We start from the raw sequence: 54,882 nt of genomic DNA on the forward strand, positions 1-54,882 counted from the left end.
TCGCTTTTGCCATCCCCACCCCCTTGCCGCTATGATGCGCGCGGCTTGGATTCTGGGGGGAATGGCATGTCGGAAATCGCCGCGGGTACGACCTCGTTGCTCAGGGCATCGCTCAGCCGCACCGGCAAATGGGCGGCGAGCTTCGCCTTTGTCAGCGGCGCGGTCGGCGACGTGCTCAATCCGCTCGGACCCTTTGCCGCCTACATTGCGCTGGTCGCGGCCGTGGCGGCCATCATCATTGCCATCGCCATGGTGCTGCGCCTGGTGCTGGCGGCAAAAGCCATGCCGGCGCTGATCTTCGCCACCAGTGCGGCGGCCATCGCCGGCGGCGTCTACGGCATCCAGCAGGAAACCAGCTCGCAGAACGGCGTCATCGCCAACCTCGTGCCCGCGGTCGCCCAGTTGCAGCAATCGCTGGGCATCGTCTCGGAAAAGGTGGCGAAGATCGAAAAGACGGTCACCGAGACGCAGAAGACCGTCGAAGAGGTCAAGAAGTCGACCGACACGGTTGCCAAGACGGCGCAGGACATCGCTTCCGCGCAGCAACAACAGGCGGCGCAGGGCGCCGAGACGCAAAAGACCGTGGAAGCGGTGAAGCAGACCACCGATACGGTGGCGCAGAAGACCGAGCAGATCGCCTCCGCCCAGCAGCAGCAGGCGGCCCAGGGCGCCGAGACGCAGAAGACCGTCGAGGCGGTCAAGCAGACCACCGACACCTTGGCCGCCGGCCAGCAACAGCAGCAGGCGCAGGCTGAAAAGCTGCAGGCGACCACCGAGCAGATCGCTGCTTCGATCGACACCATCGCCAAGGGCTTCGCGCAGCTCTCCGCGCAGGGCGGCGCGATCGCCGATCCCAAGCGGCCGGACGAGTTCTACCACAATGCCCGCGTCTACGAGCTTGCCGGCGACATGCTCAACGCCCGCCGCTCCTATCTCGCCTTTGCCGGCTTCGATGTCGACGCCATCGATCCCTATACGCGCTTTGCCACGCTGCTCCGGGTCCAGGACGGCAAGGCCGGCGCCCGCGAAGTGTTTGGACAGCTTGCCGAAAAGGCCAAGGCGCCGTCGATCAAGCTCGTTCACCTCTTGCAGTTCGACGATGCCCAGCGCCTCGACAAGCTCAACGCTTTCCTGGCGGCCAATCCGGATTACGCGCCGGCTTACTTCCTCCTGGCGCAGGAATTTTCCGAGGACCGCCTCGGCAGCCAGACACTCGCCGACAAGCGCAGCGAGGCGCAGGCGCTGACCAAGTTCGTCTCCTATGAGAAGGATGGCGGCCTGCTCAAATATTTCGTCGACCAGACGCAACTGGCCGACTGGCTGGATCGCAGCCGCAGCCGGCTGACGGCACTTGGCGACGTGCTCGACCCGTCGCGCTTCGTGCCGACGCTGACGCCGATGCGATCCAACGCCGGCTGGTCGATGACGATCTCGCTGCCCGAGCCGGCGACGGCGATTTCCTGGCGTCTCGGCGATTCCGGTCCGTTCACCGACACCGGGGTGATGGCGATGAACGACCAGCGCACCGGCAAGCCGATGCCCAATCCGAGCTTCGAGCTGCCGGACAGCACCGCGGCCACCACCATCGCCATCAAATATCTCGACATCAGGGGCCGCGAGACCGGCCCGTTCGACATCCGCTTCGATCCGAATGGCGCGCTGCAGCAGGAGAACAAGCAGATTCTCGACCAGTTCTGGACCTCGTGGATCGCTTTCGATTCCGGCGGCAATCACGGCCTAGTCTACTTCACCCAGATGCTGTCCTACCGCTGCGCCATCAAGGCGGTGCATTACAGCCTGAACGGCACCGCGCTCGACAAGGAGATCAAGATGCCGCCCTGCGACACCAAGGACCCGTATGCCGTTCCGTCCGACTACCAGCCCTATTTCAAGGTGAAGGACGACGTGAGGTCGATGGCGGTGCAGGTGACCTACACGGACGGCACCAAGTCGCCGGTGCGGGAGTATAAAAGGCAGTAGCGGCCCACCCCCTTGTGGGGAGGGTCGATCCGCATCGCGGATCGGGGTGGGGGTCGAAAGGACTCTTTTTGTCAGACCCCCTCCCGTCGACCGGTCTCCGCTTCGCTCCGACCGCTCGCCGAACCTCCCCACAAGGGGGACGGTGAGGAACTGATGCAAAATGCCGACCGCACCGCTTGCACGGAAGGCACCCGACAGGCTTCTCTGTCGCGCTAAAAGATTCGCGGGATAGCACAATGGACACCGTCACCATCAACGCAAAGGGCATCTCGGTTTCGCTCGATCTTGCCGTCGGGCATATCGCCGCCATGCAGGTCGAAATCGACGGCCATATCCTGAAGCCGCTGCATCGCGCACCCTGGGTCGGCGCGCCGCGCGGGACATTGCCCGCCAACCTCCCCGAAGGCACCGTCCGCCTCTCCGGCGATTTCCTCTGCGCACCCTTCTCCACCAGCGATGTCGAGCCCGCGCCCCTGCATGGCTGGCCGGCCAACAGCGAATGGGACGTCGTCGAGAACGGCGCCATTGCCGGCGGATGGCGGGCCGTCTTCCGGCTGCGCCGCAAGGTGATGGGCGCGACCGTCGACAAGGTTTTTACCCTGCGTGACGGCCACCCCTTCCTCTACCAGGAGCACATCTTTTCCGGCGGCTCCGGCGCCATCTCCGTCGCCCATCATCCGATGACGGCGATGCAGGACGGCGGCCGGCTCGCCTTTTCGCCGAAACGCGTGGCGGTCACGCCCGCCACGCCGCTGGAGCCCGATCCGGCGCGCGGCCGCTTCATGCTGGCCTATCCGGCGCGCGCCACCGATCTCGCCCATTTTCCGCTTGCGGCCGGTGGCACCACGGATCTCACTGACTATCGTGCGGAGGACAAACGCGAGGATTTCATCACGCTGGTCGAGGCCGATCACGGCGGCCCGGGCTGGACGGCGATTGCGCGGCGTGCCGAACAGGATCTGGTGCTGGTGCTGAAGAACCCGGCCGAACTGCCGGTCACCATGCTGTGGTTCTCCAATGGCGGCCGCGATTACGCGCCGTGGAGCAGCCGCCATCTCGGCGTGCTCGGCATCGAGGATGGCCGCGCCGCAGTCGGCCACGCCGCGTCGCTCGGCGACAACTGGCTGAAGCATGAAGGCGTGGCGACGGCTTTCGCGCTGGCCGAAGGCCACTCGGTCTCGTTCCGCCATGTCATCGGCGCGGTTCCGTTCGCCGAGACCGAGGCGCTGGGCGACATCGAAGCCACGCCTGATCGCTTGCGCATCCGTGCTGTTGATAGTTCGCAAAAACACGTCCCGTATGATGCCGAGTTCCTGCGCATCGGGCGCTCGGTGCCGGCCTGAGCGCTCGCGGCCATTCCCGGTTTGAAATTTCCACTCGCACCCGCCAAGATACGGGCCGCAACCTTACCGGGGGAGAGGCGCCGATGTCCAAGATCGCCCATATCACAGCCGCCATCTTCAAGCGCGCCGGCAAGGCCAAGCGCTTTGTTGTCGCTATCGCCGGTCCGCCCGGCTCCGGCAAGTCGACCCTGTCCGCTGCGCTGCATGAGCTTTTGCCCGAGGGCAGTTCCGAGGTCGTGCCGATGGACGGCTTCCATTATGACGACATCATCCTCAACCGCCGCGGCTTGCGCCCTCGCAAGGGCGCGCCGGAAACCTTCGATTTCGCCGGCTTCGAGACGCTGTTGAAGCGCATCCGCTCCGGCGAGCCGGACATCGCCATCCCGGTCTTCGATCGCACCATAGAATTGTCGCGCGCGGCGGCTGAAATCGTTTCCGCCGACACCAAGTTCATTTTGGTCGAGGGCAATTATCTGCTCCTCGATGAGGAGCCGTGGTCACGGCTGGCGCCGTTGTTCGATTTCACCATTTTCGTCGACGTCCCGCGCAATGAGCTCGAGCGCCGGCTGATGGAGCGCTGGCGAGAGCATGGCAAGTCCGATGAGGACGCCCGCGCCTGGATCGCCTCCAACGACATGCCCAACATCGAACGGGTGCTGGCGCGGCGCCGGCCGGCCGATCTGGTCATTGGTCAATGACCATGGTCATTAGTTAATGACCCGGGTGATTGGTTAACCTGCTCAATTTTCAATATTTTCCGGCGGGAACTTTAAGGTTTTCACGCCGTTATGACTCTATCCCGAATTGTCCGGCGACGGAGCAATTCCAAGAGGGGGCGCAACGCTTTCCGTCCGGAATTGCGAAAGAAAACAAGCAGGAGCCGTCAGATGGCAACCAACAGCAGAAAACCCGTGGCCAAGAAAACCAGGGCCACCCAATCCAGAGCGACGCAGGCCAAGGCCGGAGCCGGCCCAGCGACCGCCGAGCGGTCGAAAGACGCCAAGCCGGCCTTTGGCAAGGCGGCGCCGAAGAAAGTGACGCCTGGCGCGGCTCACAAGGCAGCGGTCCACAAGGTCGCGGCCAAGAGCGCGAAGCATCCGAAGCCCGCGGCCAAGACGTCTGGTCCGATCCGCGCCGTGGCCAGCGTCGCGACAGGGGCGGTCGTCGCTACTGCGCGGCTTGCGGCCTCCGTGTTCAACCGTGGTGGCGCCAAGGCCAAGGCGAAATAGGCCCTTAAGGTTTACGCGATGCCGCACGGCAGGCTGCGGCGAAGTCGCTGCGCCCGACCATTACGCCTTTCCTGAAATAGCTTTTAGCCCCTTGCCGGAATGGTGAGGCCGCGCTTCACCGCCGGCCGTTCCAGGCCACGCTCCAGCCATGCGGCGACGGTCGGGAAATCATCGAAGCCGACCAGTTCGCGCGCCTCGTAGAAGCCGATCAAATTGCGCACCCACCCCACCATCGACACGTCGGCGATGGTGTAGTCGTCGTCCATGATCCACTTGCGGCCCTTCAGCCGCGTTTCCAGCACGCCGATCAGCCGCCGCGACTCGTCGCGATAGCGCTCCAGCGGACGCTTGTCGGCGATTTCGCGTCCGGCGAATTTGTGGAAGAAGCCGACCTGTCCGAAGATCGGGCCGATCGCCGCCATCTGGAAGAACACCCACTGGATCGTCTCGTAGCGCCGTGCCGGATCGGCGGGGATGAGTTTGCCGGTCTTGTCGGCCAGATAGAGCAGGATGGCGCCCGATTCGAACAGGCCGATCGGCTTGCCGCCAGGACCGTCCGGGTCGATGATCGCCGGTATCTTGCCGTTCGGGTTGAGCGACAGGAATTCCGGCGTCCAGCTCTCATTTTTGCCGATATCGACATAGTGCGGCTCGTAAGCCAGGCCGATTTCCTCCAGCGCGATCGAAACCTTCACGCCATTGGGCGTCGTGGCGGAGTAAAGCTGCAGGCGCTCGGGGTGCTTGGCCGGCCAGCGCTTGGCGATCGGAAAGGCGGACAGGTCGGTCATCGGAAACTCCGGACAGGGATCGGCGCCGGCGGCGCTGATGGCGGGTGAGGAAGAATTAGGTCCGTGGCCGGTTGGGATCAATACAGCAGCCACAGGCGGCCGATGCACAAACAGTCAACCGGGGCTGTGATCAGACCGCCTTGAAGGCCAGCACCGCATTGGTGCCGCCGAAGGCAAAGCTGTTGCTGAGCGCCGCGCGCACCTTGCGCTCGCGCGCCGTGTTCGGCGTCACGTCAAGATCGCATTCCGGATCCGGCTCGCGATAATTGGCGGTTGGCGGCACAATGCCGTCGCGGATCGCCATCACGCAGGCGACCATTTCCAGCCCGCCGGAAGCGCCGAGGCAATGCGCATGCATCGACTTGGTCGAGGACACCGAAAGCGAACGGGCATGCTCGCCGAAGACGCGCTTGATCGCCGCGGTCTCGATCTGGTCGTTGGCCTTGGTGCCGGTGCCGTGCGCGTTGAGGTAGTCGACATCTTCCGGATTGAGCCCGGCATCGGCCAGGCAGAAGCGCATCGCCGCTTCCGGCCCTTCGACAGTCGGCGCGACGATGTCGGAGGCATCGGCCGAGAGCCCGACGCCGGCGATCTCGGCCAGGATGGTGGCGCCGCGCGCCACGGCGTGATCATAGCTTTCCAGCACCGCCATGCCGGCGCCTTCGCCGAGCGAAAGGCCCTGGCGGTCGGCCGAGAAGGGCCGGCAGGTATCGGGCGAAAGCACCCTGAGCGCTTCCCAGCCCTTGAGCACGCCCCACACCAGCGGCGCCTCGGTGCCGCCCGCGACCATCACGTCGGCCCGGCCGAGCCGGATCTGGTCGACCGCCGAGGAAATCGCGTGGTTGGCCGACGAGCAGGCCGAGGTGACGCCGAAGACCGGTCCGCGCAGGCCGAGATTCATGCTCACCTGGCCGGCTGCCGCGCCCGGCATCACCTTCGGTACGGTGAAGATGGCGGCGCGGTTGCGCCCTTCGACCAGGATTGCGCGATAATTTTCCTCGATGGTCTCGAAACCGGCGACGCCGACGCCGACGATCGCGCCCATCCGGTAGGTGTTGTCGGCATGAGCCGTCAATCCGGACTGCCGCATGGCTTCGCGGGCCGCGATCACCGCCAGCAGGCTGAAGCGGTCCATCGACACCAGCTGCTTGCGGTCGATGCCGTGGTCCGGCCATGCCTTGACCTCTGAGCCGACCTTGACCTTCAGATCATGCAGCGACGAATTTTCCATCGTGCCGATGGCCGAGCGGCCGGCGCGCATGGAGTCCCACATCGCCGGCACATCGTTGCCGAGCCCGCAAATTCCGCCAATGCCGGTGATGACGACGCGTTTTTGCATGCAGTCAGGCTTTTTTCGCGATCAGTTCGCGAACCGCCTCGACCATGTCGCCGACGTTCTTGAGATTGCTCCAGGCGTCGACCGTGTTCATCTCGATCTCGATGCCGTATTTTTCCTCGAGATCGAAGATGATCTCCGTCAACTCCAGCGAATGGATGCCAAGCGTGCCGAGATCGGTGCTGGTGGTGATCTCCTCGCCGCCTGTATCGGCATGCGCTTTGATCTTTTCGATGATCTCGGTCGTCAGCTGGTCAGCCATTCGGTTTCTTCCCTGTCGTTTCCCGACGCCAACTGATCAGCGCCCCTTTTTTGATCCCCGGGTCCAACAAACGCCGTGCCCTTACCTCGCCAGACACCGCGCGACCGCTCCAGGGTGGCTTCCCTCTATAGAAACCGAAACGATGTCAAGCAACAAGCGATATATCGACAAAGCCGCTGGAGTGCTTAACCTGGGCTCGTGGACATGATCGAGAACACCTTGACACCGCAATCTGCCTCTCTCCTGGCAGACGCGCCCTTGCCTGCCGCGCAACGTGTTGCCGGTCTGGGGAGGCTTTTCTGCGGCAAAAGCGGCGGCCGCACGCGTTTGCGGCGGCTTTATCAGGACGGATCGGCCAAAATCCGCCTGCCGGCGGTGCAAGGCGATCCGCTTGAGGCGGTGCTGATTAACACGGCGGGTGGGCTGACCGGCGGCGACCGTCTCGGCTGGACGATCGAGGTTGACGCCGACGCCTCTGCCTCCATCACCACCCAGGCCTGCGAGAAGGTCTATCGCGCCGCCGCCGACAGGGCCGAGACGAGCGTTGGCCTGAGGGTCGGTTCGGGCGGCCGTATCGCCTGGCTGCCGCAGGAAACCATCGTTTTCGACAATGCCGCCTTCGCCCGCACGCTGGATGTCGAGCTCGCCGAGGATGCCGAGGCATTGGTGCTGGAAGCGACGCTGTTCGGCCGGCTTGCCATGGGCGAGCGCACGGTCAACGGCAATTTCCATGACCGCTGGCGGATCCGCCAGGGCGGCGCGCTGGTCCATACGGAGGATTTCCGGGTCGGCCCGGACATCGCGGCAACGCTTCAGCGGCCGGCGGCGACCGGCGGTGGGCTTGCCGTCGCCACGCTGCTGCTCGTTTCGCCACAGGCGGAAAGCATGCTGGAGCAGGCACGCGCCATCATCGGTGACCCCACCACCGATGGCTCGGGCGGCGCCAGCTTCTGGCGCGTCGGCCGATCTGGCAAGCTTCTTGCGAGGCTTTGCGCCGGCGACGGCTACCAGCTGCGCAAACGGCTGGTTCCGCTCGTCGAACTGCTCAATGGGCAGGCGGGCCTGCCCAAATTGTGGTCACTCTGATCTTGAACACCGGGACTTTGCATGAACCTGACGCCGCGTGAAAAAGACAAGCTGCTCATCGCCATGGCGGCGATGGTGGCGCGCAAGCGGCTGGAGCGTGGCGTCAAGCTCAACCATCCGGAAGCCATCGCCCTGATCACCGACTTCGTCGTCGAAGGTGCCCGCGACGGCCGCCCGGTCGCCGAGCTGATGGAAGCCGGCGCCCATGTCATCACCCGCGCCCAGGTCATGGACGGCATCGCCGAGATGATCCACGACGTCCAGGTCGAGGCGACGTTTCCCGACGGCACCAAATTGGTGACCGTGCATGAACCGATCCGCTGAGGACGGACCGATGCTGGCATTGCGACCCAATTGCGAGTGCTGCGACAAGGATCTGCCGCCGGATGCGGTCGATGCGCTGATCTGCACCTTCGAATGCACCTTCTGCGCCGACTGCGTCGAAACTGTGCTAGCCGGCGTCTGCCCCAATTGCGGTGGCAATTTCGCGCCGCGGCCGATCCGGCCGGCGGCCAAGCTCTCGAAATATCCGCCATCGACCAAACGCGTGCTCAAGGCCGAAGGCTGCGGCCCGCGCAAGGCCGCCTGATCAAGTTAATTGGGAAGGGTAGAAAAATGATCTCCGCTTCGACGAAACGCAGCACGCTGGCGGCCATTCTGTTGCTTGCCGCCGCGATGCCCGCCTACGCTCATGTCGGCGTCGGCACGACCTCTTCCTTCGCCGCGGGTTTCGCGCATCCGCTGTCCGGCCTCGACCATATGGCGGTCATGCTCGCCGTCGGCTTGTGGGCCGCGATGAAGGGCGGCAGGGCGGTCTGGGCCTGGCCGCTCGCCTTCCTCGGCGTGATGCTGGTCGGTGGTGGGCTCGGCATGCTGCATATGCCCCTGCCTTTCGTCGAGCCGGGCATCCTTGCTTCGGTCGTGGCGCTCGGCCTGCTGGTGGCGCTGGCCATCGACCTGCCGGTCTCGGCCGGCGTCGCCATCATCGGCCTGCTCGCGCTGTTTCATGGTCATGCCCATGGCACCGAAGTGCCGGAAAACGCCGGCGGCCTCGACTATATGGCCGGCTTTGCCGCCGCCACGGTGCTGCTCCATGCCATCGGCATTGCTGCCGGTCTCGGGCTAGGCCTGCGCTACCGCAGCCTGGCGCGTGCCGCCGGCGCCGCCTGCGCGGCGGTCGGCATCGGCCTTGCTTTCGGCGTGCTGTGAGCGACGCGATGATCCCGGGTGAAATTATCGCCGCCAAAGGCGACATGGAACTCAACAAGGGTCGGCCGACCGTCACGCTCAAGGTCGCCAACAGCGGCGACCGTCCGGTCCAGGTCGGCAGCCACTATCACTTCTTCGAGACCAATGAGGGCCTGAAATTCGACCGCGAACGGGCGCGCGGCATGCGCCTCGACATCGCAGCCGGCACCGCCATGCGCTTCGAGCCGGGGCAGGAGCGCGACGTCACGCTGGTGCCGCTGGGCGGCAAGCGCGAGGTCTACGGCTTTCAGCAGAAGGTGATGGGCAAGCTGTGACGTCAGCCGCCGCGCTCAAATCACTTCGGCGGCTTGGCGGCGGCGTAGATGACGATCTTGCCGGGACCGTCGAACTCCACCGCCAGCACGTCCTCGGCCAGCACGCGCCGCGAATCGATCGCGTTGAAAAGGAGCGCGTTCGCCTCGATCTCCTGGCGCAGTTCGGCGACATCGTCCTTATGCTGCTTCACCTTGTTCTCGATGGCCGGCGGCGGCCCGCCTTCGCTGCGCGCCGCGTCGGTCAGGAACACGATATCGACCGTGTCGAGCTTGGTGGTCTTGCGCACCGTGCCGATATTTTCGCGGGTGCGGTCGATCGCCGTGATGACCTTTCCGGCCTCGGCTTGCGAGGAGGTCTCTTCCTGCCGGATTGTCGAACCGACAATGACCGATACGGGCTTGTCATTGGTCAGGGGCTGGGCAGGGAAGGCAGACTGGGGCGTGGCCAGAACAAGCCCGGCGACAACGACCGCCGGGATGTATCTTCCAAGGCGAGGGGCATTCGCCATCGCTCGCTCCTGATTGAACTCGTGACGGGTCGAAAGAAGCGAAACGATCCTGCCTGGCCTGAGGTTCCCTTCAAAAGGTGGTCGGCGGACCGCAGGGCGGCCCGCCAGGGCAGGCAATCAGCTTGCCTTCTTGGTGATCAGCGTCAGCGCGCCATTGGGCTGCATGCTGGCGGCGATCACCTGCGCCGAGCTGACGCCCTTGGCTTCGAGCGCGGATTTCACCTTCGGCGTCGCGTCGATCGACTTGCGCAAGGTCTGCAGGCCGGCATCGCCGCGCTGCGCCACGATCTGGTTGACCTGCGCCTGCGTGTCCTTGGGCAGCTCGGTGATGTCGACGATGTTGACGCTCTGGATCGCGGGCACTCCGGGCTGGGTTTTTGGCGTGGCCTGTGCGGGTGCGGGCGCCGCCGGGCTGGGCTGTGGCGTCGGCTGCTGCTGGGCGCCGGCAGTGCCCGCCATCATCATCAGGGTGGCGGCCGCGGCGAAGAAAATCGTTTTGCGCATGGATGTTCCTTCCATTGGTTTGCAAACGGTCGTTTTGGGCTGACTCGCGCACCTCAACCGCCAAATGGGAGCGCAAGGTGTCGCCGAACGGGTCATTGCGTGACCATTGGATGGCGACAATGTGCAGCCCGCGCTCAAACAACCGTATTTTTGGCAACCTGAATTTCGGGAGCAATCGCTGATGGCCAAGATAACCCGCGCCGCCTATGCGCAGATGTATGGACCGACGGTCGGCGACAAGGTGCGCCTCGCCGACACCGAGCTGTTCGTCGAGGTCGAGAAGGACCTCACCGTTTACGGCGAGGAAGTGAAATTCGGTGGCGGCAAAGTCATCCGCGACGGCATGGGCCAGAGCCAGGTCACGAGGGCTGGCGGCGCCGTCGACACCGTCATCACCAATGCGCTGGTCGTCGATGCGCTGGCCGGCATCGTCAAGGCCGATATCGGCCTGAAGGACGGCCGCATCGCCGCGATCGGCAAGGCCGGCAATCCCGACACGCAGGACGGCGTCACCATCATCATCGGTCCGGGCACCGAGATCATCGCCGGCGAGGGCAAGATCCTGACAGCCGGCGGCTTCGACGCCCATATCCACTTCATCTGCCCGCAGCAGATCGAGGAAGCGCTGATGAGCGGCATTACCACGATGCTGGGCGGCGGCACCGGTCCGGCGCATGGAACTTTAGCCACCACCTGTACGCCGGGCCCTTGGCATATGGCGCGTATGATCCAGTCCTTCGACGCCTTCCCGATGAATATCGGCCTGTCCGGCAAGGGCAATGCCTCGCGACCGGCAGCGCTTGAGGAGATGGTGCTGGCCGGCGCCTGCTCGCTGAAGCTGCATGAGGATTGGGGCACGACCCCGGCGGCGATCGATTGCTGCCTGTCGGTCGCCGACGATTACGACGTGCAGGTGATGATCCACACCGACACGCTGAACGAATCGGGCTTCGTCGAGAACACCGTGGCGGCTATTCAAGGCCGCACCATCCATGCCTTCCACACCGAGGGCGCGGGCGGCGGCCATGCACCTGATATCATCAAGGTATGCGGCCTGCCCAACGTCATCCCGTCCTCGACCAATCCGACAAGGCCTTACACCGTCAACACGCTGGCCGAGCATCTCGACATGCTGATGGTGTGCCATCATCTGTCGCCGTCGATCCCGGAAGACATCGCCTTCGCCGAAAGCCGCATCCGCAAGGAAACGATCGCGGCCGAAGACATCCTGCACGATATCGGCGCCTTCTCGATCATCTCCTCCGACAGCCAGGCCATGGGCCGTGTCGGCGAGGTGGCCATCCGCTGCTGGCAGACCGCCGACAAGATGAAGCGCCAGCGCGGGTCGCTGCCGCAGGAGACCGGCGACAACGACAATTTCCGCGTCCGCCGCTACATCGCCAAATACACCATCAATCCGGCCATCGCGCACGGCCTGTCGAAAGAGATCGGCTCGATCACCGTCGGCAAGCGCGCCGATCTTGTGCTGTGGAATCCGGCCTTCTTCGGCGTGAAACCCGAAATGGTGCTGGTCGGCGGCTCGATTGCGGCGGCGCCCATGGGCGACCCGAACGCCTCGATCCCGACGCCGCAGCCGATGCATTACCGGCCGATGTTCGGCGCCTATGGCAAGGCGCTGACCAACTCCTCGGTGACCTTCGTCTCCAAGGCCGCCTTCGATGCCGGCTTGCAGGACAGGCTGGGTGTCGACAAGGCGATGGTCGCGGTCGAGAACACGCGCGGCGGCATAGGCAAGCATTCCATGGTGCTCAACGACGCCACGCCGCATGTCGAGGTGGATCCGGAGACCTATGAAGTGCGCGCCGACGGCGAGCTGTTGACCTGCGAACCGGCAACCGTGCTGCCAATGGCGCAACGGTATTTTCTGTTTTGATGCCGAAAGGCGGGGTTGGCATACCCGCGATTGGCTTGAGACCGAAAACAGCGCATGATGTGATCATGAACAAGATCCAGATACAGCGCCGGCATAAGTCTACACCCTACGAGACCGACTATGCTCAGTGGTGCGCCGAGCAGGGCGCACTATTGCGCGAAGGGCGTCTCGCCGACCTCGATCGCGAGAATCTTGCCGAGGAGATCGAGAGCTTCGGGCGGAGCGACAAAAGGGAAATTGCGAGCAGGCTTGGTACTTTGGTCCTTCACTTGCTGAAATGGGAGTTTCAGCCTGAGCAGCGCAAAACGGGTTGGTTGCTGACAATTCGGGAGCAACGGCTTCGGATTGAGGGCCTGCTTGATGAAAGTCCGAGCCTCAGAAAATATCCTGCGCAGGTGCTCGATCGAGAGTTCAAGATATCACGATTAAAGGCATTGGACGAAACAGGCCTGAGGGATCGGGATTCCCGCATATCCGCATCGTCATGGGCGTGGTGATCGGCCTCGGCGTCACGCGTCTGTTGTCAGGAACCGCCCGTATCGTCCAGCACCCCGGCCAATACCGGCTCTACGCGGTGCATCTCGCCTGGGTCGCCTCGGTGCTGTTGATGCTGGCGCATTTCTGGTGGTGGGAGTTCGGACTCTACGCCATCGAGAACTGGACCTTCGGCAAATATCTTTTCATCATCTTCTACGCCATCACGCTGTTCCTGCTCTGCGCGCTGCTGTTCCCGGATTCGATGCTCGATTACACCAGCTACGAGGACTATTTTTACTCGCGCCGCGCCTGGTTTTTCGGGCTGCTTGGCGCGACCTATCTGCTCGACGTCATCGACACGCTGCTGAAAGGCCCGGAGCATTTCGCCCGCTTCGGCAACGAATATCTGGTCCGCACGCCGGTCTTCGTGGCGCTCTGCTTGGTGGCAATCCTAGTGCGCGACAAACGTTTCCACACCGCCTTCGTCGCGGCCGCGCTGATCTATCAGATGTCCTTTATCCTGCGGCTCTTCGACACCATCGTCTGAGTGCCGTTGGGTTGGTGCGCGAGATGGTCTAGGGTCCCCGAAATGCAGGTCTCAACCATCTACAAGGCCGTCGGATCGCGCGGCTCCCGTGTCAGCCGGGTGCTCTGGATGCTGGAGGAGCTCGGGCAGCCCTACGAGTTCGTCGAGGTCAAGTTGCGCTCGCCGGAAGCCTATGCGCTGAACCCGTCCGGCAAGGTGCCGATCCTGATCGACGGCGACCTCGAGATCACGGATTCGGCGGCGATCTGCGTCTATCTGGCTGACAAGCACGCCGACAAAGGCATGGGCGCCAATCCCGGCCTTGCCGGCCGCGCCGAGATGGATTCCTGGATGCATTTCGCCCAGAGCGAACTGGAAGCGCCGCTGTGGAACAAGCTGCGCCACCGCTTTCTGCTGCCCAAAGACGTCCGCGTCGATGTCGGTCCGGCCGCCGTCTATGATTTCGCCTCGGAGGTGAAATCGCTGGATCGCCGGCTTGGCGACAAGTCCTATGCGCTTGGCGACCGCTTCTCCGCCGTTGACGTCTTGCTCGGCGACATGGGCGGCTGGGCGCGGGCCGGCCGTTTCCCAATCGAATCCGACCGGATAAATGCCTATTTCGACCGCGTGCTGTCGCGACCTGCTCGCGCCCGCGCTCAAGCCAATGGCGGAGCCATGAAATGAAGCTGAACATCAATACCGATTTCACCAAATTTCCCCGTGCCGTTTCAGTGGTGCCAGCGGGCGAAGCTGGCTCGGCTGCGCCCTATGACAAGGCCGTGCTGCCGCATGACGAGCGGCATCTGCGCCGCCGCGCCATCGAGACGGCAGCCGGTGACAAGGTGCTGGTCGACCTGCCGGAGCCGATGGCTTTGGCCAATGGCGACCGGCTGGTACTTGAAGACGGCCGCCAGCTCGAGATCGTCGCGGCGCCGGAGGAGGTCTACGATATCCGCGCCCGTAACGCCGTTCACCTCGCCGAGCTTGCCTGGCACATCGGCAATCGTCACCTCGCGGCGGCGATCGAGGCCGACCGCATCCTCATCCTGCGCGACCATGTCATCAAGGCGATGCTTGAAGGCCTCGGCGCCACGGTGAACGAGGTTTCGCAACCGTTCAGTCCTGTGCGCGGCGCCTATTCCGGGCACAATCACGGCCATTCGCATGATCATCACGGTCATGACCACGATCATGATGATCACGATCATGACCATCACCACCACGAACATGGTCACCACCATCATCATGACTGAGCAGTCTTCCGGCGTCGCGCTTTTGCGGCTGATGGCCTGGCTGTCGCCGGCCTTTCCGGTCGGCGGATTTTCCTACAGCCACGGCCTGGAACGCGCCGTCCAAGACGGACTGATCGCCGATCGCGAAGATCTTGCCGCTTGGCTGGAGACGCTGGTCGGTATGGGCTCGGGTTGGAACGACGCCGTGCTCTTCGCCGAAAGCTGGCGTCGCGCGCGCGGCGGCAGCGATCTCGCGGAAGTCGCCGTGCTGGCCGAGGCGCTCGCCGGCTCGCAGGAACGTCATATCGAGACAATGCTCCAAGGCGCGGCCTTTCTCAAAGCGGCTTCCGCCTGGCCGTCCCCTGTGCTGCAGCGTTTGCCGGCCGATTGCCCCTATTGCGTTGCGATCGGCGCCGTTGCCGGCAGCGGCGGCATCGACCTTTCGCAGGCTCTGTCCGCCTTTCTGCAGGCCTTCTTCTCCAACCTGGTGCAGGCGGCGATCAGGCTCGGCGTCGTTGGCCAAACCGACGCGGTCGCATTGTTAGCCGGCTTTGAGTCCTTGGCCATCGCCACGGCTGCCCGAGCTGCCACCTCCAGCCTCGACGATCTCGGCGGCGCGGCCTTCATGTCCGACATAGCGGCGATGCGGCACGAAACCCAATATTCGCGGCTGTTTCGCTCATGATCGTGCTTGCCTTCATTCTCTCCTTTGTCCTGCTCGTGATCACCACGCTGCATGTCTATTGGGGCATAGGCGGCATCTGGCCGGGCACGGACCAGGCGTCCTGCGCCCGCGCCGTCGTCGGCTTCCGCGGCATCGATGAGATGCCATCGTCATTTGCGAGTTTTGCTGTCGCCGCTTGCCTTGCGCTCGCGACGCTCTGGCCGCTGGCGCTGGCTGGCGTCTTTGCGACGCCCTTTCCACGGGAAGGTCTTGCCGCAACGGCGCTGATGATCGCCCTCGTCTTTCTCGGCCGCGGCATCGCCGGCTTCACGCCCTGGTGGCGCCGGATCGCGTCCGAACAACCTTTCGCGCGGCTCGACCAGCGCCTCTATTCGCCGCTCTGCCTGCTGATCGGGCTGGGCTTCGCAATCCTTGCCATCACGGAGTTTCCGGCATGACGTCCAAAAACGGTCCTCTTCGCATCGGCATCGGCGGCCCCGTCGGCTCCGGCAAGACGACGCTCACCGAAAAGCTTTGCAAGGCGCTGCGCGACGATTTTTCCATCGCCGTCGTCACCAACGACATCTACACCAAGGAGGATGCGATGATGCTCGCGCGGCTACAGGCATTGCCCGAAGAGCGCATCGTCGGCGTCGAGACCGGCGGCTGCCCGCACACCGCCATTCGCGAGGACGCTTCGATCAACCTGCGGGCGATCGCCGATTTGAACAAAAAGTTCCCCGACCTCGACATCATCTTCATCGAGTCGGGCGGCGACAATCTCGCCGCCACCTTTTCCCCCGACCTTGCCGATCTGACGCTTTATGTCATCTCGGTCTGCCAGGGCGAGGAGATCCCGCGCAAGGGCGGGCCGGCAATCACCCGCTCCGATTTCCTCATCATCAACAAGATCGACCTGGCGCCCTATGTGAACGTCAACCTCGATGTGATGGAGAGCGATGCCGGCCGCATGCGCGGCAAGCGGCCCTTCGGCTTCACCGACCTCTCGCGCGGCAAGGGCCTCAAGGAGGTGATCGACTTCATCGTCGAGCAGGGTGGGCTGCAGTCGGCGCGTCCGGCGGCCTGAGTCGCTGACCTACCAGTTTGCGGTTGCTGGTCGGGGCTGGGTTCGGCATTCTCTGGAGCAATTCCAGGAAAAGTGCGTAGCGGTTTTCCGTCCGGAATTGCGCAAAACAAGACCAAACCGGAGGATTTTCGATGAGCCTTGCCCGCCTGCACAAGGAACCGCTGAGCAACCTGCCCTATTATGAGGAACGGGTCGATCTCGCTGCCGCCTTCCGCTGGACCGCGCGGCTCAACATGCATGAGGCGGTGGCCAACCATTTCTCGCTGTCGGTCAACGAGGACGGCACCAAGTTCCTGATGAACCCGAACCAGGTGCATTTCTCTCGCATCAAGGCGAGCGACCTGCTTCTGATCGACGCCAACGATCCCGAAACGCTGTCCGGCCCCAACGCGCCCGATCCGACCGCCTGGGGCCTGCATGGCGCCATCCATCGCAACGTCCCGCATGCGCGCTGCGCCATGCATGTCCATTCGATCCATGCCACCGTGCTCGCCTCGCTGGCCGACTCGACGCTGCCGCCGGTCGACCAGAACTCCGCCATGTTCTTCAATCGCCACGTCGTCGACGCCAATTATGGCGGGCTGGCCTTCGAGGAGGAGGGCGAGCGCTGCTCGCAGCTTCTCACCGACCCCAAGGTCAAGGTGATGGTCATGGGCAATCACGGCGTCATGGTCATCGGCGACTCCGTCGCCGACACCTTCAACCGCATGTTCTATTTCGAACGCGCTGCCGAGACCTACATCAAGGCGCTGTGGACCGGCCGTCCATTGCGCACGCTCTCCGACGAGATCGCCGAAAAGACCGCGCGCGAAATGGACGATTACCCCGGCCAGGCCGAGCGCCATCTGGCCGAGCTGAAGGCGATCCTCGACGAGGAAGAGCCGGTCTATCGGAACTGATCTTCCTTCTCCGTTCATGGGGAGAAGGTGCCAGTAGGTGGATGAGGGCGGCGCCGACGCTCGCTGATTAGAGCCCCAACTGCGCCCGCAATTCCTCAGCGCTGTTGATCACAATCGCGCCCGGCGGTCCCGCCATCGGCGCTTCCGGCCAGAAGATCGTCCTCATGCCCGCCGCCAGCCCCGCCATCGCGCCGGTCACGCTGTCGTCGACCGCGAACGCCTCCGCCGGATCGACGCCGGCCAGATAGGCGGCGCGCAGGAACGGCTCGGGAAGCGGCTTGCCGTCGATCACGTCGTTGCGGCTCACCGTGCGCATGCCCGGATAGATAAGGCCGACGGCGGTGAGATTGGCATCGACGATCAGCCGGTCGGAGTTGGACACCACCGCCTGCTCGACGCCCAGCGCGCGCAATTCGTTGAACACTTCGATCGCGCCGGGGCGCGGCTTCAGCGTTTCGGCCAGCGGCAGGTAGTGATCGTATTTGCGCACGATCCACTCGTCGAAAGGCAGGTCGAGTCCGAACTCGTCGCGCAGCATCTCGTAGACCGGCCATGCGGCGACGCCCAGCACGCGCTCATGCAGGTCGACCGGCGGCGCAACCCCGACGCTGCGCAGCGCCGCCACAAGCGCTGCCTCATGCAGCGGCTCGCTGTCGACCAGCGTTCCGTCCATATCCCAGAAAACGGCTTTCGGCGTCATGCGAGGCTCCCTTCGCCGATCCCCTTAATCGGTTTCCCGGTCGAGATAAACCGTTCTGCCGGCAAATGGCTGCCAGCGCGACGAATTGGTCCTTCGCAGATTGGGGACACTTCCAAGCAATTGCCCTTTCGATAGACAATTGCGCGTTGGCATAATCGCTGTAAGCTATGGCGCCCGTTTCAACGTTGCGCGGGCTGGGAGGCAGGACGTGAATTCGCGGCAGGAAACCGGCAATACCAGGTTGGACGACGCCGCGCGCGCCGGCTGGCTCTATTATGTTGCCGGCAACACGCAGGACCAGATCGCCGCCAAGCTTGGCATTTCCAGGCAGACGGCGCAGCGGCTGGTGTCGCTTGCGATGTCGGAGGGCCTGATCAAGGTGCGGGTCGATCATCCGATCGCCAATTGCCTCGACCTCGCCGCCAGGCTGCGCTCGCGTTTCGCGCTCGACCTTGTCGAAGTGGTGCCGAGCGATCCGACATCGAGTTCGACGACGATCGGCATCGCCGAGGCCGCGGCCGCCGAGATCGAACGCCGGCTGCGTTCGGAAGCCCCCATCGTCATGGCGATCGGCACCGGGCGCACGCTGAAGGCGGCGATCGAGCAGCTGCCGCCGATGGACTGCCCGCAGCATAAGGTCGTGTCCTTGACCGGCAACATCTCGCCCGACGGCTCGGCCGCCTTCTACAACGTCATCTTCACCATGGCCGATCGCGTCAAGGCGCGGTCCTTCCCGATGCCGCTGCCGGTTATCGCCTCCTCGCCGCAAGAGCGCGAGATGCTGCTCAAGCAGCCGATGATCCAGCCGACCCTGGCATTGGCGGCCGAGGCTGACGTCACCTTTGTCGGTATCGGCGATCTCGGCCCGAAGGCGCCGCTCTATGAGGACGGCTTCATCTCGGAAGCCGAGTTGAAGGCGCTGCAGAAGGCCGGCGGCATTGCCGAGATCGTCGGCTGGGTGTTCGATCGCGAAGGCCGCATGATCGAAGGCATCACCAACGACCGCGTCTCATCCGCCGCCCTGCCGTCACGCGAGAAGTCGCTGGTCATCGCCTTGGCCATGGGCGAACGCAAGCTGCCGGGCATACTGGCCGCCGTCAACCGCCGCCTGGTCAATGGCCTCATCACCGATGAACGCACGGCGGCGGCGCTGCTCGCCGGCTGACTGCCGATAAAAATGGAGCCGCCTATTGCGACGGCCCGCGCGGATCGTTGCCGTCAAGGAATCCCATGTCGCGCTGCAGATGCGGCGACAGCTCCCGGATATCGACATAGCCACGCCGCTGGCGAGCAAGCCGCGAAAATTCGCGAATAAGCAGGGAAAACCAGCCTTGCGCCCGAGTGGAAACGAGTTTTTCTTGAGCCGTAACCATGATCGTCAGCCTCGCAATGCTTGAACTGGATTGATCGTCGACCCCAAATATCGGGCTGGCGGCCTGCCGCTTCCAATTAAACCTCGATCATGACCCATAAGGAGGTTTTATGCCCGATCTGAGCTCCGCGCAGCTTGCGCCGCTGCCGCCGCTGCAGGCGATCCGGGTGTTCGAGGCGGTGGCAAGACACCTGTCCTTCACCAAGGCGGCGCAAGAACTGGGCATGACCCAGGCGGCGGCGAGCTACCAGATCAAGGTGCTCGAGGAGCGCATCGGCGCACCGCTGTTCCTGCGCAGGCCGAAGCAGATCGAGTTGACCGAGCCCGGCCAGCGCCTGGCGCCCGCCGTCAGCGAGGCCTTCGCCATCCTGGGCCAGGCCTATGCCGCGGCGCGCGGCGGCGCCGACGGCCTGCTCTGCGTCACCACCGTGCTGACCTTCGCCTCGAACTGGCTGGCGCAGCATCTGGGCTCGTTCCAGCTTGCGCATCCCGCACTTGCCGTGCGGCTCGACACGTCGGCCCGCCTGACCGATTTCGCACGCGAGGATGTCGATCTCGCCATCCGCTCCGGCGGCGGCAAATGGCCGGGCCTGGAAGCCCACAAACTGCTCGATGCCGATTTCACGCCGATGCTGAGCCCGAAGCTCGCGGCGAGCATCGGCGGCGTCAAGGAACCGGCGGACCTGTTGCGCCTGCCGATCCTCGATCCCGGCGATATCTGGTGGACGCAATGGTTCGAGGCCGCCGGCGTCACCGGACACGACCTTGCCAAGCGGCCCGGCTCCAGCATGGGCGCGCAGGCCTATGAGGCGAACGCGGCAATGGCCGGCCATGGCGTGGCGATCCTAACCAGGGCCCTGTTCAAGAACGAGATCGCCGACGGCCGTCTGGTCCAGCCTTTCGATCTCGTGGGTGATGACGGCCATGCCTATTGGCTGGTCTATCCGACGGCGCGCCGCAACGTGCCGAAGATCCGCGCTTTCCGCGACTGGATCCTGGCCGAGATCGCTTGCCCGTAGGCTAATCGCCTCTAGCTACCTTCTTCGAAGATACCGATCGGCGTCGCCGGACCGGGTCACGTAGCGTCATTTCTGCTGCGCTGCAGCATCGATTCCGCCTTGACATAAATCACACTAGGTGAGTAATTGCTCAGAGCCAAGGCAAATGCTCAACTTGGTTTATGGGAGGAATTTGATGAAACTTCGCACGCTCACCCTGGGCCTGTTGTCGGCCAGCGCTCTTGCTTTCGCCGCGCATGCCGAATCCATCACCATCGCCACCGTCAACAATGGCGATATGGTCCGCATGCAGAAGCTGACGGACGACTTCACCAAGGCTAACCCCGACATCCAGCTCAACTGGGTCACGCTTGAAGAGAACGTGCTGCGCGAGCGCGTGACCACCGACATCGCCACCAAAGGCGGTCAGTACGACGTCATGACCATCGGCACCTACGAGGTTCCGATCTGGGCCAAGCAGAGCTGGCTCCTGCCGCTCGACAAGCTCGGCGACGATTACGACGTCAAGGACATCATCCCGGCCATCGCCGGCGGTCTTTCCGTCGACGGCAAGCTCTATGCCGCGCCCTTCTACGGCGAAAGCTCCTTCGTCATGTACCGCAAGGACCTGATGGAGAAGGCCGGCCTGAAGATGCCCGATGCGCCGACCTGGGACTTCATCAAGCAGGCCGCCGACAAGATGACCGACCGCGCCAACGGCGTGAACGGCGTCTGCCTGCGCGGCAAGGCCGGCTGGGGCGAGAACATGGCCTTCCTCACCGCCATGTCGAACTCCTTCGGCGCCCGCTGGTTCGACGAGAACTGGAAGCCGCAGTTCGACCAGCCCGAGTGGAAGAAGACGCTGCAGTTCTACGTCGACCTGATGAAGGCCGACGGTCCGGAAGGCGCCTCGTCCAACGGCTTCAATGAAAACCTGGCGCTCTTCCAGCAGGGCAAGTGCGGCATGTGGATCGACGCCACCGTCGCGGCTTCCTTCGTCTCGGACCCGAAGGCTTCCAAGGTCGCCGACAAGGTCGGCTATGCGCTGGCGCCCGACAACGGTCTCGGCAAGCGCGGCAACTGGCTATGGGCATGGTCGCTGGCGGTCCCCGCCGGCACCAAGAAGGCCGATGCCGCCGAGAAGTTCGTCTCCTGGGCAACCAGCAAGCACTATGCCGAGCTGGTCGCCTCGAAGGAAGGTTGGGCCAACGTTCCTCCGGGCACGCGCTCCTCGCTCTATGCCAATGCGGAGTACCAGAAGGCGGCGCCTTTCGCGAAAATGACGCTGGACTCCATCAATGCCGCCGATCCGACGCATCCGACCGTCAAGCCGGTGCCTTATGTCGGCGTGCAGTTCGTCGCCATTCCTGAATTCCAGGGCCTTGGCACCACCGTCGGCCAGCTCTTCTCGGCGGCCCTTGCCGGCCAGTCGAGCGTCGACGATGCGCTGAAGCAGGCCCAGGACGCAGCCACTGCGGCGATGACCGAGGGCGGCTACATCAAGTAAGGCTCCTCCCGGTGCCGAATGCCGGTCGCGCATCATGACCGGCAGGTGGCCGCCCGAAACCCAGTTCGGGCGGCCACTTTTCAAAACCGGGAAAATACTGGCTCAACTTTGAAAATCCGGCTGACCTTGGGAGGGTGACCGTCATGGCTACTCAGCAAACCCGTTCGCTTGCCCGTTTCATGATGGCGCCATCGGTGGTCCTGCTGTTTATCTGGATGATTGTGCCGCTGGCTGTCACGCTGTGGTTCTCGTTCCAGCAGTATAATCCGCTGAATCCGATGCGCGACGGCTTCGTCGGCTTCTCCAACTACGCGCTGTTCTATTCAAACCCGGCCTTCCTCTATTCGATCCTCAACACGCTTACCATCGTCGTCAGCGTGCTGATCATCACGGTGATCGGCGGCATCCTTTTGGCCATGCTGCTCGATCAGCCGATCTGGGGCCAGGGGATCGTGCGCATCCTGGTCATCTCGCCCTTCTTCGTCATGCCGCCGGTGGCGGCGCTGGTCTGGAAGAACATGATCATGCACCCGCAATACGGCGTCTTCGCCGATATTGCCCGCTTCTTCGGGGCCGAGCCGATAGACTGGTTCGGCCAGCACCCGCTGACCGCGATCATCCTCATCGTCGCCTGGCAATGGTTGCCCTTCGCGACGCTGATCCTGCTCACCTCGCTGCAGTCGCTCGACGGCGAGCAGAAAGAGGCGGCCGAGATGGACGGCGCAGGCTTCCTCAGTCGCTTCTGGTATCTGACGCTGCCGCATATGTCGCGCGCCATCACCGTCGTCATCCTGATCCAGACGATTTTCCTGCTCTCGGTCTATGCCGAGATCCTGGTCACCACCAATGGCGGCCCGGGCTACGCCTCCACCAACCTGCCCTTCCTCGTCTACCAGAAGGCGTTGCTGGAATTCAAAATCGGCCAGGCGTCAGCCGGCGGTGTGATCGCCGTCATTCTCGCCAACATCGTTGCCTTCTTCGCCATGCGCGCGGTCGGCAAGAACCTCGACAAATAGGGAGGACAAGATGGCCCGCGCAGTCACCACCCAGCACAAGACCATCGCCACGGCCGCGGCCTGGATCGTCGCCCTGCTGATCTTCTTTCCGATCCTTTACACGATCATCACCTCGTTCAAGTCGGAGCAGGAGGCGATCCAGGGCTTCGCCTTGATCCCGTCCGGCACCACGGAAAGCTATGCCGAGGTGCAGGCGCAGAGCGGTTACTTCAAGTTCTTCCTGAATTCGGTGATCCTGTCGGTCGGCTCGACGCTGCTCGCCATCCTCATCGCGGTCCCGGCGGCATGGTCGATGGCCTTCTCGCCGACCAAGCGGACCAAGGACATCCTGATGTGGATGCTCTCCACCAAGATGATGCCGGCCGTCGCGGTGCTGTTCCCGATCTACCTGATCTTCCGCGACACCGGCCTGCTCGACAGCCGCATCGGCCTCACCGTCATGCTGATGCTGATCAACCTGCCGATCGTGGTCTGGATGCTCTACACCTACTTCCGCGAGATCCCGGGCGAGATCCTCGAAGCGGCGCGCATGGACGGCGCCTCGCTGTGGAACGAGATCATCTACGTGCTGACGCCGATGGCCGTTCCTGGCATCGCCTCGACCATGCTGTTGAACATCATCCTGGCCTGGAACGAGGCGTTCTGGACCATCCGGCTCACCACGACCGACGCGGCACCGCTCACCGCCTTCATCAGCTCCTTCTCCAGCCCGCAAGGCTTGTTCTGGGCCAAGCTTTCGGCCGCCTCGACGCTGGCGATCGCGCCGATCCTGATCATGGGCTGGTTCAGCCAGAAGCAGCTCGTGCGCGGCCTGACATTTGGTGCCGTGAAGTAAGAACGCCCAAGCGGCGGACGACGAAGACTATCCCCGGGAGGAAACCATGGGAAACATCACGCTCAAGAACGTCTCCAAGTCCTTCGGGTCGACGACGATCATTCCGAACATCGACCTCAACATCGAGGATGGCGAGTTCGTGGTGTTCGTCGGCCCGTCGGGTTGCGGCAAGTCCACGCTGCTCAGGCTGATCGCGGGGCTTGAGGACACCAGCGGCGGCACCATCAGCATCGATGGCCGCGACGTCACCCGCGAGGCGCCGGCCAAGCGTAAGCTCGCCATGGTGTTCCAGTCCTACGCGCTCTATCCGCATATGACGGTCGCCAAGAACATCGCCTTTCCGCTGAAGATGGCCGGTGAGGACCAGGCGACCATCGACAAGAAGGTGAAGGACGCCGCGCGCGTGCTCAACCTCACCAACTATCTCGAGCGCCGCCCGGGCCAACTCTCGGGCGGCCAGCGCCAGCGCGTCGCCATCGGCCGCGCCATCGTGCGCCAGCCTTCGGCCTTCCTGTTCGACGAGCCGCTGTCCAATCTCGACGCGGCACTTCGCGGCACGATGCGCCTTGAGATCAGCGAACTGCACCATCAGCTGAAGACGACGATGATCTACGTCACCCACGACCAGGTCGAAGCCATGACCATGGCCGACAAGATCGTCGTGCTTAACGCCGGCAACATCGAGCAGGTCGGCTCGCCGATGGAGCTTTACAAAACGCCGAAGAACCTCTTCGTCGCCGGCTTCATCGGCTCGCCCAAGATGAACATGATCGAAGGCGCGCCGGCTGAGAAATACGGCGCCAAGACCATTGGCATCCGCCCCGAGCATCTCAACATCTCGACCTCGGCCGGCGACTGGAAGGCGACGGTCGGCGTTGCTGAGCATCTCGGCTCCGACACCTTCCTGCACGTCCAGGCGGACGGCATAGGCACCGTCAATGTCCGCGCCGACGGCGAGGTCGCGGTCAAGCACGGCGACACCGTCTACCTGACCCCGGACAGGACCAAGCTGCATCGCTTCGGCGCCGACGGCAGGGCATTGGCGCAGTGAGGTTGAAAGGCAAATCGGCGCTGATCACCGGGTCGGCGCGCGGCATCGGCAAGGCCTTCGCCGAAGCCTATGCGCGCGAAGGTGCGACGGTGGCGATTGCCGACATCGACCTGGCAGCGGCGGAAGCGACGGCGCAAGCCATCGGCTCCGCCGCTTACGCGGTCCGGCTCGACGTCACCGACCAGTCCTCCATCGAGGCGGCGGTCAAGGCCGTCGAGGAGAAGACTGGCGGTCTAGACGTGCTGATCAACAATGCCGCGATCTTCGACCTGGCGCCGATCGTCGAGATAACCAGGGCGAGCTACGAAAAGCTGCTCGCGGTCAATGTCGCTGGCACGCTGTTCACGCTGCAGGCGGCCGCCCGCTCGATGATCGCGCGTGGCCAGGGCGGCAGGATCATCAATATGGCGAGCCAGGCCGGCCGCCGCGGCGAGCCGCTGGTCGCGGTCTATTGCGCCACCAAGGCTGCCGTCATCTCGCTCACCCAGTCGGCCGGGCTCGATCTGATCAAGCATCGCATCAACGTCAACGGCATCGCGCCGGGCGTCGTCGACAGCGACATGTGGGACCAGGTCGACGCGCTGTTCGCCAAATACGAGAACCGACCGAAAGGCGAGAAGAAGCGCCTGGTCGGCGAGGGCGTTCCCTATGGCCGCATGGGCAAGCCGGAGGACCTCGCCGGCATGGCCGTTTTCCTCGCCAGCGACGAGGCCGAATACATTGTCGCCCAGACCTATAACGTCGATGGCGGGCAATGGATGAGTTGAACGGTTGAGGGGGAAGGCGCTTCTCTCTTTCCTCCGGAGAAGACGCCACGGGGCAGGTGAGGGGCAGCGGACTGGAACACCAGGCGCCGCCCCTCACCCTCGCTCCCCAGGAGGCGGAACAGTCGGGGCTGCGGATCGGCCAAAGGGTAAAATGAGATGACCGTGAAACTCTCTTCCTCCAACCTAGCCAAGCTGCCGGCCAAGGTCGCCGGTCCGAAATACGACCGCTCGGCGCTCAAGGCGGGCATTGTCCATTTCGGCGTCGGCAACTTCCACCGCTCGCACCAGGCCGTCTATCTCGACGATCTGTTCGGCACCGGCGAGGGGCATGACTGGGCGCTGATCGGCGCCGGCGTGTTCGAGGGCGAGAAGATCGGCCGCTCCAAGCTGCAGGAACAGGACTGGCTGACCACCGTTGTCGAGCAGGACCGGGGTCACATGAGCGCCCGGGTCACCGGCGCCATGATCGATTTCCTGACGCCTGGCGATGCCGCCGCGGTGATCGATCAACTGGCCGATCCGGCGATCAAGATCGTGTCGCTGACCATCACCGAAGGCGGCTATTTCATCGACCCGGCCTCCGGCAAGTTCAATCCGGCCCATCCCGACATCGTTGCCGATGCGCAGCCGGGTGCCGTGCCGAAGACCGTTTTCGGCATCATCCTGGCCGGCCTGCTGCGCCGGCGCGCTGACGGGATCGTGCCCTTCACCGTCATGTCCTGCGACAACATCCCCCACAACGGCCACGTCACCTCCGACGGCGTCATAGGCCTCGCCCGGCTGATCGACGAGGACCTGGCAAAATGGTTGGAGGACAAGGTCGCCTTCCCGAATGGCATGGTCGACCGCATCACGCCGGCCACCACCGACCGCGAGCGCAAGATCCTCGCCGAGGATTTCGGTCTGGAGGATAACTGGCCGGTATTCTGCGAGCCGTTCAAGCAATGGGTGCTGGAGGATCACTTCACCGACGGCCGCCCGGCGCTGGAAAAGGTCGGCGTGCAGTTCGTCAAGGACGTCTCGCCCTACGAGCTGATGAAGATCCGTATCCTCAACGGTGGCCACGCAACAATAGCCTATCCGGCCGGGCTGATGGACATCCATTTCGTCCATGAAGGCATGCAGGAGCCGCTGGTGCGCGCCTTCCTGTCGAAGCTCGAGCATGACGAGATCATCCCGACCGTACCGCCGGTGCCCAACACCGATCTGGAGGACTATTACCAGCTGATCGAGCGCCGTTTTTCCAATCCGAAGATCGGCGACACCATCCGCCGGCTATGCCTCGACGGCTCCAACCGCCAGCCGAAATTCATCATTCCGACGATCGCCGACCGGCTGAAGGCGGGCAAGGGCGTCGCCGGCCTCGCGCTGGAATCGGCCTTGTGGTGCCGCTATTGCTTCGGCACCACCGACAGCGGCGCCGTCATCGAGCCGAACGATCCGAACTGGGACCGCATGCAGGCCACCGCGAAAGCGGCGAAAGGCGATCCGAGGGCCTGGCTGGCGATGGAGGACATCTATGGCGATGTCGGCCGCTCGTCCGCCTTCGCCGAAGCCTTCGCCCACGCCTTGAAGGTCCTGTGGGCGAACGGCGCGCGTGAAACTTTGACGCGCTATCTCGCCGGCAAGCTCTGACGCCCACTGGAAGCAGATCGCGATGCGGCCGGAACTGGTCATCTTCGACTGTGACGGCGTGCTGGTCGACAGCGAGGCTCTTTCGGTCTCGGCGCTCCTCGGCATGATCGAGCTCGCCGGCGGCACGGTGAGCGAGGACGCCGCCTACGAGCATTTCCTGGGCAAGAGCATGAAAAGCGTGCGCGAGATCCTCGGCCGCGACTTTGGCCTGGAGATCAGCGACCAGCATCTGACCGCCATGCGCGTCGACCTGATGCGCAAATTCCGCGAGGAACTGAAGCCGATCCCGGGCGTCAGGGACGTGCTGCCGAAGCTCGGCTTGCCATGTTGTGTCGCCTCGTCCGGCACGCTGGAGCGCATCCGCTACGCGCTTGACGTCACCGGTCTGCTGCCCCTGCTGGAGCCGCATCTCTTCAGCGCCACCATGGTCAAGCGCGGCAAGCCGGAGCCCGACCTTTTCCTGCATGCCGCAGCCTCGATGCGCGCGCATCCGCGCCGCTGCCTGGTCGTTGAGGACAGCCCCGCCGGCGTCGTCGCGGCGCGCTCCGCCGGCATGCGCGTCCTTGCTTTCACCGGCGGCTCGCATGCCTCCAGTCCCGCCCTCAAGGCGCGGCTTGCGTCGACGGAACCGGACTTTATATTCGCTGACATGCTGCAATTGCCCGATCTGATTGCAGGCCTGGGAGCGAGAGAAAAAGCATCTTGACGAAGAATTTCGTTTGCGCGGTCGATGTTGGCACCGGGAGCGCTCGCGCGGGCATTCTCGACGCACGCGGCAACCTGCTCGGCCGGGCCGATCATCCGATCGCCATGCACCAGCCCAAGCCCGATCATGCGGAGCATGATTCGGAAGACATCTGGTCGGCGGTGTGCAAGTCCGTGCGCGCCGCCCTCGAGAAATCCGGGGTCGCCGGTGGCGATGTCGCCGGCATCTCTTTCGACGCGACCTGTTCGCTCGTGGCGCGCGACAGGCCAGGCGGCCAGATCAGCGTCTCGGTCACCGGCGAGAAGCGCTGGGACACAGTTGTCTGGCTCGATCACCGCGCCATCGCCGAGGCCGATGAATGCACGGCAAGCGGCCATGCCGTGCTCGACTATATCGGCGGCGTGATGTCGCCGGAGATGGCGACGCCGAAGCTGATGTGGCTGAAGCGTCATCTGACGAACACATGGAATGAAGCCGGCTATCTGTTCGACCTCGCCGATTTCCTGACCTGGAAGGCGTCAGGCTCGCTCGCCCGCTCGCAATGCACGCTGACGGCGAAATGGACTTACCTCGCCCATGAGGAAAAAGGCTGGCGGCGCGACTTCTTCCAGCTTGTCGGGCTCGATGATCTGTTCGAGCACGGCAATCTGCCGGAAAAGGCCAGCCCCGTCGGCACCGATATCGGCCCGCTGACCGCCGCGGCCGCCGCCGAACTCGGCTTGACCGAAAAATGCCGGGTTGGCGCCGGCGTCATCGACGCCTATGCCGGCGCGCTCGGCGTGTTGGGCGGCTTTGCCGGTGACGAGAAAGGCATCAGCCGGCACCTGGCGCTGATTGCCGGCACATCGTCCTGCGTCATGGCGATGTCACCCGACCCGCAGCCCTTTGCCGGCGTCTGGGGTCCCTATTTCGGGGCGGCCTTGCCGAGGCTGTGGCTGTCGGAAGGCGGCCAGTCGGCCACCGGCGCGCTGCTCGACCATATCATCCGCTGGCATGGCGCCGGCGGCGAGCCGGACGCGGCCATGCACATGAAGATCGCCCGGCGCGTCGCCGAGCTGCGCGCCGAGGACGGCGAAGCGCTGGCGGCAAGGCTGCATGTGCTGCCCGATTTCCACGGCAACCGTTCGCCGCTCGCCGATCCGCACGCGGTCGGCGTCATCAGCGGCCTGACGCTCGATTCCTCCTTCGACAGCCTGTGCAAGCTCTACTGGCGCACCGCCGTCGGCATCGCGCTCGGCGTGCGCCATGTGCTCGAAGCGCTGAACGAGAACGGTTATCTGATCGACACGCTGCATGTCACCGGCGGCCACACCAAGAACCCGCTGTTGATGGAGCTCTATGCCGACGCTACCGGCTGCACCGTGGTCGAACCGCTGGCCGACGAGGCGGTGCTGCTCGGCACCGGCATGGTGGCGGCGACGGCCGCCGGGCTCTATCCCGATCTCAACGCAGCCTGCGTTGCCATGCAGCAGGGCGGCAGGACGCGCGCGCCCAACAAGGAAGCCGGCGCCCGCTTCGACCGCGACTACCGCATCTTCCTCGAAATGCACCGCCAGCGGCAGATACTCGACGCGATCAGCTGATCTACTGCTTTCGCAGCGACTTGCCGGTCTCCGCGTCGAACAGATGGATGCTCTCTTCCTCGAAGCTGTAGCGTACCGGCGCCCTCTGTTCCGGGCATTCGCGGGCCGGCACCAGCGCGCTGACCTCCTTGCCGCCGGAGCCGAACGTCACCAGCGCGTCATTGCCATGGAACTCGATGAGGTCGGCGGTGCCCTGCAGGATATTGCCTGCGCTTCCGTTTGCCGTCTTGAGATCCGGAGGCCGGATGCCGAGCACCACGCGATCGCCATGGTTGAGATGGAAGCCGCTGCCTTCCAGCGATAGCACCGTTCCGGCGCCGGTCAGCGTCCAGCCATCGCCCTTCCGCGCCACTGTGGCCTCGATGAAATTCATGTTCGGCGTGCCGATGAAGCCGGCTACGAACTGGTTGCCGGGGCGCCGATAGATCTCCGCCGGCGACCCGACCTGCTCGATCACGCCGTCCTTCAGCAGCACGATGCGGTCGGCCAGCGTCATCGCTTCCAACTGGTCGTGCGTGACATAGACGGTGGTGGTCTTCAGCGACTGGTGCAGCCGGGCGATCTCGACCCGCATATGGTTGCGCAGCTTGGCGTCGAGATTGGAGAGCGGCTCGTCGAACAGGAACACCTTCGGCGTCTTGATCATGGCGCGCGCGATCGCCACGCGCTGCTGCTGACCGCCGGAAAGCTCGGTCGGCTTGCGGCCGAGATAGGGCTCCAGCCCAAGCGTCCTGGAGACAGCCTCGACCCGCTTCTTGATCTCGGCCGCCGGCACCTTCTGACGCTTCAGTCCGAAGGCGATGTTGTCGAAGATCGTCATATGCGGATAGAGCGCATAATTCTGGAACACCATGGCGATGCCGCGATCGCCTGGCTCGAGATCGTTGACCACCTTGCCGCCGATCGACACCTCGCCGCCGCTGATGTCCTCCAGGCCGGCCAGCATTCTGAGCAGCGTGGACTTGCCGCAGCCGGACGGGCCGAGGAACACGACGAATTCATGCTCCTCGATCGCCAAGTTGAGATCGCGGATGACGCTCGTGGCGCCGTAGGCCTTGTCGACATGGGAGCAAACGATGGCGGACATGCCTTATCCCTTCTCGCCGGTCAGCAGGATCTGCAGCTTGACGTCCTGCGGCCTGGCTTGCGCCGCGCGCTCGAACGCCTTGATGCTCTCGGAGAAATCATAGGTGCCAGTGATCAGCGGCTTGAGGTCGACCTTGCCGGAGGCGATGAGCTGCAAAGCGCGGTCGAAGATGTTGGCGTAGCGGAACACGGTCTCGATACGCACTTCCTTGGAGATCGCCGCCGGCACATTGAGCTCGACCGTTTCCACTGGCAGGCCAACCAGCACCACGGCGCCGCCCGGTCGCACAATGTCGAACAGGTTGGCGAAGGCCTTGGGGCTGCCGCTCGCCTCGAACACGATGTCGGCGCCCCAATTGTCCGTCGCGGCCGCAACGGCGTCGACCAGCGGCTGTTCGCCGATATTGACCGGCACGATGCCCGGATACTGGCCGGCGATCTCAAGCTTAGGCGCTGAAAAGTCTGAAATGAGCACCTTGGAGCAGCCGCCGGCCAGCGCCGCCAGCGCGATCATGATGCCGATCGGGCCGCAGCCGACGACCACGGCGACATCGCCCGGTACGATCCTGGCGCGCGCCGCCGCCTGCATGCCGATGGCGAAGGGCTCCACCATCGCGCCCTCGGCGAAGGAGACGTTGTCCGGCAGCTTGTAGGTGAAAGCAGCGGGGTGAACGGCGTAAGGCGCCAGCACTCCATGCACCGGCGGCGTGGCCCAGAAGCGGACATCCGGATCGACATTGTAGATGCCGAGCTTCGTCGCGCGCGACGCAAGGTTCGGCACGCCCGGCTCCATGCAAACGCGGTCGCCGACCTTCAGGCTGGTGACATTGGCGCCGACCTCGACGATCGTTCCCGAGGCCTCATGGCCGAGCACCATGGGCTGGCGCACGATGTAGCTGCCGATAGAGCCATGCGTGTAATAATGCACGTCGCTGCCGCAGACGCCGACCGTGTGGATGGCGATCCTGACGTCATCCGGTCCGACGTCTTGCGGCAACGCGATCTCGCGCAGCGACAGTTCGCCTTTTTTCTCAAGCACCAGTGCTCGCATCGGGTAAGCCTCACTTCAACTTTTCTTTTGCCGGAAAACGGAATTCAGGAAGCTGCTCAAAACGCCGAGGAACAGCAGCGGCGGCAGCGACAGGAGCACGACCGAGGCGTTGAGGATGCCCCAAGGCACGTTCATGCCTTGCTGCGAGAGTTCGGACGCGACGATCGGCAGCGTCTTGGCGTTGGAGCTCGACAGCATCAGCGCGATCAGGAACTCGTTCCAGACCAGCACGAAGCTGAAGGCGATGGCGCCGATCAGCGAGCGCGCCGCGACCGGAAGCGCGATCCGCCAGAACACCGAATAGGCCCCGTAGCCATCGACGAAGGCCGCCTCCTCGATCTCCTTCGGCACGCCCTGGAAAGCCGGGATCGCAAGCCACATGATCACCGAGTTGGTAAGCAGCGAGTATGTGACGATGAGTGCGGGCAGCGTGTCGTAGAGTCCGACCTGCAGCCAGATCACCATCAGCGGGATGGCCACCGCCACCGGCGGCAGGAAGCGCAGCGAAAGCACAAAGAACTGGATGTCGCCGGCAAAGCGGTTGGGATAGCGCGCCACCGCATAGGCCGCCGGCAGGCCGAGCACGATGCCGATCAGCACCGCCGAGCCGCAGGCGACGACCGAGTTGTAGAGGCCGGTCAGCACGCTGTCGCGGCCGAGGATATAGCTGATGTTGGCGAGTGTCGGCGTGAAGACCACCTTCGGCACGCGCGTGATGATGTCGACATTGTTCTTGAGCGCGTTGAGCGTCGTCCACACCAGCGGGAAAACGGCGAGGAACCCGGCCAGCGCCAGGAGGGCCTTGGCGATCAGGCGGCCCGGTCTCAATCGATATGGCTTCATGCCTGCACCCGCTTCCACAGCATGGTGAAGGTGATGACGGTCGCGATCATCATCAGAACCGCCATGGCAGAGGCGTAGGAGACCTTGCCGGACTCGATGAAGCCTTGCGAGAAGGCGTACATGTCGAGCGTCTCGGTCGCCACGCCCGGCCCGCCGCGCGTCATCACATAGATCAGGTCGAAGGAGCGCAGCGACTCGATCATTTTGACGAACATCAGGCTGATCAGCGGCGCCTTCAGCATCGGCAAGGTGACATAGGCATGGATCTGCCAGCGCTTGGCGTGGTCGAGCCTGGCCGCCTCGATCGGCTGCGGCGGCAAGGTTTCCAGCAGCTTCAGCACGATGACGGCGAAGAACAGCCCCCATTGCCAGACATCGACCGAAGCGACGGCGAAGAGCGCGGTGCCGGCCTTGGACAGCGGATCGAAGATCAGCCCGCCGGTGACCAGGCGGTAGGGATAGGTGGCGATGCCGTAGAGCGGGTGATAGGCGAACTTCCAGACGAAGGCGGCCGAAACGCGCGGCAAAAGCACCGGGATGATGAACAAGAGGCAGTAGAAATTGCGCAGGCGCGAGCCGGAGACCTCGAACATCAGCACGCCGAGTCCGATCGCCACTGCCATGGTCGCGACGACGGTGACGATCTCCCACTTTACCGAGACCCAGACCGCGTTGAGGAAGCGGCGATCGGCAAAAAGGTCGGCGAAGTTCGAGAGCCAGACCCAGGAATAGCCGGGCGCACTCAGCTCGCGGTTCTGCAGCGCGATCACGATGGCGTAGAGCGTCGGCACCATCGACAGCACCAGAAGGATGGCGAGCGTCGGCACAAGAAAAGTGACGGGCAGGGAAGAGCGGCGGCGCATCGGCCTGTCCTTGATTGTTTTGGCTTCCGGGCATGAAACCCGCGGCGCCGGTCCCGGCATTCCTTCGAATGCGGTGAACCGCGCGCCGCGGGCGGGAGGATTACTTCTTCTTCGCCAGCTCGTTGGCATAGGCCTCGAGCTCGCTGAGGCCGCCCTTGATGTCGGTGCGCGTGCCGGTGACCAACTCCTCCAGGATGATGCCCCAGCGGTCGCCGAGATCGGGCCAGCGTGGATCCTGCCAGAAGTTCACCGCCGTCACCTTGCCGGTGTCGGCCAGCGCCTTGCCGAGATCGGCGCCGTAGATGTCGGCGAATTCCTTGCTGGAGAGGATGCTCGTGCGGTTCAGCTCGCCGAACTGGTGGGCGTCGAGCCGGCGCTTCTCGTTTTCTTTGGACGTCGCCCAGGCAATGAACAGGCCGGCGCATTTCTTTGCCGCGTCATCCGCATTGGCCTTGGTGCCGATGGCGAGTCCGTGGCCGTAGCCGCCTCCCGGCAGCGGCGAAGGCGGCGGCAGGAAGCCGACCTTGCCGACCACCTGCGAGGTCTTCGGATCCACCGCCATGCCCGACAGCGGCGTCGATTCGACCAGGATGGCGACCTGGCCGGAGAGGAAGGCGCCGGTCGATTCATCCCAGCTGCCGGTCTGCGTGCCGGGCGCCGAGTCCTTGAACAGCTTCAGATAGGTTTCCGTCGCCTTGACGGCCGCGTCCGAATTGAACGCCGGCTTGTCGCCGTCGAACCACTTGCCGCCATAGGCCTTGAAGAACGGCATCCAGCGCCAGACATTGGCGCCCGAGCCGCGCGCGCCGCGCAGCGCGATGCCGTAGATGCCCTTGTCGGCATTGGTCAGCTTCGGCACGTCGGCGATCAATTCGTCCAGCGTCTTCGGCGGCTGGATGCCGGCGGCTTCCAGCACGTCCTTGCGATAGACCATAAGGTCGCCGCCGCCGGTGAGCGGCGCGAACCACACCTTGCCGTCATAGGTGGCGACCTTCTGGCGGCCCGGATCGAAATCGGCGAAGTCATATTCAGCCGGATAATAATCGGTCAGCGGCGCGATCCAGCCCGAGGACGCGAACAGCGCCACATTGGCCTCGTCGACATAGTAGACGTTGTAGTTGCCCACGGTGGAAGCGTCGGCGCGCGACTTGGCGCGACGGTCGTTCTCGTTGAGGTAATCGATCTGGAACGAGGCGCCGGAGAGCTTCTTGAACTCATCCTTGGAGTCCTCCAGAAGCGTCAGGCCGTCGCGTGGCTGCGCCAGCACCTTGACCGGCGCCGAGCAGGCCGGCGCCTGGGCAAGTGCTGCGGTTGACACGGAAGCGGTAAGCACGAACGCTGCGCCGAGGCTGGCAGCGAGCCGATTTGAATTCATTGGTTTTTCTCCTCCAGGAACACTCGCGGAAGCGGCAAATCCTCGGGCTAAGCGACCCTCACCGTCGCCTTGCGGACCTGCCACCCGTCACCAAAATGAGCAGTTGGAAGAGGCGAGGCTAGAAGCCCCGTTGCAGTAGACCTGTACTTTTATGCATTGTGCGGCGCAAAAAACGTAGCCGTTCGAGTCTACTCGTCACACGAGTATCAGTAACTCTTGCGAAGCTCGTTTTCGGCCTTGATCAAGCCCGCAGCGTCAACCGCTGCCGCGACAGCTTGCGGTAAGATGACGGCGTCATCTTGTGCTTGCGTAGGAAGGCGCGGTTGAAGTTCGAGATGTTCATATAGCCGACCTGGAAGCAGATGTCGGTGATCGGGATCTCGGTGTCGGCGAGCAGCTTGCAGGCCTGCCAGAGTCTGAGCTTGGCGACATGGTCGCTGAAGGAGTTGCCGGTGTTTTTCTGGAAGAAGCGCGAGAACGTGCTTTCGCTCATGCCGGCCAATGCCGCCACCTCCGGCAGCTTCAAATCCTCGGCGAAATGCTGGAACAGGTAGGTCAGCGAGCGCTGGATGATGTCCAGCGATTCCGCATCGAGAAGCGGCGAAAAGTCCGGCGACGACAACAGCGCGTATTCGTCGGTGGTGGCCAGGAGGTCGAGCAGTTCGAGGAACAGGCGAAACCTTCCCAGCCCCTGCACCTCGCCCATCCGTTCCATCAGTTCGGCGCCGTCGAGCGCCGTCTGGCCATGGAAGACCGCGCCGCGCAGCGAGCGCTCCAGGAACGGCTCCAGCTCGCGCAATTCCGGCAGCAGCCCCGACGAACCGCGCAGCCGTTCGGGATCGAACTGCAGCACGATATCACGGCCCTCGATCAGCTCGCCCGGCTGCACCGCCGTCACCCAGTCATGTGGTAGCCCGCCGCCGACGATGGTCAGGTAGCCCGGCCCGAACTCGCCGATATGATCGCCGACCAGCACCACGCCGGACGATTTCCTCAGCAGGTGGATCTCGTATTCCGGGTGGAAATTCCAGACATTGCGCTCCCAAGGATAATCGTCCAGCCGCCACAGGAAACTCTCGCTCGCCTCCGTCACGATATGCTCGAAGGCGGGCGCCGTGCGCGGGATCGCGGCCGTGTTCTTTCTGCGCCTGAACGGCATCCATTCCTCCCGGCATGGCGCGCTGGCTGCGCATGCCAAGCGCCATCCGTAGCAGCCCGCGGGCAGCAAATGAAAGAGGCGTCGCGGAATCCGGGCTCCGCCTGGATCAATCGCTGACCCGGCCTCCTCCCTTGCCAACATGTCGTTTTTCATCCACAAGGCGACGCAAATGGCGCCATTTTGCGCCGTTGCTGTACGGCTTCCGGCCCATTTTGCCGACGCGCCGTGTTCTGAAAGAGCGGAACAATGTCTGCGATCGAAACCGGCGCCCTCGCGCCGGAAAACCTTTGGCGTCAGGAAATCAGGGCGACGATCGCGCTCGCCTGGCCGATGGTGCTGACCAATCTCGGCCAGACCGCGATGACCGCGACCGACGTCATGATGATGGGCCGACTGGGGCCGGATACGCTGGCCGCCGGCGCGCTCGGCTCCAACCTTTACTTCATGCCGCTGATCTTCGGCCTCGGCCTGATGCTGGCGACCTCGCCGATGATGGCGACCGAGCTCGGCCGCCGCCGTCATTCGGTGCGCGACCTGCGCCGCACCGTGCGCCAGGGCCTGTGGCTGGCGATCCTGATTTCGATCCCGATCTGGCTCTTCCTCTGGCATGGCGAACAGGTGCTCTTGGCCATGGGCCAGAAGCCGGAACTCGCGCATCAGGCCGGCATCTATCTGCGCTGGCTGCAATGGGCGGTGCTGCCCTTCTACTTCTATATCGTGCTGCGCTCCTTCATCTCGGCGCTGGAGCGGCCGGGCTGGGCGCTGATCATCGTTTTCGTGGCGGTCGCCTGCAACGCCTTCTTCAACTGGGTGTTCATGTTCGGCAATCTCGGCGTCAAGCCGATGGGCATTGCCGGCTCGGGCCTCGCCACCACTTTGTCCAGCACGCTGATGTTCACCGGCCTGGCGGCCGTGGTGATGCTCGAGAAGAAATTCCGCCGCTACCGCCTGTTCGGCCGCTTCTGGCGCGCCGACTGGCCGCGTTTCCGCGGGTTGCTCAGGCTCGGCCTGCCGATCGCCGGCATCCTCGCCTTCGAGGTGACGATCTTCAACGCGGCAGCGCTCCTGATGGGCCTGATCGACGCGGATTCGTTGGCCGCCCACGCCATCGCCACCCAGATCGCCTCGATCTCCTTCATGGTGCCGCTCGGCCTCAACCAGGCGGTCACCGTGCGCGTCGGCCTGGCGCATGGCGCCGGCAATCCGGAAGGCGTGTCGCGCGCCGGCTGGACGGCCTTCGTCATCGGCGTATCCTTCATGGCACTGATGGGGCTGGTGATGATCCTTTGGCCGCATGTGCTGATCAGTGCCTTCATCGACCTTGCCGATCCGGCCAATGCCAGGGTGATCACACTTGCCGTGTCTTTCCTGGTGTTTGCAGCACTTTTCCAGATCTTCGACGGCGCCCAGGCGGTGGCCGCCGGCATGCTGCGCGGCCTGCACGACACCAAGGTGCCGATGATCTACGCCGCGATCGGCTATTGGGGCGTCGGCCTGCCGCTCGGCGTGCTGCTCGCCTTCCATTTCGGCTTCAACGGCGTCGGCGTCTGGATCGGCTTGGCGACGGGCCTGGCTGTCGTGGCGGGCCTGCTCCTGGTGCGCTGGCTCAGGCGCGACCGCATCGCGCCGCAGCTCGCCTTCGGGCATTGAGGCGCGCCGCCTGAATTTTGTTGTGCGCGTCGTACTTTGATGCTGCCTATTGTTTCAGCACGGCGAGAAAATCCGGCACGTCCTTGAGCGCCGCGGCGCGAGCGGCCGGGTTTAGGCCCGCATGAGCAACACCGTCGCCATTGGCGCTGTAGGCCAGCCCGTGCAGTTCGTGGAGCTTCTGCGCCTCGTTGTCGAAATCATGGTAGGCGCCGGGATAGAGGATCAGCTTCACCTTGTCGTGGTTGGCGTCGGCCAATGTCTTGCACGGCGCGGCCGGCGTCCAGTCGTCCGCGTCGCCCATCACGATGAGCAGCGGCACGCGCGTCGCCCAACCGCCCTTGTCGGCGATGGCGGTGCAGCCCGGGTAGAAGGCCACGGCCGCGCGAAAGTCCGGCGAGCCAGCCTTTGGCCTGTTCTTCGGCCGTACCGTGTAAAGCACGCTCGAGCCGCCATTCGACCAGCCGAGCAAGCCGATGGCGTCCGGCTTCACAAAGCGCAGCGTCTGCAGATAGCGGCGGGCGGCATTGGCATCCTCGACCCGTTCCCGATATGGCTCGACCTCGCGATCATCATTCCGGCATTGCGGGCCGAGGTCGCGCGAGCCGTAGCTGTCGGGAAAGATCACGACGTAGCCGAGCGCGGCGAGCCGCTGACCCCAATCGGCATGGCGCGGGCTGAGCTCCGCGTCGTTCTTACGGCTCCACAGGCCGCTACAGCCATGCATCGCGACGATCGCCGGAAATGGTCCTTGTCCCCGCGGCTTGAACAGCATGGCGTCCAGCTTCGCGGGCTGGTTCTCACCGTCGGCCGGAATGATGACGCTTTCCGGTGTCTGCTCGGCGGCCATGACTGGCTGGGCGAGCCATAGGACGAATTGGCCTGCGAGAGCGACAAGATGTTTCGCCTGCATCGCCGCCCGCCCTTCTCCATCTCTTTGTTTTTACGCAATTCCGGAGGGAAAACCGCGCACACTTTTCCTGGAATTGCTCTTGAAGCCGCGACGCGGAGAGTGGCGCTCGCCCCGGCCCGCTGCAAATCACAGTTGCGTGGCAAATGACTACCGCGCAGCTGTGCGCTCAAGCCGCCGTGCGTATTGCGTCAGCGGAAAACACATGACGAAGAAGATCAGCGCCACCAGCCCGTAGACCTTGAACGGCTCGAAGGTCGCGTTGTTGATGGCGTTTGAGGTTCGCACCAGCTCCTCGAAGCCGATGATTGAGGTCAGCGCCGTCGATTTGATCAATTGCACCAGGAAGCCGACCGTCGGCGCGCGGGTGATGGCGAAGGCCTGCGGCAGGATAATCAGCCTGAGTTCCTGCAGATAGTGCAGCCCGAGGCTGGCGCCGGCGTCCCACTGGCCGCGCGGCAGCGCGTCGACGCCGCTGCGCCAGATTTCGGCAAGATAGGCGCTGGCGAAGAAGGTCAGCCCGAGCACCGCCGCCGTCCACGGCTCGATGCGCAGTCCGAGCATCGGCAGGCCGAAGAACATCAGGAAGAGCTGCATCAGGAGCGGCGTGCCCTGGAACAGCGCGATATAGCCGGACGCAATCGGCTTCACCCATTTGTTCTTGGCGATGCGGAAGAACAGCACCACCAGCCCGACCAGCGCGCCGCCGATGAAGGCGGCGAGCGACAAAAGCACCGTCCAGCGCGCGGCGAGCAAGAGGTTGCGGACGATGTCCCAGAAGGTGAATTCGATCATGACACGCCTGCTCCGAGCGCCCGGCGTCCGCCGACAACGAGCAGCCGGCGCAGTCCCATCGACAGGCCGAGATAGACCATCGTCACCACGAAATAGGTCTCGAAGGCGCGGAACGTGCGGGCCTGCAGCATGTCGGCCTCGTAGGTCAGCTCGCGCACCGCGATCTGCGACACCACGGCCGATTCCAGCATCATGATCACGATCTGGCTGGTCAGCGCCGGATAGATCACCTTCAGCGCCTGCGGCAGCACGATCTTGACGAACACCTGGCGCGGCCTGAGGCCAAGGGCGAGGGCCGCCTCCGTCTGTCCGCGCGGCACGGCGTCGAGCCCGGCGCCGACGATCTCGATCGTATAGGCCGCCATGTTGAGCGTCATCGCCAGCATCGCGGCCAGGATCGGATCGAGCCTGACGCCGAGGCTGGGCAGGCCGAAGAAGATGAAGAACAACTGCACCAGGAACGGCGTGTTGCGCATCACCTCGACATAGACGCCGATCGCCAGCTGCAGCGGCTTGGGGCCGTTTCTTTTGCCGGCGGCGCCCAGGATGCCGAGGAAGGTTCCGGCGAACGTCGTGACGGCGATCAGAAGCAGCGTCATCGCCGCGCCGCGCGCAATCACGCCCGCCGCACCCGCAAGCCAGCCGAAGTCGAGGCTGTAGCCCATGGCGATTGACCTTGTTGGAGGCGCCTGACCTAGAACAATTCCAGGAAAAGTGTGAAGCGGTTTTCCGTCCGGAATTGCGTGAAAACAGAGAGGAGAGCGGTTCGGCGCCCGTTACGGCGCCGAACCGATCGGTATCAATCCTTAAGATTGTCGGGGTTGAGGGGCGTCTTCAGCCAGGCCTTCGAGCTCTCGTCCAGCTTGCCGTCGACGAGCATCTTGGCGACCGCGTCGTTGACAGCCTTCTTCAGCCGCTCCTCGTTCTTGTTGAGGCCGATATGCGAGGGCGAGGTGAGCAGTTGGAATTTCTGCTCAGGCTGCAGCGCGTCCTGCTTGGCCAGCACCTGGGCGCCGACATCGTTGCCGACCACCATCAGCTGTGTCTGGCCGGAGATGAAGGCCTGGATGACGGAGTTGTAGTTGTCGAAGCGGCGGATGTCGGCCGAAGCCGGCGCGGCTTCGGTCAGCGAGGTGTCCTCCAGCGTGCCGCGATTGACCGCGATCGACTTGTCGGCGAGGTCTTCCTTGCCTTTCACGGCCGTTGCTTTCGGCCCGATGACAGCAATGTAATAGGGCGCATAGGCGGCGGCGAAGTCGATGACCTGCTCGCGTTCCTTGGAATAGCCGACGCTCATCAAGATATCGACGCGCTTGTCGGTGAGATACGGGATGCGGTTCTGGCCGGTGACGCTGACCAGGTTGAGCTTCACCTTGAGCGAATCGGCGATCGCCTGCGCCACGTCGATGTCATAGCCCTTGATGCTCATATCGGCGCTGGCCGAGGAGAAGGGCGGGAAGTCCGAGAAGATGCCGACATTGATGGCGCCGGCCTTGGTGATGTTGTCGACGGCGTCGGCCTTGGCCTGGGTGGCGAGGCCGGCGGTGCCGAGCATCATGGCTGCCGCGATGGCGGATTTCAGTGCATTGCGAAGAGTCATGGTTATTCCCCTGCTGGAAGCTTGTTGTTGAAACCGGCCGCCGGCTCCAGCGCGACGGCCGTATTGGCTTGAGCAATTCCAGAAATGCGGGACGCGGTTTTCCGTCCGGAATTGCCCGATAGATAGACTTCAGCCTTTCTTGATCGCCGGGCTGAACACCATCAGGCTCAGGATCTCGAACAGAACCTGGGCGCCGACATGGGCGGTGTTGGTGGTGGAGTCGTATTGCGGCGCCACCTCGACGACGTCGCCGCCGACGATGTTGAGGCCCTTCAGGCCGCGCAGCAGCTCTAGCACCTCGCGCGTCGTCAGGCCGCCCACTTCCGGCGTGCCCGTGCCCGGCGCGAAGGCCGGATCGATGCTGTCGACATCGAAGGAGATGTAGGTCGGCCCGTCGCCGACAATCTTGCGCGCCTTCTCGATGATCGCCGGAATGCCGAGCCCGGTCACCTCCTCGGCATGCACAACCGTCATGCCGGACTCGTAGGTGAACTCCCACAGATATTCGGCCGAGCCGCGAATGCCGATCTGGATGGTGCGCGACGGATCGAGCACGCCGTCCAGCACCGCGTTGCGGAACGGCCCGCCATGGTGGAACTTGGTCATGTCGAACAGCCCGCTGGTGTCGCAATGGGCATCGATATGGATCATGCCGACCGGTGCCTTCTTGCCGACCGCCTTCAGGATCGGATGGCTGATCGAATGGTCGCCGCCGACCGAGAGCGGCAGCACGCCGGCATCGACGATCTGGTTGGTGCGCTTTTCGATGTCCTCATGGCTGATCTCCAGCCGGTAGCGGCTGCGGAACGGCGTGTCGCCGATGTCGGCGACGCGAAGCTCATGCGTTGGCGCGCATTCCAGAACATGATTGTAAGGGCCGATGCGTTCGATGGCGCGCAGCGCCCGCGGCCCGAACCGCGAGCCGGGACGGTTGGTGACGCCGAGATCCATCGGCACGCCGATCATCGCCACCTGCAGGTCGCCGAAGTCCGGGTTCTCGGCGGCGATCTCGCGGTAAGGCGCGGCGAGGAAGGTCGGGATGCCGGAATAGGGGGCGAGCCGCGTGCCCGACTTGTTGAAGATCTTGTCGGCGACCTTGCGGAATTTCGGGTCGAACATCTCGCCGCCATGGCTCTCGCCATATTTGCGGCGCAACGCTTCGAGCTTGCCGCGATCGTAACCCATGTCCGGTCCTCCTCTGCTTGCTGCCGCACGGACGATTTGCCAAGCCAGCCTGTTGCCCGGCTGGATCGTTGCCGCTGTTCCTGCGGATTTCACGTCTCTTGAAAGCTGTTCCGGACAAAAGTGTCGGGCAGCGGCATTGAAAAATCAATTGATATTGTTAGGGTCTTTGCTGTGAGAAAATCTCACATAGTAGGAGCCTTTCATGGCCAAGCGCCTGCCGCCGCTGAACCCGCTGCGCGCCTTCGAAGCCACGGCGCGCCACGCCTCGCTCACCAAGGCGGCGGGTGAGCTGAACGTAACGCACGGCGCCGTCAGTCACCAGATCAAGGCGCTTGAGCAGTCGCTTGGCGTAAAGCTCTTCGAACGGACAGGCCAGCGCGTCAAGCTGACGCCGCATGGCGCCGAATTCCTGCCGGCCGTTTCCGCTGCCTTCGAAGGCATCGCCGCCGCCACGCAGCGCATGACGCGCCCGGCAAGCGCCGGCGCGCTCTCGGTGTCCTGTGTGCCGGCGCTGCTGCTGCTTTGGATGACGCCGCGGCTCGGCTCGTTTACCGCGCAATATCCCGACATCCAGCTGACCCTGATCCCATCCAACGATCCCAAGGACATCCGCGCCGCCGATATCGATGTCTGCGTGCATTATGGCGACGGCGGCTGGAGCGATTGCTGGATGCGTAAATGGTCCGGGCTGGAACTCTTTCCGGTGGTCAGCCCGACGCTGATCAACAATCGGCCGATCCGTGGCGTGCGCGACCTTGCCGACCACGTCTTCCTGCATGGCGACGACGGCCGCGAATGGCACACCTGGCTCGCCGCAGCCGACGCGCTGGACCTCGCGCGCGGCCGCCGCCACCATCTGGGCGACGCGCGCATGGCGACGGAGGCTGCCGTGCACGGCCATGGCGTGGCGCTCGGCGATTCCGTCACGGCGCGCGCTCTACTTGCCAGGGGTATGCTCGTCGCGCCCTTCACGCTCTCGGTGCCGGCGGTCGACGATTTCTACGTCGTCTGCCGTAACGAGATGCGCTCGGCGCCCATCGTCCAGCTCTTTATCGATTGGCTGTTCGCCGAGAAGGAGCAGGACGAGGGCCGCGCCGACGCGCCGGTGGCCGGCCGCGTGCCCAGCCGCAGGAAACGGCCCGCCCTCAAGGTGATAGGCGCCAGAGCGATTCCAGGAAAAGTGTAAAATGGTTCAGGCCGGCGTCCCGAGGGCTGGACTTGCATAGCTGCTTTTTGTCGGGCCAGCTTGCGAAGCGGGGAGCGCGTTCGAAAATACAATGCTAAGAGGCATTCCCGCGGCTAGCGAGCAACGAAAGCGCATTGAGACATGGCAAAGACCGATATAGCGCGGCGCGTCTACAACCACACCTGGAAGCTGGATCCGATCGTCCGCAGCCTGCTGGACACCGACTTCTACAAGCTGCTGATGCTGCAGATGATCTGGGGCATGTATCCCAAGGTCGATGCCACCTTCTCGCTGATCAACCGCACAACCTCGGTGCGTCTCGCCGACGAGATCGACGAAGGTGAATTGCGCGACCAACTCGACCATGCCCGCACCTTGCGCTTTTCCAAGAAGGAAATGATCTGGCTCGGCGGCAACAATTTCTATGGCCGCAAGCAGATCTTCGAACCGGAATTCCTGGCATGGCTGGAGGATTTCAGGCTTCCGGAATACGAGCTTTCGCGGCGTGATGGCCAGTTCGAGCTCTCCTTCGGCGGCCCGTGGATGTACACCACGCTCTGGGAAATCCCGGCCTTGGCCATCATCAACGAGCTGCGCTCGCGGGCGGCGATGCGCTCCTTCGGGCCGTTCGCGCTCGACGTGCTTTATGCCCGCGCCAAGGCCAAGATGTGGGCCAAGACCGAGCGGCTGAAGGCGCTTCCCGGCATCCGCATTTCCGATTTCGGCACCAGGCGCCGCCACTCCTTCCTCTGGCAGCGCTGGTGCGTCGAGGCGCTGAAGGAAGGCATCGGCGAAGCCTTCACCGGCACCTCCAACGTGCTCCTGGCCATGGACAACGACCTGGAGGCGCTCGGCACCAACGCGCATGAATTGCCGATGGTGTTTGCGGCGCTTGCCAATTCCGAAGAAGAGCTTCGCGAGGCGCCCTACAAGGTGCTGCAGGACTGGCAGCGCTACTACGGCGGCAATCTTTTGATCGTGCTGCCCGATGCCTTCGGCACGGATTCCTTCCTGCGCGATGCGCCGGACTGGGTCGCCGACTGGACCGGCTTCCGCCCCGACAGCGCGCCGCCGATCGAGGGTGGCGAAAAAATCATCGACTGGTGGCGCAAGAAAGGCAAGGACCCCAAGCAGAAGCTGCTCATCTTCTCCGACGGTCTGGAGGTCGAGACCATCGAGGAAACCTACCGGCATTTCCGCGGCAAAGTGCGCATGTCCTTCGGCTGGGGCACCAACCTCACCAACGATTTCGAAGGCTGCGCGCCGACCGAGACCGACAGCCTCGATGCGATCTCGCTGGTCTGCAAGGTGACGGAAGCCAATGGCCGGCCGGCGGTGAAGCTGTCCGACAACCCCGCCAAGGCGACCGGGGATGAGAGGGAGACCAAGCGGTATCTGAGGATATTTGGCGAGAAGGGGCGGGTGGAGCAGCTGGTGAAGGTGTGAGGGTCGTTGGCTAACTGACGTCGTCACGCGGGACAGCAAAGTTGGACAAGCCGAGTTCCTTCGCGCCCCCCTCTGTCCTGCCGGACATCTCCCCCACAAGGGGGGAGATTGACCCGTCACCGCCGGTTTCGCCAACCTTCAACGCCGAAAGCGGAGAGCCGGCGCCCGAACCGCCAATCTCCCCCCTTGTGGGGGAGATGTCCGGCAGGACAGAGGGGGGCGCCGTAGAACGCCAACCATGCAGGTTGGCCTTTCTTGCAACGGCCTTGGCAGCCGCTCTCCCCACCCCAGCCTTCGCTCACGCCTCCGACCGTGGCCACGTCCTGCTCCTCCCAACCGGCTACTACATCGCTGGCGGCGCGCTTGCCGTGGCCGTCAGCTTCCTCGTCCTCGCACTGCTGCCGCCCGCTGCCCTCAACAATTTCTGGCGCAAGCGCCTGCCGCTGTTCACATTCGGCGACGCTCCACGCACCGTCATCAGCTTGATTTCCTTTGCCGGCTTCGCGCTGCTCGTCGCCGCCGGCCTCTTCGGCAGCCGAGACCCACTCTCCAACCCTCTCCCCCTGGTGATCTGGACGCTCCTCTGGGCTGGCTTCACGCTGTTGCAGGGCGTGTTCGGCGACCTCTGGTCGTGGCTCAATCCGTGGTATGGACCTTGGCGCGTCGTAACCCGGCTCGTTGGTGAACGGCGGAGCGAGAGCCAGCCATCACGGCTGCGCGGTTGGCTCGGCTACTGGCCGGCCTTCATCCTGTTCTTCGCCTTCGCCTGGTTCGAGCTGATCGATCCAGCTCCCGACGACCCTACCCGCCTGGCCTTCGCCGCCGGCATCTGCTGGCTGGCGAGCTTCATCGCGATGCTCATCTTCGGCTATGGCATCTGGAGCAAGCGCGGCGAATTCCTGACCGTCTTTTTCTCGATAATCGCCCGCTTCGCGCCGTTCGATCGCCATGACGGCCGCCTGTCCCTCTGCTGGCCCGGCGCCAAATTGCTCGCCGCCGAGCCGCTGCCGTTGAGTGGCAAGGCTTTCCTTTTGCTGGCCCTGTCGTCGGTCTCTTTCGACGGGCTGTCGAAAACTTTCTTTTGGCTCGGCCTGTTCGGCGTCAACCCGCTGGAATATCCCGGCCGCACCGCGCTGATCGGCATCGGCAGTTTTGGCCTCGTGCTGACTTTCGTCCTGCTTGCGGTCGTGTTCGGTTTGACCATCTTTCTTGGCCAGCGCCTCGCAGGCGACAAACATTCTTTCGGCGAGGCGGCCGGCCTGCTGGTCTGGTCGATCGTGCCGATCGCGCTTGCCTACCACATCGCGCATTACCTCACCGTGCTTCTGGTCGACGGCCAGTACGCGCTGGTCGCCCTCTCCGATCCCTTCGCGCTCGGCTGGAACCTTTTCGGCACCACCAATCGGATGGTCGAGGCCGGCGTCGTCGCCGGCGCCCAGTCGGCCTGGTGGCTGTGGAACATCCAGGCCGGCGTCATCATCGCCGGCCATGTGCTGGCCGTGCTCGTCGCGCATGGCCTTGCCTGGCGGCTCCATCGGCAGCCATCGCGCGCGGCGCTCAGCCAATTACCACTCACCTTCCTGATGATCGCCTACACGATCTTCGGCCTTTGGTTGCTTGCCACGCCGACCGCCGGATGACACAAAAGCGTGGCAACAATGCCGTCGGGTAAAGCTCGCTTGCCAGGCCAGGGCTTTGGTGATTTAGTTTGTACACATGCAATTTTCCCATCCTTCGGAAGGGGATGGATTAGCCGCCTTATCGCTGGTCAAAACTGAAAAAACAGGGGAACGGACATGGCTGACAAGAACGGATTTTTCGACCTCTCCAAGACGACGCTGTCGCGCCGCACCGCGCTGAAGGGCATCGCCGTCGGGGCCGGCCTTGCGCTGGCGCCGGGCTTCGTCCGCTACAGCCAGGCGCAGAGCTCGGCGCCGATCAAGATCGGCTTCCAGTCGCACCGCACCGGCATCGGCGCCGCCTATGGCCGCTGGTACGAAAAGACCAGCGCCGCCGCCGTCAAGGCGATCAACGATGCCGGCGGCATCAGTGGCCGCAAGGTCGAGCTTGTCATCGAGGATGACGGCACCGATCCGGCGCGCGGCGCCGAGGTGGTCAACAAATTCGCCAAGCAACACAAGACCGACATCGCCTTCGGCACCTTGTTCTCGCATGTCGTGATCGGCTCGGCGCCCGCGGCCGGCGAGAACAAGATCCCCTATTTCGTGGTCAGCGAAGGCCATCACGTCGCCTCGACCAAACTCAACCGCTACGTCTTCCAGCCCGGCATCACCGACGTGAAGAGCCAGATCCAGTCGATGGCGCCGTGGATCGCCGCGAACGCCGGCAAGAAGGTGACGCAGATCTTCCCCGACTTCGCCTTCGGCTACGACCATCGCGACTACCTGCCGCCGGCGCTGAAGGCGCAGGGCGCCGACGTGATCGCCCAGATCGCCATTCCGCCGACGGAATCGTCCTTCACCAAATACTTCCCGCAGATCCCGGCCGAGACCGAGGTGATCTACCATGTCATGGTCGGCCCGGCCGTGCTCACCTTCGTCAAGGAGCTCGGCGAGTTCTACGGCTCGAACCGGCCGCAGCTTTTCGGCTTTATGGATTCACTCGAGGCTACCGACATCAACAGCCCCGGCCTCGAATTCCTCGACGGAAGCCATTTCTGGGAAGGTTCGCCGCGCTACGCGCAGGCTGACGACTCTGCTGCGCAAAAAGCCTACCGTGCCGCCGTCGGCATCGACGACAATGGTGCTGCCGTCGGCGATCCCAAGGACGTCTCCACGGCCTCGCATATGTTCGGCTGCTGGGAAACGCTCTACGTCGTCAAGAAGGCGATGGAAGATGCCGGCTACAAGGGACCCGAAGATCGCGCCAAGCTGGTCGAGGCGACCGAGGCGCTGAAGGAATTCGCCGAAGGGCCGGAACATCCGCAGGGCCCGAAAACCTTCAACGGCAAAATCCACCAGTGTTTCGGCATCCAGAACATCTCCAAGGTCGAAGGCGGCAAACTCAAGGTCGTCCACAAGACCAAGATCGAGGACGGCCTCTACGAGCCGGAAGGGGACTATACGAAGCAGGCGCTGTAGGTTCATTCCAACCAGCGTGAGCGCCCAGGCCCCCCTCTCTGTCCTGCCGGACATCTCCGCCTCAAGGGGGGAGATCAGCAGCTCGTGCGAAGGCGGCCATTTATCGCCCTTTGCGATTGGCGAAAGCGCTAGGGACAGCCAATCTCCCCCCTTGCGGGGGGTGAGGAGCGGTCCGCGCAGCGGACGGAAAGCCAATTGCTTGGCTTTCCGAGCGACGAACGCCCGGAGCGATAGCGAAGGGCCGGACTCGGCAGGGCAGAGAGGGGTGCGCTCGGCACCTGCCTGCGTGTAGCATGCACTTCGGCCCCCACCTCCTCCTCGCCGCCCTCGAAGGCCTGGTCACCTCCGCCGTGCTGGCGCTGACGGCGCTTGGGCTGTCGCTGGTGTTCGGCGTCATGCGCATCGTCAATGTCGCGCATGGCGAGTTCTTCATGCTGGGCGCGGTGCTCGCCTGGGCGATCTCGACGGCGATTTCCGGCCACCCGGCCATCGGCTTCGTGGCAGCACTTGTGATCGCGCCCTTGCTCGTCGGGCTGGCCGCGTTTCTCGCCGAATGGCTGGTGCTGCGGCGGCTGAAATACAACCCCGAAAGCACCATCGTCGCCACCATCGGCATGCTCTACATCATCCAGCAGCTGGCGCTGACCTTCTACGGCCCCGAGGCGCGCCCGGTGGAGCCGCCCTTCAGCTACCGCATCCTTCTGCCCTGGTTCGGCTATTCCGGCTACAAGCTGTCGGTGGTCGCCGCTTCCGCCGTGCTGCTCGTGATCACCTGGCTGGTGCTGACCCGCACCAAGATCGGCTTGATCATGCGCGCCACCCAATATGACCGTGAGACGGCGCAGGCCTTCGGCATCCCGGTCGAGCGCGTCTATGCCGGCGTCTTCGCCGTCGGCGCCATGCTGGCCGCGATCGCCGCGGTGCTGATCGTGCCGATCAGCCAGGCGCATTACCTGATGGGCCAGGACCCGCTGCTTCTGTCCTTCATCGTCGTCATCATCGGCGGTCTCGGTTCCCTGCGCGGCACCGTTGTCGCCGCCATCCTGATCGGCCTCTCCGACGGCATCATCTCGATGTTCTTCTCGCCGACCTTGGCCAAGATCATCGCCACGCTGGTCGTCGCCATGGTGCTGGTGTTCCGGCCGCAAGGCCTGTTCGGGACCACGCCGCGATGAGGGATGCTTCGCCGGCAAAGACCTACGCGCTGCATATCGGCGTCATCGCGCTTCTGTTCGCGCTGAACTTCGTCCTGCCGGATTACCATCAGGGCCTATTCGCACGCATCATGGCGCTCGCAGTCTTTGCCATGGGCTACAATCTGCTCTTCGGCTATGTCGGCCTGCTCAGCCTCGGCCATGCGATGTTCTTCTCGGCCGGCCTCTATGGCGCGGGCTTGACCGTCTACCATCTCGGCTGGGGCGTGCCGGAAGCCTTCATTGCCGGGGTCGCCTGCGGCGCGCTGCTCGCCTTAATCGTCGGCCTGCTGGCGCTGCGCACCGCGGGTGTGGCGTTCATGATCGTCACCATGATGTTCGCGCAAGTTTTCTATCTGCTCATCCTCTATTTCGCGACCTGGACCGGCGGCGACCAGGGCCTGGTGATCCAGCAGGCATCGCGGGTGTTTTCGATCGGCGGCACTTCGTTCGATCTCACCGATCCGACCGTGCGCTACATGAGCGCGCTGGCGCTGTTCGCGATCGTGCTGCTCGTCACATTGGCCGTCGTCCGCTCCCGCTTCGGCCGCGTGCTGGTCGCCATCCGCGAGAACGAGGAGCGGACAAAGATGCTGGGCTACGACACGGTCGCCAACAAGCTCGCGGCCGTCGTTGCCTCCGGCGCCATCTGCGCGGCTTCCGGTGCGGCCTATGCCTTGCTGTTCGGCTATGTCGGATCGAATTTCGCGTCGATCCAATATTCGATCCTGCCGCTGCTCTGGGTGCTGCTCGGCGGCGCCGCGGCGACGCTCGGGCCGCTGATCGGCACCCTGTTCATGTACTATGTCACCGACATCACCAGCGGCTTCACCTCGGCCTATCTGCTGATCGTCGGCGTCGCTCTGATCCTGCTCGTCCTGTTTGCCCCGAAGGGCATTATGGGCAGCATCCGCGAGCGCTGGTTGCGATGGCTGACATGATGCCGCTGCTCACCACCAAGGGTCTGTCGCGAAATTTCGGCGGCCTGCGCGCCGTCGACGGCGTCGACTTCGCGCTGATGCCGGGCGAGATCCGCGCCATCATCGGCCCCAACGGCGCCGGCAAGACCACCTTCGTCAGCCTGCTCTCGGGCCGCATCCGGCCGTCTTCCGGCATTGTCGTCTTCGACGGCGCCGACATCACCACCATGCCGGCCTACCAGAGGGTTCGCCTCGGCGTTGCCTACACCTTTCAGATCACCAGCGTCTTCGCCAATCTTACGGCCTTCGACAATGTCGCGCTGCCGGTACAGCGTACCCTCACTGACGGTCGCTCGAAGGGGCAGGTCAGGAGCGGCGTCATGGCGGCGCTGGAGCGCACCGGCCTCGCCGACCGCGCCGGCACGCTGGCCGGGCAATTGTCCTACGGCCACCAACGGCTGCTCGAAGTGGCGATGGGCTTGGCCTTGAAGCCGCGTTTGCTGATCCTCGACGAGCCGACGCAGGGACTTGCCGACAGCGAGATCGACAATTTCATCACGCTGGTGCGCGAGATCGCCAGGGACGCCACGGTGCTTTTGATCGAGCACAACATGCCGGTCGTCATGCAGCTTGCCGACCGCATCACCGTCTTCAATTTCGGGAGGATTCTCGCCGAGGGTACGCCGGAGCAGATCCGCGCCAACGCCGAGGTGCAGGGCGCCTATCTCGGAGCGACCCATGACTAGCACGGGATTGCTCGCCATTTCCGGACTCGACTGCTTCTACGGCGAAGTCCAGGTGCTGTACGGCCTCGACCTCGTGCTCAACAAGGGCGAGGTGCTTTGCCTGTTCGGCCGCAACGGCGCCGGCAAGACGACGACGCTGAAGGCGATCATGGGGCTGGTCCCGGCAGCAAGCGGCTCGATCAAGCTGGACGGCAAGGAACTGACCGGGCTTGCCGCGCATTACGTGCCCAAGGCCGGCGTCGCCTATGTGCCGCAAGGCCGGCGGTTGTTCGCGGAGATGAGCGTGGCGGAAAATATCGAGATCGGCCTGATGGCGCGCGGCAAGGGCCGGGACGTGCGGGAAAACGTGCTGGACCTCTTCCCGCTGTTACGCCAGCGTTTGAAGCAACGCTCCGGCACCCTGTCCGGCGGCGAGCAGCAGATGCTGGCCATGGCCCGCGCGCTCTGCCTCGAGCCGCAAGTGCTGTTGCTGGACGAGCCGACCGAAGGGCTGATGCCATCGATGATCGCCAAGATCCGCGAGACGGTGGCGAAGCTGCGCGATCTAGGTGTGTCGACCATCCTGGTCGAGCAGCGTGTCGACGCGGTCCTTTCGGTCGCCGATCGCGTCTCCTTCATCGAGAACGGCCGCAACCGCGAGACGGTCGATGTCGAGGCCTTGCGCGCCGACCCGTCCGCGGTTCGGCGCTACGTCGGGGTAGGCTGACTTGGGAAACTAGACATCCAGCACCCCGACCGCTTTCGCGCGTGCAAATGCCAGGCCGGCCAGTGCGAGATCGCCAACCGCCATGCCGCGGAACGCGAAAGCCGTTCGCTCGCTTTCGCTCTGACGACCCGGCACATCGCCGCTGACCAAACCCGTCAAATCGCCGCCAACGAGCTCGGGCCTCACCATCGGCTTGCTCATCGTCGCCTCCTGCACCAGGTCGTCTATGACGATGCGATCGAAGATAGCCATTGTTTCAGCCTGCCAGGGCAGGGCCAGATCGGTCGTGGTCAGGAAGGCCCCGCCCTTCAGCCAATACGCATCCAAAAATGGAGCGGGCTGAGGCACCAAAGTGACTGTCGTCACCACGATGTCGGCGGGCTCGATCGCCTCCTTCGCGGTATCGCAGGGTATTGCGGTCAGGCCGCGCATCTCGGCCAGTCGACACAAGGCGTCACGATTGCCTTTGCCCCGGCCGAAGGCGCGGATCTCCCGCAGCGGAAAAAGATCGGCCAGGACCTCGAGATGACCGCGCGCTTGAACGCCGCATCCGATGAACGCGACACAGGCCGAGTCTGCCAGAGCCAGACGTCTGGCCGCCACGGCGCTCAGGCCGGCGGTGCGCTTCGCGGTCACCCAATTGCCGTCGACCACGGCTAGCGGCAGACCCGTCTCAGCGTCGAGAAGGGTGACCAGCGAGTTCAGGGTTGGAAGTCCGCGTTCGGCGTTGCGGGGGTTGACCACCAGCGACTTGGTCGCCAGCACCCGGGGCTCGGTCGCGACACCGAGAGTCGCCATGATGTAGCGGTTGTCGCCCGGCAGAACCACCGCCTTCGGCGCGCACCATACCTCGCCTCGCCTTTGACCGACGATCTGCCGCTCGATTTCGTCGACCATGTCGGGCGTGGAAATCGTCAGGCTATCCAGGAATTCGCCTGACAGATAGGGCAGGCTCCCGGCTTGGATGGTCATTGTCGCCCCAGCTTCGATTACGCGTTCCTCGGTTCAGCGTTCAATCGATCCCGCACCTCTCCTCGCTCATAGCAGAAATTGCCGGCCACGCATACGCAAGCCCGATCGGCTCCATGCCGCCGGCTGAGAGATACCGGCTTCGAAGCCGATGGCGCTGACTCACCCGAAAAACAAAAACCCGGCGATCAAAAATGTCGGGATCAGCACAACGCCCGACCAAGCCATGTAGCCGAAGAAGCCCGGCATCTTCACCCCGCGATGCCTGGCGATGGCGAAGACCATGAAGTTGGGCGCATTGCCGATATAGGTGTTGGCGCCCATGAACACGGCACCCGCCGAGATCGCGGCCAGCGTCGAGGCGGCCTCCGTCATCAGGTGCCTGGCGTCGCCACCGGCCAGCTCGAAGAACACCAGATAGGTCGGCGCATTGTCCAGGAAGGATGACAGCGCCCCGGTCAGCCAGAAATAGGCGAGATCATTGGGCTGGCCGTCGGCGGAGGTGACCAGCGCCACCAGCGGCGCCAGCGCGCCGTCATGGCCGGCCCTGAGGATGGCGATGACAGGAACGATGCAGATGAAGATGCCGGCAAACAACTTCGCTACTTCGGCGATCGGCCCCCAGGTGAAGCCGTTGGCTTCCCTGTGGCTCTTGTACGAGACCTTCAGTGAGAGGAAGGCCAGCGCCAGGATGATGGCGTCGCGTACCAGGTTCTGCCGCTCGAGTCCGACACCCAGCACGGAAACGCCGATGCCCGGCTTCCAACTGGCGGAAAGCAGGATCGCGCCGATCACGCCGGCAAGCAGCGGCAGATTGGCCAGCCCCCGCAGCCGCACCTTGGTATCGGGTGTCGGGTCCTTGATCTTCGGCATGCCGCCCTCGCGGCGGTGCAGGATGACGTCGATCGCGAGAAAGACAGCCAGCACGAGGCCGCCGACGAAGAGCGTGTCGGGCAGGATGTGTACCGTCGTCCAGAAGAAATCGACGCCGCGCAGGAAGCCGACGAACAAAGGCGGGTCGCCAAGCGGCGTCAGCGAACCGCCGATGTTGGAGACCAGGAAAATGAAGAAGATCACCACATGGGCGTTGAACGGCCGGTTGTCGTTGGCGCGCAGCATCGGCCGGATCAGGATCATCGAGGCGCCGGTCGTGCCGATGACCGAGGCAAGCAGCGCGCCGATGAGCAGCAGGCCGGCGTTGACGAGCGGCGTGCCGTGGATGTTGCCGGCAAGCAGGATGCCGCCCGAGATGGTGTAGAGCGCGAACAACAGGATGATGAAGGACAGATATTCGGTGAGCAGCGTGTGCAGTACCGTTTCGCCGGCCGTCGGAATGCCGAAGGCGATCGCCAGCGGAACGACCACCAGCGCCGCCCAGCCGGCGGCAATCTTGCCGTAGTGATGTTCCCAAAGATGCGGGAAAAGCAGCGGCCCCGTCGCGATCGACAAGAGCAGGCCGGCAAAGGGCAGCGCCCACCAGAGCGACATGGCGGCGCCGGGCAGTTCGTGGATTTCAGCGGCGAAAGCCGATTGCGGAAAAGCAAGAATGAGTGGGGCAGCGATGCCCGCCGCCAGCACTTTCGCAAACGTGGTGAAGCCCCCTCGCTGCCTCATCGTGGCGTTAATCCGCCGAATGGTCTTCGAGCGTCACGCCGGCTTCGCGCATGCGCTTCAGCATCGCCTCGACCGAGCCGTTGAGGTCGATGCCGCGGCAGGCGTCGAGCCGCACCGTCGTTTTGAAATCCTGCTTCGCCGCGTCGAGCGCCGAGAAGGCCACGCAGAAATCGGTGGCAAGCCCGACCAGCGTGATCGTGTCGATGCCGCGTTCCTTCAGGTAGCCACCAAGGCCGGTCGGCGTCGTGTGGTCGTTCTCGAAGAAGGCCGAATAGGAGTCGATCGCTGCGCGGAATCCCTTGCGGATCACCAGCTCCGCCTTGGTCCAGGCGAGCCCGGAATGGAAATCGGAACCGAGGCTGCCCTGGATGCAATGATCCGGCCACAAGGTCTGCGGCCCATAGGGCATCTCTATGGTTTCGAAGGCCTGTTTGCCCGGAAGGCTGGAGGCGAAGCTCGAATGTCCGGCCGGGTGCCAGTCCTGCGTCAGGATCACATGGTCGGTCCGCCGGATCAGGTCGTTGACCAACGGCACGATCTCGTCGCCGCCGGCCACCGCCAGCGCGCCGCCGGGGCAAAAGTCGTTCTGCAGGTCGATGACGATGAGCGCTTCTTCGGCCATGCGGTCCCCTCTCGTTTGGAGCCCCTCGTATCGGCTTGAGGCTCCAGTCCAAAGGCCGCTGACGCGACCGGACACGGAACCTTGACCAGATGGCCGGCGTCGTCAACCTCCAAGGCTATAACAAATGCGTTCAGGCCGGCGCGCCGCCGCAACGGCACGAACTCTTGCTTTGACAATTCCAGCCCGCCTGATATCATTTGCATACGAATGAATTTGACCGGTGTGAAACCGGCAGAAAGCCCAAAGCCAAGTGCTTTGGGAGGGCCAAGTGGGAATGGTCCGTTTCTGGGAAGGTTCTGGAAGGCAGAGCGTGATCCGTTACGCGAAACCCACCATGGTCGACGAGGCGCTCGCTC

At 64.0% G+C, this 54,882-nt stretch carries 59 protein-coding genes (1 of these 59 only partly in view); 38 read left to right on the plus strand and 21 right to left on the minus strand.

Going from position 1 to position 54,882, the window contains the following annotated elements; all coding sequences use genetic code 11:
- Window positions 1-66: 66 nt before the first annotated feature.
- From EN869_RS11265 to EN869_RS11280, 4 genes are all read left to right on the plus strand, one after another.
- A complete protein-coding gene (locus EN869_RS11265; RefSeq protein ID WP_127226701.1) occupies window positions 67-1,980 on the plus strand; it encodes a methyl-accepting chemotaxis protein in 1,914 nt (637 codons plus the stop codon).
- A 236-nt stretch (window positions 1,981-2,216) separates the two neighbouring features.
- Entirely contained in the window at window positions 2,217-3,323 is a 1,107-nt protein-coding gene (locus EN869_RS11270; protein ID WP_127226700.1) for a hypothetical protein, read from the plus strand.
- A gap of 83 nt (window positions 3,324-3,406) precedes the next feature.
- Window positions 3,407-4,021 (plus strand): nucleoside triphosphate hydrolase, encoded by a 615-nt coding sequence (locus tag EN869_RS11275; RefSeq protein ID WP_127226699.1) that lies wholly within the window; start codon window positions 3,407-3,409, stop codon window positions 4,019-4,021.
- A 189-nt stretch (window positions 4,022-4,210) separates the two neighbouring features.
- Entirely contained in the window at window positions 4,211-4,552 is a 342-nt protein-coding gene (locus tag EN869_RS11280) for a hypothetical protein (protein ID WP_127226698.1), read from the plus strand.
- A gap of 83 nt (window positions 4,553-4,635) precedes the next feature.
- On the opposite strand, the gene EN869_RS11285 is transcribed toward EN869_RS11280, so the two are convergent.
- From EN869_RS11285 to EN869_RS11295, 3 genes are all read right to left on the minus strand, one after another.
- Window positions 4,636-5,340, minus strand: coding sequence for a glutathione S-transferase N-terminal domain-containing protein (locus EN869_RS11285; RefSeq protein WP_127226697.1), 705 nt, complete (start codon window positions 5,338-5,340; stop codon window positions 4,636-4,638).
- A 130-nt stretch (window positions 5,341-5,470) separates the two neighbouring features.
- Window positions 5,471-6,679 carry a beta-ketoacyl-[acyl-carrier-protein] synthase family protein gene (locus tag EN869_RS11290; protein WP_127226696.1) on the minus strand — a complete coding sequence of 403 codons (1,209 nt, stop codon included), beginning with the start codon at window positions 6,677-6,679 and terminating at the stop codon, window positions 5,471-5,473.
- A 4-nt stretch (window positions 6,680-6,683) separates the two neighbouring features.
- Window positions 6,684-6,938, minus strand: coding sequence for an acyl carrier protein (locus tag EN869_RS11295; RefSeq protein ID WP_126063251.1), 255 nt, complete (start codon window positions 6,936-6,938; stop codon window positions 6,684-6,686).
- Window positions 6,939-7,142: 204 nt separating this feature from the next.
- On the opposite strand from EN869_RS11295, the gene EN869_RS11300 reads away from it, so the two are divergent.
- The 5 genes from EN869_RS11300 to EN869_RS11320 are packed head-to-tail and all read left to right on the plus strand — an operon-like array spanning window position 7,143 to window position 9,547.
- Window positions 7,143-8,024, plus strand: a complete 882-nt coding sequence (locus EN869_RS11300; protein ID WP_127226695.1) for an urease accessory protein UreD — start codon at window positions 7,143-7,145, stop codon at window positions 8,022-8,024.
- A gap of 21 nt (window positions 8,025-8,045) precedes the next feature.
- Window positions 8,046-8,348, plus strand: coding sequence for an urease subunit gamma (locus EN869_RS11305; RefSeq protein ID WP_112097128.1), 303 nt, complete (start codon window positions 8,046-8,048; stop codon window positions 8,346-8,348).
- Window positions 8,349-8,358: 10 nt separating this feature from the next.
- Entirely contained in the window at window positions 8,359-8,613 is a 255-nt protein-coding gene (locus EN869_RS11310; protein ID WP_127226898.1) for a DUF1272 domain-containing protein, read from the plus strand.
- Window positions 8,614-8,639: 26 nt separating this feature from the next.
- Window positions 8,640-9,233, plus strand: coding sequence for a HupE/UreJ family protein (locus tag EN869_RS11315; RefSeq protein WP_127226694.1), 594 nt, complete (start codon window positions 8,640-8,642; stop codon window positions 9,231-9,233).
- 8 nt (window positions 9,234-9,241) lie between these two features.
- Window positions 9,242-9,547, plus strand: a complete 306-nt coding sequence (locus tag EN869_RS11320) for an urease subunit beta (protein ID WP_127226693.1) — start codon at window positions 9,242-9,244, stop codon at window positions 9,545-9,547.
- A 20-nt stretch (window positions 9,548-9,567) separates the two neighbouring features.
- Here the strand turns inward: EN869_RS11320 and EN869_RS11325 are convergent, their stop codons facing one another.
- Entirely contained in the window at window positions 9,568-10,056 is a 489-nt protein-coding gene (locus tag EN869_RS11325) for a hypothetical protein (RefSeq protein WP_127226692.1), read from the minus strand.
- Between the two features lie 117 nt (window positions 10,057-10,173).
- On the minus strand, window positions 10,174-10,560 hold the full coding sequence (locus EN869_RS11330) for a hypothetical protein (protein WP_127226691.1): 387 nt from the start codon (window positions 10,558-10,560) through the stop codon (window positions 10,174-10,176).
- A gap of 178 nt (window positions 10,561-10,738) precedes the next feature.
- On the opposite strand from EN869_RS11330, the gene ureC reads away from it, so the two are divergent.
- From ureC to EN869_RS11375, 9 genes are all read left to right on the plus strand, one after another.
- Window positions 10,739-12,454: an urease subunit alpha gene (ureC, locus tag EN869_RS11335; protein ID WP_167507026.1), complete on the plus strand. Its 1,716-nt coding sequence runs from the start codon at window positions 10,739-10,741 to the stop codon at window positions 12,452-12,454.
- A gap of 65 nt (window positions 12,455-12,519) precedes the next feature.
- The gene (locus EN869_RS11340) at window positions 12,520-12,951 is read left to right on the plus strand and encodes a DUF29 domain-containing protein (protein WP_127226689.1); all 432 of its coding nucleotides are present in this window, start codon (window positions 12,520-12,522) and stop codon (window positions 12,949-12,951) included.
- Complete coding sequence (locus EN869_RS11345) at window positions 12,939-13,478, plus strand: hypothetical protein (RefSeq protein WP_127226688.1); 540 nt, start codon at window positions 12,939-12,941, stop codon at window positions 13,476-13,478. The genes EN869_RS11340 and EN869_RS11345 overlap by 13 nt, the downstream gene beginning before the upstream one ends.
- Before the next feature lie 57 nt (window positions 13,479-13,535).
- Window positions 13,536-14,141, plus strand: coding sequence for a glutathione S-transferase family protein (locus EN869_RS11350; protein WP_127226897.1), 606 nt, complete (start codon window positions 13,536-13,538; stop codon window positions 14,139-14,141).
- Entirely contained in the window at window positions 14,138-14,710 is a 573-nt protein-coding gene (gene ureE, locus EN869_RS11355; RefSeq protein WP_127226687.1) for an urease accessory protein UreE, read from the plus strand. The genes EN869_RS11350 and ureE overlap by 4 nt, the downstream gene beginning before the upstream one ends.
- The gene (locus tag EN869_RS11360) at window positions 14,703-15,374 is read left to right on the plus strand and encodes an urease accessory protein UreF (RefSeq protein ID WP_127226896.1); all 672 of its coding nucleotides are present in this window, start codon (window positions 14,703-14,705) and stop codon (window positions 15,372-15,374) included. The genes ureE and EN869_RS11360 overlap by 8 nt, the downstream gene beginning before the upstream one ends.
- A complete protein-coding gene (locus tag EN869_RS11365) occupies window positions 15,371-15,811 on the plus strand; it encodes a DUF3995 domain-containing protein (RefSeq protein ID WP_127226686.1) in 441 nt (146 codons plus the stop codon). The genes EN869_RS11360 and EN869_RS11365 overlap by 4 nt, the downstream gene beginning before the upstream one ends.
- On the plus strand, window positions 15,808-16,440 hold the full coding sequence (ureG, locus tag EN869_RS11370; protein ID WP_127226685.1) for an urease accessory protein UreG: 633 nt from the start codon (window positions 15,808-15,810) through the stop codon (window positions 16,438-16,440). The genes EN869_RS11365 and ureG overlap by 4 nt, the downstream gene beginning before the upstream one ends.
- A gap of 131 nt (window positions 16,441-16,571) precedes the next feature.
- Complete coding sequence (locus EN869_RS11375; RefSeq protein ID WP_127226684.1) at window positions 16,572-17,339, plus strand: class II aldolase and adducin N-terminal domain-containing protein; 768 nt, start codon at window positions 16,572-16,574, stop codon at window positions 17,337-17,339.
- 67 nt (window positions 17,340-17,406) lie between these two features.
- Here EN869_RS11375 and EN869_RS11380 read toward each other — a convergent pair whose 3' ends face one another.
- Window positions 17,407-18,039 (minus strand): HAD family phosphatase, encoded by a 633-nt coding sequence (locus tag EN869_RS11380; RefSeq protein WP_127226683.1) that lies wholly within the window; start codon window positions 18,037-18,039, stop codon window positions 17,407-17,409.
- Between the two features lie 208 nt (window positions 18,040-18,247).
- On the opposite strand from EN869_RS11380, the gene EN869_RS11385 reads away from it, so the two are divergent.
- A complete protein-coding gene (locus EN869_RS11385; protein ID WP_127226682.1) occupies window positions 18,248-19,204 on the plus strand; it encodes a sugar-binding transcriptional regulator in 957 nt (318 codons plus the stop codon).
- A 22-nt stretch (window positions 19,205-19,226) separates the two neighbouring features.
- On the opposite strand, the gene EN869_RS11390 is transcribed toward EN869_RS11385, so the two are convergent.
- A complete protein-coding gene (locus tag EN869_RS11390) occupies window positions 19,227-19,412 on the minus strand; it encodes a hypothetical protein (RefSeq protein WP_127226681.1) in 186 nt (61 codons plus the stop codon).
- 109 nt (window positions 19,413-19,521) lie between these two features.
- On the opposite strand from EN869_RS11390, the gene gcvA (EN869_RS11395) reads away from it, so the two are divergent.
- The 9 genes from gcvA (EN869_RS11395) (at window position 19,522) to EN869_RS11435 (ending at window position 29,509) form a co-directional block, all read left to right on the plus strand.
- Window positions 19,522-20,430 (plus strand): transcriptional regulator GcvA, encoded by a 909-nt coding sequence (gcvA, locus tag EN869_RS11395; protein ID WP_127226680.1) that lies wholly within the window; start codon window positions 19,522-19,524, stop codon window positions 20,428-20,430.
- Window positions 20,431-20,605: 175 nt separating this feature from the next.
- Window positions 20,606-21,916: a sugar ABC transporter substrate-binding protein gene (locus tag EN869_RS11400; RefSeq protein WP_127226679.1), complete on the plus strand. Its 1,311-nt coding sequence runs from the start codon at window positions 20,606-20,608 to the stop codon at window positions 21,914-21,916.
- A gap of 143 nt (window positions 21,917-22,059) precedes the next feature.
- Entirely contained in the window at window positions 22,060-22,932 is an 873-nt protein-coding gene (locus EN869_RS11405) for a sugar ABC transporter permease (protein WP_127226678.1), read from the plus strand.
- Between the two features lie 10 nt (window positions 22,933-22,942).
- On the plus strand, window positions 22,943-23,767 hold the full coding sequence (locus EN869_RS11410; RefSeq protein ID WP_127226677.1) for a carbohydrate ABC transporter permease: 825 nt from the start codon (window positions 22,943-22,945) through the stop codon (window positions 23,765-23,767).
- A gap of 46 nt (window positions 23,768-23,813) precedes the next feature.
- Window positions 23,814-24,818, plus strand: a complete 1,005-nt coding sequence (locus tag EN869_RS11415; RefSeq protein WP_127226676.1) for an ABC transporter ATP-binding protein — start codon at window positions 23,814-23,816, stop codon at window positions 24,816-24,818.
- The gene (locus tag EN869_RS11420) at window positions 24,815-25,585 is read left to right on the plus strand and encodes an L-iditol 2-dehydrogenase (RefSeq protein ID WP_127226675.1); all 771 of its coding nucleotides are present in this window, start codon (window positions 24,815-24,817) and stop codon (window positions 25,583-25,585) included. The genes EN869_RS11415 and EN869_RS11420 overlap by 4 nt, the downstream gene beginning before the upstream one ends.
- A 156-nt stretch (window positions 25,586-25,741) precedes the next feature.
- On the plus strand, window positions 25,742-27,220 hold the full coding sequence (locus EN869_RS11425; RefSeq protein ID WP_127226674.1) for a mannitol dehydrogenase family protein: 1,479 nt from the start codon (window positions 25,742-25,744) through the stop codon (window positions 27,218-27,220).
- 22 nt (window positions 27,221-27,242) lie between these two features.
- Window positions 27,243-27,926, plus strand: coding sequence for an HAD family hydrolase (locus EN869_RS11430; protein WP_127226673.1), 684 nt, complete (start codon window positions 27,243-27,245; stop codon window positions 27,924-27,926).
- Window positions 27,923-29,509: an FGGY-family carbohydrate kinase gene (locus EN869_RS11435; RefSeq protein WP_127226672.1), complete on the plus strand. Its 1,587-nt coding sequence runs from the start codon at window positions 27,923-27,925 to the stop codon at window positions 29,507-29,509. Before EN869_RS11430 ends, EN869_RS11435 begins: the two co-directional genes overlap by 4 nt.
- 1 nt (window position 29,510) lies before the next feature.
- Here the strand turns inward: EN869_RS11435 and ugpC are convergent, their stop codons facing one another.
- From ugpC to EN869_RS11465, 6 genes are all read right to left on the minus strand, one after another.
- Entirely contained in the window at window positions 29,511-30,596 is a 1,086-nt protein-coding gene (gene ugpC, locus EN869_RS11440; RefSeq protein ID WP_127226671.1) for a sn-glycerol-3-phosphate ABC transporter ATP-binding protein UgpC, read from the minus strand.
- A 3-nt stretch (window positions 30,597-30,599) separates the two neighbouring features.
- Window positions 30,600-31,646, minus strand: coding sequence for an NAD(P)-dependent alcohol dehydrogenase (locus tag EN869_RS11445; RefSeq protein ID WP_127226670.1), 1,047 nt, complete (start codon window positions 31,644-31,646; stop codon window positions 30,600-30,602).
- Between the two features lie 15 nt (window positions 31,647-31,661).
- On the minus strand, window positions 31,662-32,489 hold the full coding sequence (locus EN869_RS11450) for a carbohydrate ABC transporter permease (RefSeq protein ID WP_167507015.1): 828 nt from the start codon (window positions 32,487-32,489) through the stop codon (window positions 31,662-31,664).
- Window positions 32,486-33,352 (minus strand): sugar ABC transporter permease, encoded by an 867-nt coding sequence (locus tag EN869_RS11455; RefSeq protein ID WP_127226668.1) that lies wholly within the window; start codon window positions 33,350-33,352, stop codon window positions 32,486-32,488. Before EN869_RS11455 ends, EN869_RS11450 begins: the two co-directional genes overlap by 4 nt.
- A gap of 100 nt (window positions 33,353-33,452) precedes the next feature.
- Entirely contained in the window at window positions 33,453-34,727 is a 1,275-nt protein-coding gene (locus tag EN869_RS11460) for an extracellular solute-binding protein (RefSeq protein WP_127226667.1), read from the minus strand.
- Window positions 34,728-34,968: 241 nt separating this feature from the next.
- Window positions 34,969-35,886, minus strand: coding sequence for an AraC family transcriptional regulator (locus tag EN869_RS11465; RefSeq protein ID WP_127226666.1), 918 nt, complete (start codon window positions 35,884-35,886; stop codon window positions 34,969-34,971).
- Window positions 35,887-36,132: 246 nt separating this feature from the next.
- Here EN869_RS11465 and EN869_RS11470 point away from each other — a divergent pair, with 246 nt between their 5' ends.
- On the plus strand, window positions 36,133-37,536 hold the full coding sequence (locus EN869_RS11470) for an MATE family efflux transporter (protein WP_127226665.1): 1,404 nt from the start codon (window positions 36,133-36,135) through the stop codon (window positions 37,534-37,536).
- Window positions 37,537-37,582: 46 nt separating this feature from the next.
- On the opposite strand, the gene EN869_RS11475 is transcribed toward EN869_RS11470, so the two are convergent.
- The 5 genes from EN869_RS11475 to speB all read right to left on the minus strand — a co-directional run bounded on the left by EN869_RS11475 (window position 37,583) and on the right by speB (window position 42,023).
- Window positions 37,583-38,446, minus strand: coding sequence for a dienelactone hydrolase family protein (locus EN869_RS11475; RefSeq protein ID WP_127226664.1), 864 nt, complete (start codon window positions 38,444-38,446; stop codon window positions 37,583-37,585).
- 147 nt (window positions 38,447-38,593) lie between these two features.
- Window positions 38,594-39,238 carry an amino acid ABC transporter permease gene (locus EN869_RS11480; RefSeq protein ID WP_127226663.1) on the minus strand — a complete coding sequence of 215 codons (645 nt, stop codon included), beginning with the start codon at window positions 39,236-39,238 and terminating at the stop codon, window positions 38,594-38,596.
- On the minus strand, window positions 39,235-39,903 hold the full coding sequence (locus tag EN869_RS11485; RefSeq protein WP_127226662.1) for an amino acid ABC transporter permease: 669 nt from the start codon (window positions 39,901-39,903) through the stop codon (window positions 39,235-39,237). Before EN869_RS11485 ends, EN869_RS11480 begins: the two co-directional genes overlap by 4 nt.
- Before the next feature lie 134 nt (window positions 39,904-40,037).
- Window positions 40,038-40,838, minus strand: a complete 801-nt coding sequence (locus tag EN869_RS11490; RefSeq protein WP_127226661.1) for a transporter substrate-binding domain-containing protein — start codon at window positions 40,836-40,838, stop codon at window positions 40,038-40,040.
- Between the two features lie 129 nt (window positions 40,839-40,967).
- Window positions 40,968-42,023 (minus strand): agmatinase, encoded by a 1,056-nt coding sequence (speB, locus tag EN869_RS11495; protein ID WP_127226660.1) that lies wholly within the window; start codon window positions 42,021-42,023, stop codon window positions 40,968-40,970.
- 202 nt (window positions 42,024-42,225) lie between these two features.
- Between speB and gcvA (EN869_RS11500) the strand changes: the two genes are divergently transcribed.
- The 8 genes from gcvA (EN869_RS11500) (at window position 42,226) to EN869_RS11545 (ending at window position 51,321) form a co-directional block, all read left to right on the plus strand.
- On the plus strand, window positions 42,226-43,209 hold the full coding sequence (gene gcvA / locus EN869_RS11500; protein ID WP_127226659.1) for a transcriptional regulator GcvA: 984 nt from the start codon (window positions 42,226-42,228) through the stop codon (window positions 43,207-43,209).
- 141 nt (window positions 43,210-43,350) lie between these two features.
- Window positions 43,351-44,655, plus strand: coding sequence for a nicotinate phosphoribosyltransferase (gene pncB / locus EN869_RS11505; RefSeq protein WP_127226658.1), 1,305 nt, complete (start codon window positions 43,351-43,353; stop codon window positions 44,653-44,655).
- A 197-nt stretch (window positions 44,656-44,852) separates the two neighbouring features.
- Window positions 44,853-46,295: a hypothetical protein gene (locus EN869_RS11515; protein ID WP_127226657.1), complete on the plus strand. Its 1,443-nt coding sequence runs from the start codon at window positions 44,853-44,855 to the stop codon at window positions 46,293-46,295.
- A 156-nt stretch (window positions 46,296-46,451) separates the two neighbouring features.
- A complete protein-coding gene (locus tag EN869_RS11520; RefSeq protein ID WP_127226656.1) occupies window positions 46,452-47,756 on the plus strand; it encodes an ABC transporter substrate-binding protein in 1,305 nt (434 codons plus the stop codon).
- Window positions 47,757-48,049: 293 nt separating this feature from the next.
- Window positions 48,050-48,931: a branched-chain amino acid ABC transporter permease gene (locus tag EN869_RS11530; protein WP_127226655.1), complete on the plus strand. Its 882-nt coding sequence runs from the start codon at window positions 48,050-48,052 to the stop codon at window positions 48,929-48,931.
- Window positions 48,928-49,890: a branched-chain amino acid ABC transporter permease gene (locus EN869_RS11535; protein WP_127226654.1), complete on the plus strand. Its 963-nt coding sequence runs from the start codon at window positions 48,928-48,930 to the stop codon at window positions 49,888-49,890. Before EN869_RS11530 ends, EN869_RS11535 begins: the two co-directional genes overlap by 4 nt.
- Window positions 49,887-50,615 carry an ABC transporter ATP-binding protein gene (locus tag EN869_RS11540; protein WP_127226894.1) on the plus strand — a complete coding sequence of 243 codons (729 nt, stop codon included), beginning with the start codon at window positions 49,887-49,889 and terminating at the stop codon, window positions 50,613-50,615. The genes EN869_RS11535 and EN869_RS11540 overlap by 4 nt, the downstream gene beginning before the upstream one ends.
- On the plus strand, window positions 50,608-51,321 hold the full coding sequence (locus tag EN869_RS11545; protein WP_127226653.1) for an ABC transporter ATP-binding protein: 714 nt from the start codon (window positions 50,608-50,610) through the stop codon (window positions 51,319-51,321). The genes EN869_RS11540 and EN869_RS11545 overlap by 8 nt, the downstream gene beginning before the upstream one ends.
- A 9-nt stretch (window positions 51,322-51,330) precedes the next feature.
- Here EN869_RS11545 and EN869_RS11550 read toward each other — a convergent pair whose 3' ends face one another.
- The 3 genes from EN869_RS11550 to pncA form a co-directional block, all read right to left on the minus strand.
- Window positions 51,331-52,293 carry an ornithine cyclodeaminase family protein gene (locus EN869_RS11550; RefSeq protein ID WP_127226652.1) on the minus strand — a complete coding sequence of 321 codons (963 nt, stop codon included), beginning with the start codon at window positions 52,291-52,293 and terminating at the stop codon, window positions 51,331-51,333.
- A 159-nt stretch (window positions 52,294-52,452) separates the two neighbouring features.
- On the minus strand, window positions 52,453-53,904 hold the full coding sequence (locus tag EN869_RS11555) for a sodium:proton antiporter (protein ID WP_127226651.1): 1,452 nt from the start codon (window positions 53,902-53,904) through the stop codon (window positions 52,453-52,455).
- 7 nt (window positions 53,905-53,911) lie between these two features.
- Window positions 53,912-54,526, minus strand: coding sequence for a bifunctional nicotinamidase/pyrazinamidase (pncA, locus tag EN869_RS11560; RefSeq protein ID WP_127226650.1), 615 nt, complete (start codon window positions 54,524-54,526; stop codon window positions 53,912-53,914).
- Between the two features lie 310 nt (window positions 54,527-54,836).
- On the opposite strand from pncA, the gene EN869_RS11565 reads away from it, so the two are divergent.
- On the plus strand, window positions 54,837-54,882 hold the 5' end (the start) of the coding sequence (locus EN869_RS11565) for a xanthine dehydrogenase family protein subunit M (RefSeq protein WP_127226649.1). Its footprint extends 812 nt past the window's final position; 46 of the gene's 858 nt are visible here — the first part of the coding sequence; it begins with the start codon at window positions 54,837-54,839; its stop codon lies beyond the right edge, outside the window.

It is taken from the genome of Mesorhizobium sp. M2D.F.Ca.ET.226.01.1.1 (genome assembly GCF_004022705.2).
Lineage (GTDB): Bacteria > Pseudomonadota > Alphaproteobacteria > Rhizobiales > Rhizobiaceae > Mesorhizobium.

What these genes read in the sequence shown, in the direction of transcription:
- EN869_RS11265 (WP_127226701.1), top strand. Translation starts at nt 67, where the DNA reads ATGTCGGAAATCGCCGCGGGTACGACCTCGTTGCTCAGGGCATCGCTC.
- EN869_RS11270 (WP_127226700.1), top strand. Translation starts at nt 2,217, where the DNA reads ATGGACACCGTCACCATCAACGCAAAGGGCATCTCGGTTTCGCTCGAT.
- EN869_RS11275 (WP_127226699.1), top strand. Translation starts at nt 3,407, where the DNA reads ATGTCCAAGATCGCCCATATCACAGCCGCCATCTTCAAGCGCGCCGGC.
- EN869_RS11280 (WP_127226698.1), top strand. Translation starts at nt 4,211, where the DNA reads ATGGCAACCAACAGCAGAAAACCCGTGGCCAAGAAAACCAGGGCCACC.
- EN869_RS11285 (WP_127226697.1), bottom strand. Translation starts at nt 5,340, where the DNA reads ATGACCGACCTGTCCGCCTTTCCGATCGCCAAGCGCTGGCCGGCCAAG.
- EN869_RS11290 (WP_127226696.1), bottom strand. Translation starts at nt 6,679, where the DNA reads ATGCAAAAACGCGTCGTCATCACCGGCATTGGCGGAATTTGCGGGCTC.
- EN869_RS11295 (WP_126063251.1), bottom strand. Translation starts at nt 6,938, where the DNA reads ATGGCTGACCAGCTGACGACCGAGATCATCGAAAAGATCAAAGCGCAT.
- EN869_RS11300 (WP_127226695.1), top strand. Translation starts at nt 7,143, where the DNA reads ATGATCGAGAACACCTTGACACCGCAATCTGCCTCTCTCCTGGCAGAC.
- EN869_RS11305 (WP_112097128.1), top strand. Translation starts at nt 8,046, where the DNA reads ATGAACCTGACGCCGCGTGAAAAAGACAAGCTGCTCATCGCCATGGCG.
- EN869_RS11310 (WP_127226898.1), top strand. Translation starts at nt 8,359, where the DNA reads ATGCTGGCATTGCGACCCAATTGCGAGTGCTGCGACAAGGATCTGCCG.
- EN869_RS11315 (WP_127226694.1), top strand. Translation starts at nt 8,640, where the DNA reads ATGATCTCCGCTTCGACGAAACGCAGCACGCTGGCGGCCATTCTGTTG.
- EN869_RS11320 (WP_127226693.1), top strand. Translation starts at nt 9,242, where the DNA reads ATGATCCCGGGTGAAATTATCGCCGCCAAAGGCGACATGGAACTCAAC.
- EN869_RS11325 (WP_127226692.1), bottom strand. Translation starts at nt 10,056, where the DNA reads ATGGCGAATGCCCCTCGCCTTGGAAGATACATCCCGGCGGTCGTTGTC.
- EN869_RS11330 (WP_127226691.1), bottom strand. Translation starts at nt 10,560, where the DNA reads ATGCGCAAAACGATTTTCTTCGCCGCGGCCGCCACCCTGATGATGATG.
- EN869_RS11340 (WP_127226689.1), top strand. Translation starts at nt 12,520, where the DNA reads ATGAACAAGATCCAGATACAGCGCCGGCATAAGTCTACACCCTACGAG.
- EN869_RS11345 (WP_127226688.1), top strand. Translation starts at nt 12,939, where the DNA reads ATGGGCGTGGTGATCGGCCTCGGCGTCACGCGTCTGTTGTCAGGAACC.
- ureE (WP_127226687.1), top strand. Translation starts at nt 14,138, where the DNA reads ATGAAGCTGAACATCAATACCGATTTCACCAAATTTCCCCGTGCCGTT.
- EN869_RS11360 (WP_127226896.1), top strand. Translation starts at nt 14,703, where the DNA reads ATGACTGAGCAGTCTTCCGGCGTCGCGCTTTTGCGGCTGATGGCCTGG.
- EN869_RS11365 (WP_127226686.1), top strand. Translation starts at nt 15,371, where the DNA reads ATGATCGTGCTTGCCTTCATTCTCTCCTTTGTCCTGCTCGTGATCACC.
- ureG (WP_127226685.1), top strand. Translation starts at nt 15,808, where the DNA reads ATGACGTCCAAAAACGGTCCTCTTCGCATCGGCATCGGCGGCCCCGTC.
- EN869_RS11375 (WP_127226684.1), top strand. Translation starts at nt 16,572, where the DNA reads ATGAGCCTTGCCCGCCTGCACAAGGAACCGCTGAGCAACCTGCCCTAT.
- EN869_RS11380 (WP_127226683.1), bottom strand. Translation starts at nt 18,039, where the DNA reads ATGACGCCGAAAGCCGTTTTCTGGGATATGGACGGAACGCTGGTCGAC.
- EN869_RS11390 (WP_127226681.1), bottom strand. Translation starts at nt 19,412, where the DNA reads ATGGTTACGGCTCAAGAAAAACTCGTTTCCACTCGGGCGCAAGGCTGG.
- gcvA (WP_127226680.1), top strand. Translation starts at nt 19,522, where the DNA reads ATGCCCGATCTGAGCTCCGCGCAGCTTGCGCCGCTGCCGCCGCTGCAG.
- EN869_RS11400 (WP_127226679.1), top strand. Translation starts at nt 20,606, where the DNA reads ATGAAACTTCGCACGCTCACCCTGGGCCTGTTGTCGGCCAGCGCTCTT.
- EN869_RS11405 (WP_127226678.1), top strand. Translation starts at nt 22,060, where the DNA reads ATGGCTACTCAGCAAACCCGTTCGCTTGCCCGTTTCATGATGGCGCCA.
- EN869_RS11410 (WP_127226677.1), top strand. Translation starts at nt 22,943, where the DNA reads ATGGCCCGCGCAGTCACCACCCAGCACAAGACCATCGCCACGGCCGCG.
- EN869_RS11415 (WP_127226676.1), top strand. Translation starts at nt 23,814, where the DNA reads ATGGGAAACATCACGCTCAAGAACGTCTCCAAGTCCTTCGGGTCGACG.
- EN869_RS11425 (WP_127226674.1), top strand. Translation starts at nt 25,742, where the DNA reads ATGACCGTGAAACTCTCTTCCTCCAACCTAGCCAAGCTGCCGGCCAAG.
- EN869_RS11430 (WP_127226673.1), top strand. Translation starts at nt 27,243, where the DNA reads ATGCGGCCGGAACTGGTCATCTTCGACTGTGACGGCGTGCTGGTCGAC.
- ugpC (WP_127226671.1), bottom strand. Translation starts at nt 30,596, where the DNA reads ATGTCCGCCATCGTTTGCTCCCATGTCGACAAGGCCTACGGCGCCACG.
- EN869_RS11445 (WP_127226670.1), bottom strand. Translation starts at nt 31,646, where the DNA reads ATGCGAGCACTGGTGCTTGAGAAAAAAGGCGAACTGTCGCTGCGCGAG.
- EN869_RS11450 (WP_167507015.1), bottom strand. Translation starts at nt 32,489, where the DNA reads ATGAAGCCATATCGATTGAGACCGGGCCGCCTGATCGCCAAGGCCCTC.
- EN869_RS11455 (WP_127226668.1), bottom strand. Translation starts at nt 33,352, where the DNA reads ATGCGCCGCCGCTCTTCCCTGCCCGTCACTTTTCTTGTGCCGACGCTC.
- EN869_RS11460 (WP_127226667.1), bottom strand. Translation starts at nt 34,727, where the DNA reads ATGAATTCAAATCGGCTCGCTGCCAGCCTCGGCGCAGCGTTCGTGCTT.
- EN869_RS11465 (WP_127226666.1), bottom strand. Translation starts at nt 35,886, where the DNA reads ATGCCGTTCAGGCGCAGAAAGAACACGGCCGCGATCCCGCGCACGGCG.
- EN869_RS11470 (WP_127226665.1), top strand. Translation starts at nt 36,133, where the DNA reads ATGTCTGCGATCGAAACCGGCGCCCTCGCGCCGGAAAACCTTTGGCGT.
- EN869_RS11475 (WP_127226664.1), bottom strand. Translation starts at nt 38,446, where the DNA reads ATGCAGGCGAAACATCTTGTCGCTCTCGCAGGCCAATTCGTCCTATGG.
- EN869_RS11480 (WP_127226663.1), bottom strand. Translation starts at nt 39,238, where the DNA reads ATGATCGAATTCACCTTCTGGGACATCGTCCGCAACCTCTTGCTCGCC.
- EN869_RS11485 (WP_127226662.1), bottom strand. Translation starts at nt 39,903, where the DNA reads ATGGGCTACAGCCTCGACTTCGGCTGGCTTGCGGGTGCGGCGGGCGTG.
- EN869_RS11490 (WP_127226661.1), bottom strand. Translation starts at nt 40,838, where the DNA reads ATGACTCTTCGCAATGCACTGAAATCCGCCATCGCGGCAGCCATGATG.
- speB (WP_127226660.1), bottom strand. Translation starts at nt 42,023, where the DNA reads ATGGGTTACGATCGCGGCAAGCTCGAAGCGTTGCGCCGCAAATATGGC.
- gcvA (WP_127226659.1), top strand. Translation starts at nt 42,226, where the DNA reads ATGGCCAAGCGCCTGCCGCCGCTGAACCCGCTGCGCGCCTTCGAAGCC.
- pncB (WP_127226658.1), top strand. Translation starts at nt 43,351, where the DNA reads ATGGCAAAGACCGATATAGCGCGGCGCGTCTACAACCACACCTGGAAG.
- EN869_RS11515 (WP_127226657.1), top strand. Translation starts at nt 44,853, where the DNA reads ATGTCCGGCAGGACAGAGGGGGGCGCCGTAGAACGCCAACCATGCAGG.
- EN869_RS11520 (WP_127226656.1), top strand. Translation starts at nt 46,452, where the DNA reads ATGGCTGACAAGAACGGATTTTTCGACCTCTCCAAGACGACGCTGTCG.
- EN869_RS11530 (WP_127226655.1), top strand. Translation starts at nt 48,050, where the DNA reads ATGCACTTCGGCCCCCACCTCCTCCTCGCCGCCCTCGAAGGCCTGGTC.
- EN869_RS11535 (WP_127226654.1), top strand. Translation starts at nt 48,928, where the DNA reads ATGAGGGATGCTTCGCCGGCAAAGACCTACGCGCTGCATATCGGCGTC.
- EN869_RS11540 (WP_127226894.1), top strand. Translation starts at nt 49,887, where the DNA reads ATGATGCCGCTGCTCACCACCAAGGGTCTGTCGCGAAATTTCGGCGGC.
- EN869_RS11545 (WP_127226653.1), top strand. Translation starts at nt 50,608, where the DNA reads ATGACTAGCACGGGATTGCTCGCCATTTCCGGACTCGACTGCTTCTAC.
- EN869_RS11550 (WP_127226652.1), bottom strand. Translation starts at nt 52,293, where the DNA reads ATGACCATCCAAGCCGGGAGCCTGCCCTATCTGTCAGGCGAATTCCTG.
- EN869_RS11555 (WP_127226651.1), bottom strand. Translation starts at nt 53,904, where the DNA reads ATGAGGCAGCGAGGGGGCTTCACCACGTTTGCGAAAGTGCTGGCGGCG.
- pncA (WP_127226650.1), bottom strand. Translation starts at nt 54,526, where the DNA reads ATGGCCGAAGAAGCGCTCATCGTCATCGACCTGCAGAACGACTTTTGC.